General features: G+C 66.8%; 50 protein-coding genes and 4 tRNA genes (1 of these 54 only partly in view). 19 read left to right on the top strand and 35 right to left on the bottom strand.

The genetic code is table 11. The features are described 5' to 3' along the window. From RTX79_RS12760 to RTX79_RS12740, 5 genes are all read right to left on the bottom strand, one after another. Positions 1–642: the 5' portion of a DUF1684 domain-containing protein gene (locus RTX79_RS12760; protein ID WP_428696005.1), read on the bottom strand. Its footprint begins 297 nt before the window's first position; only the first 642 of its 939 coding nucleotides appear in the window; its start codon is at positions 640–642; the stop codon falls past the left edge of the window. 11 nt (positions 643–653) lie between these two features. Beyond that, positions 654–2,528, bottom strand: coding sequence for a DNA mismatch repair endonuclease MutL (gene mutL, locus RTX79_RS12755; RefSeq protein ID WP_312684084.1), 1,875 nt, complete (start codon positions 2,526–2,528; stop codon positions 654–656). Between the two features lie 228 nt (positions 2,529–2,756). Continuing rightward, positions 2,757–4,370 (bottom strand): N-acetylmuramoyl-L-alanine amidase, encoded by a 1,614-nt coding sequence (locus RTX79_RS12750; protein WP_312684083.1) that lies wholly within the window; start codon positions 4,368–4,370, stop codon positions 2,757–2,759. A 75-nt stretch (positions 4,371–4,445) separates the two neighbouring features. Then, complete coding sequence (tsaE, locus tag RTX79_RS12745) at positions 4,446–4,934, bottom strand: tRNA (adenosine(37)-N6)-threonylcarbamoyltransferase complex ATPase subunit type 1 TsaE (RefSeq protein WP_312684081.1); 489 nt, start codon at positions 4,932–4,934, stop codon at positions 4,446–4,448. Continuing rightward, positions 4,927–6,414 carry an NAD(P)H-hydrate dehydratase gene (locus tag RTX79_RS12740; RefSeq protein WP_312684080.1) on the bottom strand — a complete coding sequence of 496 codons (1,488 nt, stop codon included), beginning with the start codon at positions 6,412–6,414 and terminating at the stop codon, positions 4,927–4,929. Before RTX79_RS12740 ends, tsaE begins: the two co-directional genes overlap by 8 nt. Before the next feature lie 23 nt (positions 6,415–6,437). Between RTX79_RS12740 and queG the strand changes: the two genes are divergently transcribed. Next, positions 6,438–7,520, top strand: coding sequence for a tRNA epoxyqueuosine(34) reductase QueG (queG, locus tag RTX79_RS12735; RefSeq protein WP_312684078.1), 1,083 nt, complete (start codon positions 6,438–6,440; stop codon positions 7,518–7,520). Positions 7,521–7,579: 59 nt separating this feature from the next. Beyond that, positions 7,580–8,920, top strand: a complete 1,341-nt coding sequence (gene xseA / locus RTX79_RS12730; RefSeq protein ID WP_312684077.1) for an exodeoxyribonuclease VII large subunit — start codon at positions 7,580–7,582, stop codon at positions 8,918–8,920. Positions 8,921–9,001: 81 nt separating this feature from the next. On the opposite strand, the gene RTX79_RS12725 is transcribed toward xseA, so the two are convergent. Next, the gene (locus RTX79_RS12725) at positions 9,002–9,904 is read right to left on the bottom strand and encodes a M48 family metallopeptidase (RefSeq protein ID WP_312684076.1); all 903 of its coding nucleotides are present in this window, start codon (positions 9,902–9,904) and stop codon (positions 9,002–9,004) included. Positions 9,905–9,975: 71 nt separating this feature from the next. Further along, positions 9,976–11,856: a formylglycine-generating enzyme family protein gene (locus RTX79_RS12720; protein ID WP_428696004.1), complete on the bottom strand. Its 1,881-nt coding sequence runs from the start codon at positions 11,854–11,856 to the stop codon at positions 9,976–9,978. An 82-nt stretch (positions 11,857–11,938) separates the two neighbouring features. Between RTX79_RS12720 and rnd the strand changes: the two genes are divergently transcribed. Next, positions 11,939–13,012 carry a ribonuclease D gene (gene rnd / locus RTX79_RS12715; protein WP_312684074.1) on the top strand — a complete coding sequence of 358 codons (1,074 nt, stop codon included), beginning with the start codon at positions 11,939–11,941 and terminating at the stop codon, positions 13,010–13,012. Between the two features lie 142 nt (positions 13,013–13,154). Here rnd and RTX79_RS12710 read toward each other — a convergent pair whose 3' ends face one another. The 3 genes from RTX79_RS12710 to RTX79_RS12700 form a co-directional block, all read right to left on the bottom strand. Then, entirely contained in the window at positions 13,155–15,455 is a 2,301-nt protein-coding gene (locus RTX79_RS12710) for a TonB-dependent receptor (protein ID WP_312684073.1), read from the bottom strand. 130 nt (positions 15,456–15,585) lie between these two features. Then, entirely contained in the window at positions 15,586–18,120 is a 2,535-nt protein-coding gene (locus RTX79_RS12705; protein WP_312684071.1) for a Cache 3/Cache 2 fusion domain-containing protein, read from the bottom strand. 166 nt (positions 18,121–18,286) lie between these two features. After that, positions 18,287–18,550: a Rho-binding antiterminator gene (locus RTX79_RS12700; RefSeq protein WP_312684070.1), complete on the bottom strand. Its 264-nt coding sequence runs from the start codon at positions 18,548–18,550 to the stop codon at positions 18,287–18,289. 103 nt (positions 18,551–18,653) lie between these two features. On the opposite strand from RTX79_RS12700, the gene RTX79_RS12695 reads away from it, so the two are divergent. After that, positions 18,654–18,729 (top strand) — tRNA-Ala (locus RTX79_RS12695). Between the two features lie 47 nt (positions 18,730–18,776). Here RTX79_RS12695 and RTX79_RS12690 read toward each other — a convergent pair. Then, the gene (locus RTX79_RS12690) at positions 18,777–18,947 is read right to left on the bottom strand and encodes a hypothetical protein (protein ID WP_170184005.1); all 171 of its coding nucleotides are present in this window, start codon (positions 18,945–18,947) and stop codon (positions 18,777–18,779) included. Positions 18,948–19,097: 150 nt separating this feature from the next. Then, entirely contained in the window at positions 19,098–20,126 is a 1,029-nt protein-coding gene (locus tag RTX79_RS12685) for an NADP-dependent oxidoreductase (protein WP_312684069.1), read from the bottom strand. A gap of 247 nt (positions 20,127–20,373) precedes the next feature. On the opposite strand from RTX79_RS12685, the gene RTX79_RS12680 reads away from it, so the two are divergent. After that, positions 20,374–20,449: transfer RNA gene (locus tag RTX79_RS12680), tRNA-Phe, on the top strand. A 101-nt stretch (positions 20,450–20,550) separates the two neighbouring features. Here RTX79_RS12680 and RTX79_RS12675 read toward each other — a convergent pair. Continuing rightward, positions 20,551–20,853, bottom strand: a complete 303-nt coding sequence (locus tag RTX79_RS12675) for a DNA-binding protein (protein ID WP_312684068.1) — start codon at positions 20,851–20,853, stop codon at positions 20,551–20,553. Next, positions 20,850–21,266, bottom strand: a complete 417-nt coding sequence (locus RTX79_RS12670) for a hypothetical protein (protein ID WP_312684067.1) — start codon at positions 21,264–21,266, stop codon at positions 20,850–20,852. Before RTX79_RS12670 ends, RTX79_RS12675 begins: the two co-directional genes overlap by 4 nt. Positions 21,267–21,661: 395 nt before the next feature. On the opposite strand from RTX79_RS12670, the gene RTX79_RS12665 reads away from it, so the two are divergent. From RTX79_RS12665 to dxs, 7 genes are all read left to right on the top strand, one after another. Then, complete coding sequence (locus RTX79_RS12665) at positions 21,662–21,874, top strand: ParD-like family protein (RefSeq protein ID WP_312684066.1); 213 nt, start codon at positions 21,662–21,664, stop codon at positions 21,872–21,874. Beyond that, positions 21,871–22,638, top strand: coding sequence for a type I methionyl aminopeptidase (gene map, locus RTX79_RS12660; RefSeq protein WP_312684065.1), 768 nt, complete (start codon positions 21,871–21,873; stop codon positions 22,636–22,638). Before RTX79_RS12665 ends, map begins: the two co-directional genes overlap by 4 nt. A 348-nt stretch (positions 22,639–22,986) precedes the next feature. Continuing rightward, on the top strand, positions 22,987–23,538 hold the full coding sequence (locus RTX79_RS12655; protein ID WP_057507998.1) for a lipocalin family protein: 552 nt from the start codon (positions 22,987–22,989) through the stop codon (positions 23,536–23,538). 169 nt (positions 23,539–23,707) lie between these two features. Beyond that, on the top strand, positions 23,708–24,184 hold the full coding sequence (locus RTX79_RS12650) for an LEA type 2 family protein (RefSeq protein ID WP_312684064.1): 477 nt from the start codon (positions 23,708–23,710) through the stop codon (positions 24,182–24,184). A 58-nt stretch (positions 24,185–24,242) separates the two neighbouring features. Further along, positions 24,243–26,033, top strand: a complete 1,791-nt coding sequence (locus tag RTX79_RS12645) for an acyl-CoA dehydrogenase C-terminal domain-containing protein (protein ID WP_312684063.1) — start codon at positions 24,243–24,245, stop codon at positions 26,031–26,033. A 91-nt stretch (positions 26,034–26,124) separates the two neighbouring features. Beyond that, a complete protein-coding gene (locus tag RTX79_RS12640; protein ID WP_057507973.1) occupies positions 26,125–26,790 on the top strand; it encodes an HNH endonuclease in 666 nt (221 codons plus the stop codon). Between the two features lie 104 nt (positions 26,791–26,894). Next, positions 26,895–28,802: a 1-deoxy-D-xylulose-5-phosphate synthase gene (gene dxs, locus RTX79_RS12635; protein ID WP_312684097.1), complete on the top strand. Its 1,908-nt coding sequence runs from the start codon at positions 26,895–26,897 to the stop codon at positions 28,800–28,802. Between the two features lie 127 nt (positions 28,803–28,929). On the opposite strand, the gene RTX79_RS12630 is transcribed toward dxs, so the two are convergent. The 3 genes from RTX79_RS12630 to RTX79_RS12620 all read right to left on the bottom strand — a co-directional run bounded on the left by RTX79_RS12630 (position 28,930) and on the right by RTX79_RS12620 (position 30,233). Next, the gene (locus RTX79_RS12630; protein WP_312684060.1) at positions 28,930–29,511 is read right to left on the bottom strand and encodes a DUF3011 domain-containing protein; all 582 of its coding nucleotides are present in this window, start codon (positions 29,509–29,511) and stop codon (positions 28,930–28,932) included. 151 nt (positions 29,512–29,662) lie between these two features. Further along, on the bottom strand, positions 29,663–29,866 hold the full coding sequence (locus RTX79_RS12625) for a hypothetical protein (RefSeq protein ID WP_057507971.1): 204 nt from the start codon (positions 29,864–29,866) through the stop codon (positions 29,663–29,665). Between the two features lie 163 nt (positions 29,867–30,029). Beyond that, on the bottom strand, positions 30,030–30,233 hold the full coding sequence (locus RTX79_RS12620; RefSeq protein ID WP_312684059.1) for a hypothetical protein: 204 nt from the start codon (positions 30,231–30,233) through the stop codon (positions 30,030–30,032). Between the two features lie 380 nt (positions 30,234–30,613). On the opposite strand from RTX79_RS12620, the gene RTX79_RS12615 reads away from it, so the two are divergent. Further along, positions 30,614–30,847: a DUF1653 domain-containing protein gene (locus RTX79_RS12615; RefSeq protein ID WP_312684058.1), complete on the top strand. Its 234-nt coding sequence runs from the start codon at positions 30,614–30,616 to the stop codon at positions 30,845–30,847. Between the two features lie 52 nt (positions 30,848–30,899). After that, positions 30,900–31,676 (top strand): transporter, encoded by a 777-nt coding sequence (locus RTX79_RS12610; protein ID WP_312684057.1) that lies wholly within the window; start codon positions 30,900–30,902, stop codon positions 31,674–31,676. A gap of 381 nt (positions 31,677–32,057) precedes the next feature. Here the strand turns inward: RTX79_RS12610 and RTX79_RS12605 are convergent, their stop codons facing one another. Next, positions 32,058–33,395, bottom strand: a complete 1,338-nt coding sequence (locus RTX79_RS12605) for an MFS transporter (RefSeq protein WP_057507967.1) — start codon at positions 33,393–33,395, stop codon at positions 32,058–32,060. 327 nt (positions 33,396–33,722) lie between these two features. Here RTX79_RS12605 and RTX79_RS12600 point away from each other — a divergent pair, with 327 nt between their 5' ends. Further along, positions 33,723–35,447, top strand: a complete 1,725-nt coding sequence (locus RTX79_RS12600) for a putative bifunctional diguanylate cyclase/phosphodiesterase (RefSeq protein WP_312684056.1) — start codon at positions 33,723–33,725, stop codon at positions 35,445–35,447. Positions 35,448–35,605: 158 nt separating this feature from the next. On the opposite strand, the gene RTX79_RS12595 is transcribed toward RTX79_RS12600, so the two are convergent. The 9 genes from RTX79_RS12595 to thrS form a co-directional block, all read right to left on the bottom strand. Continuing rightward, positions 35,606–35,682, bottom strand: a tRNA-Pro gene (locus RTX79_RS12595). 68 nt (positions 35,683–35,750) lie between these two features. Then, complete coding sequence (locus RTX79_RS12590; protein ID WP_042612987.1) at positions 35,751–36,107, bottom strand: MerR family transcriptional regulator; 357 nt, start codon at positions 36,105–36,107, stop codon at positions 35,751–35,753. After that, positions 36,088–36,387 (bottom strand): integration host factor subunit alpha, encoded by a 300-nt coding sequence (locus RTX79_RS12585; RefSeq protein ID WP_042612988.1) that lies wholly within the window; start codon positions 36,385–36,387, stop codon positions 36,088–36,090. Before RTX79_RS12585 ends, RTX79_RS12590 begins: the two co-directional genes overlap by 20 nt. Positions 36,388–36,415: 28 nt before the next feature. Next, complete coding sequence (pheT, locus tag RTX79_RS12580) at positions 36,416–38,797, bottom strand: phenylalanine--tRNA ligase subunit beta (RefSeq protein WP_312684054.1); 2,382 nt, start codon at positions 38,795–38,797, stop codon at positions 36,416–36,418. A gap of 48 nt (positions 38,798–38,845) precedes the next feature. Next, the gene (locus RTX79_RS12575) at positions 38,846–39,841 is read right to left on the bottom strand and encodes a phenylalanine--tRNA ligase subunit alpha (RefSeq protein ID WP_057507965.1); all 996 of its coding nucleotides are present in this window, start codon (positions 39,839–39,841) and stop codon (positions 38,846–38,848) included. A 189-nt stretch (positions 39,842–40,030) separates the two neighbouring features. Next, the gene (gene rplT / locus RTX79_RS12570; protein ID WP_003484828.1) at positions 40,031–40,390 is read right to left on the bottom strand and encodes a 50S ribosomal protein L20; all 360 of its coding nucleotides are present in this window, start codon (positions 40,388–40,390) and stop codon (positions 40,031–40,033) included. Positions 40,391–40,401: 11 nt separating this feature from the next. Next, on the bottom strand, positions 40,402–40,599 hold the full coding sequence (gene rpmI / locus RTX79_RS12565) for a 50S ribosomal protein L35 (protein WP_002811096.1): 198 nt from the start codon (positions 40,597–40,599) through the stop codon (positions 40,402–40,404). A gap of 260 nt (positions 40,600–40,859) precedes the next feature. After that, complete coding sequence (infC, locus tag RTX79_RS12560) at positions 40,860–41,402, bottom strand: translation initiation factor IF-3 (RefSeq protein ID WP_080335080.1); 543 nt, start codon at positions 41,400–41,402, stop codon at positions 40,860–40,862. A 48-nt stretch (positions 41,403–41,450) separates the two neighbouring features. After that, positions 41,451–43,352 carry a threonine--tRNA ligase gene (gene thrS, locus RTX79_RS12555; RefSeq protein WP_312684052.1) on the bottom strand — a complete coding sequence of 634 codons (1,902 nt, stop codon included), beginning with the start codon at positions 43,350–43,352 and terminating at the stop codon, positions 41,451–41,453. 388 nt (positions 43,353–43,740) lie between these two features. On the opposite strand from thrS, the gene RTX79_RS12550 reads away from it, so the two are divergent. The 4 genes from RTX79_RS12550 to RTX79_RS12535 are packed head-to-tail and all read left to right on the top strand — an operon-like array spanning position 43,741 to position 46,868. Then, complete coding sequence (locus tag RTX79_RS12550; RefSeq protein WP_057507963.1) at positions 43,741–44,055, top strand: hypothetical protein; 315 nt, start codon at positions 43,741–43,743, stop codon at positions 44,053–44,055. After that, on the top strand, positions 44,055–44,318 hold the full coding sequence (locus tag RTX79_RS12545; RefSeq protein ID WP_057507962.1) for a hypothetical protein: 264 nt from the start codon (positions 44,055–44,057) through the stop codon (positions 44,316–44,318). The genes RTX79_RS12550 and RTX79_RS12545 overlap by 1 nt, the downstream gene beginning before the upstream one ends. A gap of 10 nt (positions 44,319–44,328) precedes the next feature. Continuing rightward, entirely contained in the window at positions 44,329–45,894 is a 1,566-nt protein-coding gene (locus RTX79_RS12540; protein ID WP_312684049.1) for a PepSY-associated TM helix domain-containing protein, read from the top strand. Beyond that, positions 45,891–46,868 (top strand): hypothetical protein, encoded by a 978-nt coding sequence (locus RTX79_RS12535; protein WP_312684047.1) that lies wholly within the window; start codon positions 45,891–45,893, stop codon positions 46,866–46,868. The genes RTX79_RS12540 and RTX79_RS12535 overlap by 4 nt, the downstream gene beginning before the upstream one ends. 272 nt (positions 46,869–47,140) lie before the next feature. Here the strand turns inward: RTX79_RS12535 and pnp are convergent, their stop codons facing one another. The 8 genes from pnp to RTX79_RS12495 form a co-directional block, all read right to left on the bottom strand. Then, positions 47,141–49,249, bottom strand: coding sequence for a polyribonucleotide nucleotidyltransferase (gene pnp, locus RTX79_RS12530; RefSeq protein WP_057507958.1), 2,109 nt, complete (start codon positions 49,247–49,249; stop codon positions 47,141–47,143). A gap of 151 nt (positions 49,250–49,400) precedes the next feature. Beyond that, a complete protein-coding gene (gene rpsO, locus RTX79_RS12525) occupies positions 49,401–49,661 on the bottom strand; it encodes a 30S ribosomal protein S15 (RefSeq protein WP_057507957.1) in 261 nt (86 codons plus the stop codon). Positions 49,662–49,832: 171 nt separating this feature from the next. Continuing rightward, entirely contained in the window at positions 49,833–50,744 is a 912-nt protein-coding gene (gene truB / locus RTX79_RS12520) for a tRNA pseudouridine(55) synthase TruB (RefSeq protein ID WP_312684045.1), read from the bottom strand. Positions 50,745–50,842: 98 nt separating this feature from the next. Continuing rightward, on the bottom strand, positions 50,843–51,226 hold the full coding sequence (gene rbfA, locus RTX79_RS12515) for a 30S ribosome-binding factor RbfA (protein WP_123699669.1): 384 nt from the start codon (positions 51,224–51,226) through the stop codon (positions 50,843–50,845). An 89-nt stretch (positions 51,227–51,315) separates the two neighbouring features. Then, complete coding sequence (infB, locus tag RTX79_RS12510; protein ID WP_312684044.1) at positions 51,316–53,964, bottom strand: translation initiation factor IF-2; 2,649 nt, start codon at positions 53,962–53,964, stop codon at positions 51,316–51,318. Between the two features lie 92 nt (positions 53,965–54,056). Next, complete coding sequence (gene nusA, locus RTX79_RS12505) at positions 54,057–55,568, bottom strand: transcription termination factor NusA (RefSeq protein WP_042613002.1); 1,512 nt, start codon at positions 55,566–55,568, stop codon at positions 54,057–54,059. A 4-nt stretch (positions 55,569–55,572) separates the two neighbouring features. Beyond that, positions 55,573–56,157: a ribosome maturation factor RimP gene (gene rimP, locus RTX79_RS12500; protein ID WP_042613003.1), complete on the bottom strand. Its 585-nt coding sequence runs from the start codon at positions 56,155–56,157 to the stop codon at positions 55,573–55,575. A gap of 332 nt (positions 56,158–56,489) precedes the next feature. Further along, positions 56,490–56,566, bottom strand: a tRNA-Met gene (locus tag RTX79_RS12495). Positions 56,567–57,148 lie beyond the last annotated feature (582 nt).

The following is a 57,148-nucleotide window of genomic DNA, read 5'->3' as shown; positions in this document are numbered from 1 at the left end:
GAACTCCACCAGGCCGGCGTTGGGCATGGCGGTGGTCAGGCCGGTGATGTCCACGATGGGCAGGGTCTTGCCCGCCGGGTGCGGCAGGAAGCGCGCGCGTACCTGCCACTGCGGCCCACCGGGCCAGTACTCCAGCCCGCTGAAGCTGCTGCGCGAAGCGGCGTCGGCATGCTTGATGCGCAACGCGAAACGTTGGCCGCGCTGCAACAGGCTCAGCTGCCCTTTACCCTCGTCGAAGGCGATGCGGGTCGGCTGCGGGTCGTGGTCGCTGTTGAACGCGATCCGCCCGGTGACCGCCGTCCCGTCAACGCTCAGCGGCACGCCGCGTTCGGGAGTGAACGACCAGCGCTCGCCCTGCCGGCTGACCATGCCCAGCTTGTCCGGCCCGACGGCCAGGCGGATGCCACTGCCCGGCCCGCGTCCGATGTAATGGGCCTTGTGCTCCAGCCAATGCAGGCCGACCAGCGTGGTCCAGCCATCCGGCGCGGTCAGCTCCTGGTAACGCTGCATCCGCCACTGCTGCTGTTGCTGGGCGAATGCCGGATCGTCCTGCACGGCCGGCGCCGCCTCCGGCGGCTTGCCGCCACACCCGCCCAGTGCCAGTGCCAGCATCAAGGCCGCGCCGTAGTACCCCTTCCCCATGATCTTCCCCTTCAGCGTCCGCGCAGGAACCAGCGGTCGATCTCCGCCAGCGAAAAACGTGCCCAGGTCGGGCGTCCGTGGTTGCACTGACCAGACCGTTCGGTGATCTCCATGTCGCGCAGCAGCGCGTTCATTTCCGGCACCGTCAATCGCCGGTTGGCGCGCACCGCGCCATGGCAGGCCATCGTGGACAACAGTTCATCGCGCGCGGTCGCCACGCGCCGTGACTGGCCATGTTCGCGCAGGTCGCCCAGCACATCGCGCAGCAGGCCTTCCGGCTCGGCGTTGGCGAGCAGTGCCGGGATGCTGCGCACATGCAGTGCGCCGGGGCCGGCGCGGGTCACGTCGAAGCCCAGTGCGATCAACGTCTCGGCTTCGCGTTCGGCGGTGTCGGCTTCGCGCTCGCCCACCGCCAGAGTGATCGGTACCAGCAGCGGCTGGGCATGCAGGCCGATGCCATCGTGGGCATTCTTCAGCCGTTCGTAGCCGATGCGCTCATGCGCGGCATGCATGTCCACCACGATCAGGCCTTCGGCATTTTCAGCCAGGATGTAGATGCCATGCAGCTGTGCCACCGCGTAGCCCAGCGGCGGCACCCCGGCATCGGCGCTGGTCACCGGCAATCCGTATTCGGACGGCATCGGCGGCAACGACTGCTGGCTGCCCGCAGGCCCTGCGTACAGCGCGGCGTAGGCCGCCGGCGCATCGGCCACCTGCAGGCCCAGCGGCGATTGCTGCGCGCCCCAATTACCGTAGCCGCCCCCGCCACCACTGCCGCCGCCGCCGGGCTGTCCGCCCGACCAGTGCGTCGCGGCCTGCGCCGGCGCACCCGCTTCCGTACCGGCACCAACACCAGCACCAGCACCAATGTCATGCGCGGCCATGCCGGCACGCGTGTCGGCCAGTGCATCCTTCAGGGTGCGGTAGACGAAGTCATGCACCAGCCGCGAATCACGGAAGCGCACCTCGTGCTTGGCCGGATGCACGTTGACATCCACCCGTGTCGGATCCAGTTCCAGGAACAGCACATAGGCCGGCTGCCTGCCATGGAACAGCACATCGCCGTAGGCCATCTTGACCGCGTGCGCCACGCTGCGATCGCGCACCGAACGACCGTTGACATACAGGTACTGCTGGTCGGTACTGGCGCGCGAATAATGCGGCTGCGCGATCCAGCCGTGCAGGCGCAGGCCGGCACCGCTGTGGTCCACGCGCACGGCCTGGTTCGCGAAATCCTCGCCCAGCGTCTCACCCAGCCGCGCATCGGAATACAGATCCCCCGGCTTGTAGCGGCGCGATGCCTTGCCGTTGTGTGAAACGCGCAGCTCCACATCCGGACGGGCCAACGCCAGCGAGCGCAGCCACTCTTCGATATGCCCCAGCTCGGTACGTTCGGCGCGCAGGAACTTGCGCCGTGCCGGCACGTTGTAGAACAGTTCGCGGACTTCCACGGTGGTTCCCGGCGCATGCGCACGCGGCAGCACCTCGCCGAGCTTGCCGCCTTCGATCTGCAGCGCCGAGCCGTGTTCGTCCTGCGCGCGCCGGGAGGCGAGCGTGAAGCGGCTCACCGATGCGATGGACGGCAGGGCTTCGCCGCGGAAGCCGAGCGTGGCCACCGCTTCCAGGTCATCCAGGCTGGCGATCTTGCTGGTGGCATGGCGGGAAACCGCCAGCGGCAACTGCTCGGCGGCGATGCCACTGCCGTTGTCGCGAATCCGGATCAGCCGCACACCGCCTTCTTCCAGTTCGATATCCACGCGGGTGGCGCCGGCATCGATGGCATTCTCGACCAGCTCCTTGACCACCGATGCGGGCCGCTCGACCACTTCGCCGGCGGCGATCTGGTTGATCAGGATCTCCGGCAGCGGACGGATGGTGGCGCTCATGCGCCACCCCACGGACAGGCAATGGAGGCGGGAGGGTTGGGGAGGGAAACGAGTACTGACTTCATCCGCCGATGATAGCGGATGGCTGCCTCCCGCCGCGCCGCGCGCCGGTAGTGACGGCCGCTGGCCGTCAGCTCTGTGGTAGTGACGGCCGCTGGCCGTCTGGGCTTCACCGCTTTGCCGCTGCGCTCGCCGAGCGTGGCTCGGCGCTACCGTGTTCCAGCGGGGTTACTTGCTGCCGCCGGCCACGGTGCTGGCCGCTTCCATCTCTGCCTGTGCGCGCGCGGCGTACAGCGTTCCCGGCGGCGGCTGGCGGGTGAAGAACACATTGACGCCATCCAGCACGGCCGCCGCGATCTTGCGCTGGTAGGCAGGATCCATCAGCCGGCGCTCTTCGTCCGGATTGGAAATAAAGGCGGTTTCCACCAGCATCGCCGGCATGTCCGAGGTGCGCAGCACGGCGAAGTTGGCGCGTTCGATGTTCGGCTTGTGGTTGTTGCCGATCCGCTTCAGCCCGCCCAGCACATGGCTGGCGGCATCTTCGGACGCCTTCATGTAACCGCTCTGGGCCAGGTCCAGCAGCACGTTGGCCAGCGTGCCTTCGGTGCGCTGCAGGCTGACGCCACCGATCAGGTCGGCCGCGTTTTCCTTGTCCGCCAGCCAGCGGGCGCGCTGCGAGGACGCGCCCTTGGTCGACAGCACATACACCGACGAACCCCGCGCAGCGCGGTTTTCCGCGGCGTCGGCGTGGATCGAAATGAAGATGTCCGCCTTCGCCGCACGCGCTTTCTGCGCGCGCATCGGCAGGGGAATGAACACATCGCTGTCGCGGGTCAGGTAGGCCTTCAGGCCGGGGGTCGAGTTGACCTGGCGTGCAAGTTCGCGCGCCACCGACAGGGTGATGTCTTTCTCACGCTTGCCGCTGGGACCGACGGCGCCCGGATCCTGGCCGCCATGGCCGGGATCGATGGCCACCACCAGCGACCGCATGCCCGGCTTCATGCTCACGCGCGCAACGTCGCTCGGCAGGCTGGGGCGTGGCGCGACAGGGGCCGCTTCGGGCGGCTGCGACGTGTTGCCCGAAGGCGCCGCAACGGCGGCAGCACCGGTCCGCGTCGGCAGGGTGCCGGCGATGGTGGTGCGCACGGGTGCCTGTGTCGGCTGGCCGGCCAGGATGGCCGCCGGTGACGGCGTGGCGGCTTCGGTGCCGGCGCCGGTTCCGGCGACGGTGGCCGTGGTGGTGCTCGGCAGTGTGGCCGGTGCGGCCGGCGCAACGGCGACAGCCGTGGCCTGCTGCTGGACCTGCGCGGTGAGCAGTGCGGTGGCCCGCGCCGCGTCGCTGCGGGTCTGCGCGATATTTACTGCCGTAGCCGGTGGCGGCGCGGCGACCGGCGTGGCTGGCGTAGGCGCGGTCGCCGGGGACGGCGTGTTGGTTGCCGTGGCCGGCGCATCGCCGGGCCATTCGATGACCAGCTTGGACTGTCCGCCCTGCTGCTGCATCTGCGGCTTGAACGGCGCCACCTTGTCGGCCAGGTCGAACACCACCCGGAACGTGCCCGGGACCGGCTGTCCGGTACGCACCGCGGTGACCACGCCCTGCGCGGCCGGCAGCTTCAGTCCGCGCACCGCGGAAGAGTCCGGGAAATCCACCACCAGCCGGTTGGGGCCAGACAACGCGATGGTCTTGTAGCCGCCGGCACCGGCCAGTGAAATCTCGGCCCGTGTACCGGTGGCCCCGGCATCCAGGCGCACCTGGTTGATCTCACCCGCCCACGCATCGGCACCCGCCAGGGCGAGTCCGGCGGCAGTGCACAGAGCAAGGGTTCGGATGGTTAAGCGCATGGCTCAGGATTCAATCACTGCGCTGAACAGATTGCAAACCTTTTCCCTTAATAATCCGTAACTTTCATCGGTTTGTTATGGTCGATCTACAGAAAGCGAACCTAACTCGCCTCCCTCACACAATCGCTTCACCCAGGCTTCACCAGAATCGCTCAGCGGAATGAGACTGGCGTGGCGACCCGTGCCGGCCATCTGCAGTTCCAGGCGAAGATCGGTCGCCGGCAGTGCCCCTGCCCCGCGTTCCGGCCATTCCACCAGCCACAGCGAAGCGGTGCCCTCGTCCAGGCCCAGGAAGTCCAGTTCCGCCGCGCCCCCGATCCGGTACAGGTCCATGTGCCACGCCTCGCTGCCATCGGCCAGCGGATAGCGCTCCACCAGCGTGTAGGTGGGGCTGCGGATCGCGCCGGTGACGCCGAGTGCGCGCAGCAGCGCGCGGGCGGTGGTGGATTTACCCGCGCCCAGGTCACCCTGCAGTTCCAGCAGCGCCTGCGCCGGGCGGGTGGCCGCCAGCGCCTGGCCCAGCAGGTCGGTGTGTTCGGGGGTGGGGAGATGCAGTTCAAGCATGGACAGGATCCGGATTGCAGAGCCGGCGCAGCGGCGCCAGCAGGTCGGTGGGAAGCAGGCCGCGCTGGCCGTCGGCGGCAGCCACGTCGCCAGCCAGCCCGTGCAGCAGGGCGCCGCCGGCTGCTGCCTCGAACGGCGCCAGCCCCTGGGCACGCAGGGCCGCAATGATGCCGGTGAGCAGGTCGCCCATGCCACCGACCGCCATGCCGGGATTGCCGGCGCCGATCACTGCGGTCCGCCTGCCCGGCGCCGCCACCAGGCTGCCAGCGCCCTTCAGCACCACCACCGCATGGAAGCGATCGGCCAGTGCAGTGGCGGCGGCGAACCGGTCGGCCTGTACCGCAGCCGTGGTGGTGTCCAGCAGGCGTGCTGCCTCACCGGGGTGCGGGGTGAGGATCGCCTGCGGCAGGGCCTGCGGAGCGCGCGCCAGCAGGTTCAACGCGTCGGCGTCCACCACCAGCGGCTTGCCGCTGTCACGTGCATCGTGCCATAGCGCCTGCGCCCACTCGTCCTGCCCCAGCCCGGGACCGATCGCCACCACGCTGGCCCGCTGCAGCAGTGCCTGCAGGTCCGCCTTGCAGTCCACCGCATGGCTCATCGCTTCGGGCAGCCGAACCAGCGCCGCACCGGTGTGGTCGGCACGCGTGGCCAGGCTGGCAAGGCCCGCACCGGCCCGCAATGCAGCGTGTGCGGTCATCAACAGTGCACCGCCGCTGCCATGGTTGCCGCCCACGCACAGCACGTGTCCGGAGGTTCCTTTGTGCGCATTGCGACGTCGCGGCGGCAGCAACGCCGGCAGGCGGTCGCTCTGCCAAAGGTCGGCCGACGCCTGCATGCCGTCCCATGCGGACGCCGGGACCGGCAAGGGCGCCAACGCGCACTGGCCGGCATGTTCGAGTCCGTCGCCGGTATGCAGGCCACGATGGGCAGCCAGGAACTGCAACGTCACCGTGGCGCGCACCGCCACGCCCGGCGCACTGCCGCGGTCAGCATCGATGCCACTGGGCACATCCAGCGCCAGCACCGGCGCGGCCTGCGCGTTGATCGCTTCGATCACCACCTGGGCCGCGGGTCGCGGCGCCTGCCGCAGGCCGAGTCCGAACAGCGCATCGACCAGCACATCGGCCGTCGGCAGGCTGCCATCGAATACGCTGCTGTGCCCGCCCGCCTGCTGGAACCCGGCGGCCGCCTGCATGCACAGGGCCGTCGCCGGCGCCGTGCCCGGCAGGGTCAGCACGCTGACCTGGCGGCCGGCCTGCAGCGCGTGCAGCGCCAGCACGTAGCCATCGCCGCCGTTGTTGCCCGGCCCCACCACCACGGCGATGTGCCGGGCATCGGGCCAGTGCTGCAGCAGGCAGTGCCACGCCGCCTTGCCGGCGGCGGCCATCAGCGACCAACCGCCGTCAGCGGCCAGCGCGGAAGCGCGCGCATCCAATGAACGGGCGGCAGCGGAATCGAACAGAGCGGAAGGGTCCAGCATGCAGGGATTCTATACTTGTGCGCATGCATCCCGATTCCCCCACCCTGCCCGCCGGCCTGGATCCGGCGCTCGCCGTCCAGCGCATCCGTGCACTGGCGCGTGCGCATGGCTTCCAGCGCTGCGGCATCGCCGGGGTGGACCTGGCCGAAGACGAGGCGCACCTGGCCGACTGGCTGGGCCAAGGGCTGTACGGCACGATGGACTGGATGGCGCGGCACGGCACGTTGCGTGCGCGGCCGGCCGAGCTGCTGCCCGGCACCGTGCGGGTGATCTCGCTGGGCATGGACTACAGCCACAAGGACGACACCGAAGCCTGGGCCACGCTGGCCGATCCCGGCCGGGCCTACGTCGCGCGCTACGCGCTGGGCCGCGATTACCACAAGCTGATGCGCAACCGGCTGCAGAAGCTGGCCGCGCAGATCAGCGATGAAGTGGCCCCGCTCGGCTTCCGGGTGTTCGTCGATTCGGCGCCGGTGCTGGAACGCGCGCTCGGTCGCGACGCCGGCCTGGGCTGGATCGGCAAGCACACCTGCCTGATCGATCGCCACGGCGGCTCGTGGTTTTTCCTCGGCGAGATCTACATCGACCTGCCGCTGCCGATCGACCAGCCGGCCAGCGCGCACTGCGGCACCTGCACCCGCTGCATCGACGTCTGCCCCACCCAGGCGATCATCGCCCCGCAGCGGCTGGATGCGCGCCGCTGCATTTCCTACCTCACCATCGAACATGATGGCGCCATTCCCGAGCCGATGCGTGCGCTGATCGGCAACCGCATCTACGGCTGCGATGACTGCCAGCTGGTATGCCCCTGGAACAAGTTCGCAAAGCGCACCGACGAAGCGGATTTCCGCGCGCGCAACAACCTGGACCGCGCGCGCCTGGATGAGCTGTTCAGCTGGGACGAAGCGGAATTCCTGCAGCGCACCGAAGGCAGCCCGATCCGCCGCAGTGGCCATGAGCGCTGGCTGCGCAACATCGCCGTGGCACTGGGCAATGCGCCCACGTCAACGCAGGTGGTGGAGGCGCTGACGACGCGCAGCACGCACGATTCGGCGCTGGTGCGCGAACACGTGCAATGGGCGCTGGGGCAGCACGGCGCGGGGTGATCGCCTGCGTCCGACGTGCGACCATGGTGGCCTGATCCGGAGTGACCCGTTGAGTGCCCATGCAGCAGCGCAGCATCGATGTCCTTACCCCCAGCCAGCTCAACACGCTGGCGCGCGACCTGCTGGAAGGCAGTTTCCCGGCGATCTGGGTAGAGGCCGAACTGGGCAGCGTGGCGCGTCCCTCGTCGGGCCATATGTACTTCACCCTGAAGGACGCACGCGCGCAGCTGCGCGCGGCGATGTTCCGGATGAAGGCGTCCACGCTGCGCTTCGTGCCGCGCGAAGGCATGCGCGTGCTGGTGCGCGGCCGGGTCACGCTGTACGACGCACGGGGCGAGTACCAGATGGTGCTCGACCACATGGAAGAAGCCGGCGAAGGCGCGCTGCGCCGCGCCTTCGAGGAGCTGAAGGCACGGCTGGAAGCCGAGGGCCTGTTCGACCCGGCGCGCAAGCGCCCGCTGCCCGCCCATGTGCAACGCCTTGCAGTGATCACTTCGCCGACCGGCGCGGCGGTGCGCGACGTATTAAGCGTGCTGGCGCGGCGCTTCCCGCTGCTGGACGTCGACCTGCTGCCGTCGCTGGTACAGGGCGATTCGGCAGCGCCGCAGCTCACACGCCTGCTGCAGGCCGCCGATGCCAGCGGCCGCTACGACGTGATCCTGCTGACCCGCGGTGGCGGCTCGCTGGAAGACCTGTGGGCGTTCAACGATGAAGCGCTGACCCGCGCGGTGGCCGGCAGCCGCACGCCGGTGGTGTCCGCGGTGGGTCACGAAACCGACTTCAGCCTCACTGATTTCGCTGCCGACCTGCGCGCGCCGACCCCGTCGGTGGCCGCCGAACTGCTGGTGCCCGACCAGCAGGACCTGGCACGCCGCCTGCGCCGTGACGCCGCGCGCCTGCAGCAGCTGCACCGGCATGCGCTGGGCCAGGCGATGCAGCGCGCCGACCGCCTGCTGCTGCGGCTCAACGCCTGCAGTCCACAGGCCCGGCTGCAGCTGCTGCAGCGACGCCACGCCGACCTCGGCCGGCGCCTGCAGGCGGTCCGCCAGCAGCAGGGACAGCAACGCACGGCGCGCCTGCGACATGCAGCAGCGGTGCTGCGCGGGTTCCATCCGCAGCGCCAGCTGGAAGGCCTGCAGCGCCGCCTGCTGGCTCTGCGCGGCCGCCCCGAGGCGGCAATGCAGCGCCAACTGCAGAACGACGCGCTGCGCCTGCGTGGCCTGGCCCGTTCAATGGAAGCGGTCAGCCCGCTGGCGACGGTATCGCGTGGCTACAGCATCCTGACCCGCACCGACGATGGCCAGCTGGTCCGCAGCGTGGGCCAGGTCCAGCCCGGCGACGCCCTGCAGGCCAAGGTCGGCGATGGGGTCATCGACCTGCAGGTCACCCGCACCCGCTGATCACGGCCGCCGGCCATCTTCCCGGTAGTCACGGCCGCTGGCCGTCTTGCCCTCAATGACGGCCGCTGGCCGTCTGCCGCCCTACTGCCGCGCCTGCTCGCAGAACCGCTCGCGGTATTCCATCGCCTTCGGCATCAGCGCCTGCAGGTTCTGGATGCGCGTGCCCGGATTGGGATGGGTCGAAGAGAACTCCGGCTGCGACTGCCCGCCACTGGCCTGGCCCATCCGCTCCCACAGCGGCACCGCTTCGCGCGGATCAAAGCACGCCGCCGCCGCCAGCATCAGGCCCACTTCATCGGCCTGCGTTTCATGGCCGCGTGCATACGGCAGCAGGTAGCCGTAGCCCATCGCCGCCATCACCATCTGCTGCTGTTGCGGGTCCATGCCACTGGCCGCACCGGCCATCTGGCCGATCTGGGTCAGCTTCTGCTGCGCCATGCGCTGCGCACCATGGCGCAGCAGCGCATGGGCGATCTCATGCCCCATCACCACGGCCATCGCATCGCGGGTCTGCGCCACCGGCACCAGTCCGGTATACACCGCCATCTTGCCGCCCGGCAGGCAGAATGCATTGGCCTGGTCGGACTGGATCACGTTGACTTCCCAATCGAACCCGCGCGAAAAATGCCCCGGCTGCAGCCCATGCTCTTCGGCCAGCGCGGTTTCCACCACGTCCACCTTGGCAATCAGCCGCTGGGCGATCTCACGCACGTCGCGCGACACCGTCGCGTTCGGGTCCAGCGGGCGTTCCTGCGCGAGGATCTCCTGGTAGGCCTGCAGGCCCAGGGCCTTTTCCTGGTCCACGTCCAGGGTGCTGTCGATCAACACCGACTCGCCGGTGTACGGATCCACCGACCGGTTGGAAAACCAGTAGAAGGCGGCATAGCCGGCGAAGGCCAGCAGCACCAGCCAGCGGACATTGCCGAACAGGCCGCCGCGGCGCCGGCCCTGCTGCGAAGAACGGGAGAAAGGATCGTTGCGCATCGACGTGCGTCCTGGCCAGGCCCGCCGGGGCCGGCGGGTAACGGCTCATCCTAGCCCAGATGCGGTGCAGCTCAGATGCCGCGCACCAGCCGGAAGCCGATCCGCCCGCTGGTGGTGTCTGAATCCTGCGATTGCCGCCAGGCCGCGCGGGTCTGCTCGGGGGCATTGGCCCAGTTGCCGCCGCGGATCACCCGCGCGCGGCAGCCCGGATTGAACCAGGCCGCGCCGTCGGACGGCGCACGCCGGTAACTGGCGTGCCAGCAGTCGGCGACCCATTCGCTGAGGTTGCCGCCCATGTCATGCAGGCCCCAGGCATTGGGCTTGAACATGCCGACCGGCGCAGCGCCCCAGTAGCCGTCGCCATAGCCGATGAAGGCATTGGCCCAGCGCCGCCCGGTGGGCGAAACGTCCAGGCTGCCGGTGAAATTGCCCGAATCCGGCGGCGGCACCCCGGCATCACCCCACGGATAACGGCCGGAGGACCCGGCCCGCATCGCATATTCAAATTCCGCCTCGCTGGGCAGCCGGTAAGAGCGCCCGGTCTGCTCGGACAACCAGTTCGCATAGGCTTCGGCGTCACGTACGCTGACATGCATGACCGGCTGGTTGGCCAGCGCGCGTGCGCCGTCGTAGTCCGATTGCCAGTCGACCCCGCTGCGGCGGATGAAATTGCCGCTGCGCTCGTCGTAGACGATCGAATGGCCGCGCCGGGTGGCCCGCGGGCGCGCATTGGCGGCTTTCACGAAGCGCGCGAAATCGGCCACGGTCACCTCGGTCATGGCCATCGCGAAGCCACGTTCGAAGCGCACGTAATGCGAAGGCCGCTCGGCGTCGCTGGCACCGGGTTCGTGCAGCCCGGCGCCCATCTGGAAGCCACCGTGCGGCACCACTTTCATCTGCGGTCCGCGCCCACCATCGCGCAGCGGATCACTGAACACCTGCCCGGGGCGGAAACTGCCGTAATGCGTGGCCAGCTCGATGCGCTCGCGCAGCAGCGCCACGTCGGCGTTGCCCGGCAAGGCGATGCGCATGGCCTGCTCCAGCTTCTCACCGGCCGGCTTCAGGCCCTGCGGTGTCGCCAGGTCACGCAGTCCCTGCGCACGCAGGGTGGCAAGCGTCGCCGCACGGATCGCCTCGATGCGTTCGAAGGCATCGGCAATGGTTGGGGCGGCATCGCGCACCTTGCTGGCTTCGGCCAGCCAGGTACCGGCGGCGGCGAAATCGCCCGCCCGTGCGGCGATCTCGGCCCGCCCGATCAGCCCACTTTCAGCCGCAGCCAAGCCCTGTCGGGCCCGGGCATTGTCTTCATCAAGGGCGAGCGCTTCACGGAAGTTGACCAGTGCACCGTCGCCATCCTCGCCGATGCGCCCGGCGCGCAGGTCGTCTTCGCCCGCGCGGTTGAACGCCACCGCGCGCTGGGCGACCTCGACCTGGCCCTGCAGCGCACGCGCCTGCGCGTTGTCCGGGGCAATGGTCAGCAGCACCAGCGCGATCTGCGCCGCTTCGGCCAGCGCCACCCGCTGTTGCTGCGGTTGCGCCAGCAACGCCCTGGCCTGCCCCAGCAGCTGGCGCTGCGCCCGCTGCAGGCCATCGCGGGAACGACGGTCCTGCGGATCCTGCTCCAGCAGCGCCAGCCACAGCGGAATCGCCGATTCGCTGGTTTCGAACAGCTGGCCCTCGCGCAGGGCCTGTTCGGCGCGTCGGCGCGCATCGGCGCGCTCGGCGGGGTCAAGGGTCACCGGGGGCGGCGTCCAGCGCTGTATGGTCTCGGCTTCATCCTCGCCGCCGATGGTCACCGTGGCTTCGCCACCGGCCCGGGCAGTCTGCGCACGCGGCGCCGGCTCGGCCGCTGCGGCCGCCGGTGCGCGGGCCGCCGGCGATGGCTCACCGCAGCCGGTCGCCCCCAGCAGGCACAGGGCGGGCAACAGCAGGTACGGGCGCAGCAGACGCAAAACCAACTCCTTCAGGCCGGGGTGCCGGCCGACGTTAGGCTATTCTCCCCTTCCTGAGCAAACGCGAGAAGTCGAACGCCCCGTGGCAACCTGGATCAACACCCCCGCAGAACTGCAGGCGCGGCAACAGCTGCGTCCCTCCCGCATCGGCCTGGACACCGAGTTCATCCGCGAGCGCACCTTCTGGCCGCAACTGGCCCTGGTGCAGATGGCCGTCGGCGACGAGGTCCTGCTGATCGATCCGCTGATCCCGGGCATGCCCGAAGCGCTGGCGCCGTGGCTGACCGATACCTCCATCATCAAGGTGATGCACAGCGCCAGCGAAGACCTGGTGGCGTTCAAGCACACCTGCGGCGTGCTGCCGCGGCCGCTGTTCGACACCCAGATCGGCGCCTCGCTGGCCGGTATCGGCGGTGGCATGGGCTACCAGAAGCTGGTGCAGGAGATCACCGGCGTGACCCTGGAAAAGGGGGAAACGCGCTCTGACTGGATGCGCAGGCCGCTGTCGGATTCGCAGCTGCAGTATGCCGCCGACGACGTCGAACACCTGTTCGCGCTGCACGATGCCATCGTGGCGAAGCTTGAAGCGCAGGATCGCCAGCAATGGCTGGCCGACGATGCCGAACGCCTGCTGGCCAGCGTGGAGCACGACGAAGACCGCTGGCCGCACCTGGGCATGCGCTCGGCGCAGTTCCTGGATGCACCGGCACAGCGCCGGCTGCTGCGCCTGCTGCGCTGGCGCGACCAGCAGGCACGTACCAGCGACCGTCCGCGCAACTGGATCCTGGACAATGAACTGGCGGCCACCCTGGCCCGCGTCCCACCGGTGGACGAAGCGGCGTTGGGCAAGCTGTTCGACCAGTTCCCGAAAGCACCGCGCAAGCTGGCAGGTGCGGTGTGGCAGGCATTGAACACGCCGCTGGACGATGAAGCCGATGCGCCGCAGCTGCTGCAGGCCACCGATGCCAACAAAAAGGCGTTGAAGAAGCTGCAGGAAGCGGTAGCGCAGGTGAGCCAGTCACTGGGCCTGCCCGATGGCGTGCTGGCCTCGCGCAAGCACCTGGAAAGCTATCTGGAAAACCGCACCTGGCCCGCTCCGTTGGCCGGCTGGCGGCAGCAGGTGCTGGAGCCGAAGCTGCAGCCGCTGCTGCCCTGACCGCTCGGCTGGATGACGGCCAGCGGCCGTCACTACCGGGTGACCACGCATCTGCTGGATGACGGCCAGCGGCCGTCTCTACCGGGCAACGAGCCCCAGGTAGTGACGGCCGCCGGCCGTCAACCTCATTGCCGATGCCGCGTCACCAGTTCACGTTCACCGAAACACCCACGGTGCGCGGCTCGTTGTACACCGCCGCCATGTAATTCTCGATCACGCCCTTGAGGTTCTTCTCGTTGGTGATGTTGCGCGCGAACAGCGCCACTTCGTAGGCGCCGTAGCCGCCGGAGTAGCCCAGCTTCAGGCCGCCTTCGAAATCGCCCTTGGAATTGAACTCGGCCGTGTCGTACAGCACGAAGCTGGTATAGCCCTGCTTGTTCCAGTCGGTGGACACGAACACGGTGGCTGCATCGCTGACCGGGAAATCATAGCGGGCCGCCAGGTTGATGCCGTACTTCGGCGCGTTCGGCAGCGGGTTGCCGTTGATCTGCGCGAAGGTATTGGCACCGACCTTGATGGTCGGGTCGTTCACGGTACACACCACCACGCCGTTCAGCGCACACACCTGGGCGTACACCCGGTCATCCTGGATCTCGCTGTGCAACAGGCTGACGCCCGCACTCAGGGTCAGGTTCGGAATCGGGCGCAGTTCCATGTCCGCTTCCAGGCCGTAGGCACGCGCCTTGTCCGCGTTGAACAACACGCCATTGCCATCGGAATCATTGCCGTTGAGCTGGATGTCGTTGACCTGGTAGGTGAAGGCGGTCGCGTTCAGGCGCAGGCGGTTGTCCCACAGCGTGCTTTTGACGCCGGCTTCCCAGGACAGGATAGTCTCCGAATCGGCGGTGGTGAAGTCCGAGTTGAACACCGCCGAGCGGCCCTGGATGGTCGGTCCGCGGAAGCCGCGCGCGACCTTGGCATACACGCCCACCTGGTCGTTGATCTGGTACATCGCGCTCAGGTCCCAGCTCGGCGTGGTGTCGCTCATTTCCACATCCGTGCGGCCGCGATAGGTCACCGCACCGGCCGCGGTGTCGGCGGTCTTCAGCAGGCGCGTGCGCTTCTCATCGCGGGTCTGGCGCAGGCCCGCGGTCAGCGTCAGCTGGTCGGTGGCCTTGTAGCTCAGCTGGCCGAAGCCGGCAACGGAGGTATTGGTGTTGCGCAGGCGCACCCAGTTGTTGGGATTGCGCGCAGCACCCTGCAGGAACCAACCGCGCTGGTAGAAGTCCGTGATGTCACGGCCGTCGAAGTAGAACAGGCCTGCCTGCCAGCTCAGGCGGTCATCGCCCACGCTGGCCAGACGGACTTCCTGGGTCCACTGGTCGAGGTCGCGCACCTGGCCCATCGACTGGCCGAAACCATTGGCCACGCCGTTGACCGGGAAGTTGGCCGCCGCGCCGCCGTCGGTGTCACCGCGGCTGTAACCGGACGTGGTTTCGTAGGCGGTGATCGAGGTCAGTTCCACCGCGCCGAAATCGTAGGTCGCCTTGAGCGAGCCACCATAGGTCTTGTAGGCCTGCGGGTTGTTGGCGGCCTCGTCGTAGGCCACGCGGTCGCGCGCGGCGATCGGCTGGTTGGAGCCCTTGACCATGCCGCCACGCAGGAACAGCGTGGAGGTGCCTTCGTAGTCCCGCGCATGCGCGGAGGCCAGCACGGAGAAGTTGTGGGTGGGGGTCAGCAGCAGCTGGGCGCGCACGTTGCGGTCGTCGAAGCCGCCCATGGCGTCCTTGCGCGGCGCCATCGTGCCATCGGCACTGGGACCGGCATAGGTGTTGTCCACGTAATCATCGCGGTGCTGGTACAGCGCCGACACGCGGAACGCGGCGACCTCGTTGATCGGGCCGCCCAGGCCGGCATCCACGGCGACGCTGTTGTGGGTTCCATAGCTGGCATTGACCCGGCCGCTGGCCTCCTGGCTCGGCTTGATGCTGTCGAACTTGACGATGCCGGCGGTGGTGTTGCGCCCGAACAGCGTGCCCTGCGGGCCACGCAGCACTTCGATCTGGTCCACGTCGTAGACCGGGTTGGACTTCAGCACCACGTGTTCCAGCACCACCTCGTCCTGGATGATGGACACCGGCTGCGAGGCACCCAGATAGAAATCGATGTTGCCCAGGCCACGGATGTAGAAGCGCGGGAAGATGCGCCCGGTGGTGGTCTCGGCATAGAAGCCCGGCACCCGGCCGGACAGTGCCAGCAGCGTGTCATCGCCGCCGGCGGTGTAGTCGCGCAGCTGCTCGCCCTGCACCACGCCGACCGACACCGGCACGTCCTGCAGGTTCTGCTCGCGGCGTTCGGCGGTCACGGTGATGGCATCCAGCGCGGTGGCGCTGGCCGGCGTGGCAGCCTGCTGCGCGAAGGCCGGTGCGACCAGGCCCACGGACAACGCGGCGCATGCCAGCGCCAACGGATGACGACGGAAGATTCGGTGGTTCAGATGCATGTACGGGGACTCGCGGGAGCGTCCGTGCGGCCTGCGCGAGCCGGGCGGATCAGGAAATCAAAGCGCGCAGGCGCACAGTATGGCGGCCACGTTGCAATCCCGTGGCAGCCGCTCCCCCTTGCCGCCGACCTTACGCTGCCACCACCGCCGCGCGCGCCAGCACGAAGCGCGCCGCCGCTTCGCGCAGCGAAGCCGCCTGGGCGGTCATCGACTGCGCCGAGGCAGACGTCTCTTCCACCAGCGCCGCGTTCTGCTGGGTGACCCCGTCCATCTGCACGATGCTCTGGTTGACCAGTTCGATGCCGGCGGCCTGCTCGCGCGATGCCAGCGCGATGCCGCCGATCGCCGTGCCCAGTTCTCCGACCGCGGTCACCACCTGCTGGATCGTCTCGCCGGCGCGCGCCGCCAGCGCACTGCCGGTGCCGACCTGCTCCACCGATTCGTCGATCAGGCCCTTGATCTCACGCGCGGCCTGCGCCGAGCGCTGCGCCAGGGTGCGCACTTCACTGGCCACCACCGCGAAACCACGCCCTTCTTCGCCCGCACGGGCCGCTTCAACCGCCGCGTTCAGCGCCAGGATGTTGGTCTGGAAGGCAATGCCATCGATCACCGTGGTGATGTCGGCGATGCGCCGCGAAGACGCCTCGATCAGGCGCATGGTGCGCTCCACCTCGGCCACCGCCTCACCGCCCTGCGATGCCACGCCGGTGGCCTGCACCGCCAGCTTGTCCGCACGCACCGCGTGGTCCGCGCTCTGGCGAACCGCCGCGGTCATTTCTTCCATCGATGCCGCCGACTCTTCCAGGTTGGCCGCCTGCTGTTCGGTCCGGCGCGACAGGTCTTCGCTGGCCGAGGCGATTTCCGCCGCCGCCGCCGACACGCCATCGGCCGAGCGCTGGATGCCAGCGATGATCGTGCCCAGGCTGGACACGGTCTGGTTGGCGTCGTCGCGCATTTCGGCGAACACGCCCTGGAAATCACCTTCGATGCGGCTGCGCAGGTCGCCCCGCGCCAGGTTGCGCAGCAGGTCCGACAGCGCCGCCAGGTTGTGGTCGGCCGTGGTCATCAGGGTGTTCAGCCCTTCCACCATGACCCGGAAATCATTGTCGAAGGCTTCGGCGTCACCACGCGCACTGAAGTCACCGGCCGCAGCGGCCGCGACCAGGCGCTTGATCTCGCCATTGATGGCCTGCAGGCGGGCGCGCACGCCGTTGACCGACGCACTGATCCGGGCCTTCTCGCCCGGCAGTTCCGGCATCGAAGCCGACAGGTCACCGGCAGCATATTCCTGCACCAGTTCGACCATCTCCAGCGTGGTGCGCACGTGTGCATCGACCAGCGCATTGGTGCCCTCCACCATGCCGCGGAACGCGCCCTGGAACACGCTGGCATCGATGCGGTGGCTGATGGTGCCTTCGGCGTGGTGCTGGGCCATGCGATCCTGCGCGGCGGTGACATCGCGCAGGGTCGACTGCATCTGACGCATGGACGACAGCAGGCGCCCCACTTCATCCGGGCGACGCTGCGGGATCTCGCGGTCCAGCCGGCCCGCCGCCACGTCCAGTGCCACCTGTTCGGCCTGCTGCAAGGGACGAGCCAGCAACCGGCGCATCGCCAGCACGGTCGCGCCGATCACCGCCAGCAGCGCCAGTGCGGAAATGCCGGCGATCTGCAGCAGCAGCGTGCGCAGCACGTCCTGCAGCACCGACACCGGCTCCATGCCCAGCACCATCCAGCGCCAAGGCGCATGCGCCTGCGCGGAAACGAAATAGCCGCGCGCTTCCTTGCCATCGGCGCTGCGCACCTGCAGCGTGGCCGATGCCTGGCGGCCTTCCAGCAGCGCCTGCAGCAGCGGCAGGTCTTCGGCCACCACGCGCTCGCTGATCTTGCCGCCTTCACCGGCGGGCGCAGCGATCACCTTGCCAAAGCCCTCGCCGGGCCGCGTGTCGATGGCCATGAAGTAGCCGTCCTTGCCCAGCGTGGAATCGCGCAGGCTGGCCTTCAGCGCGGCCAAGCCAGCGGACTGGTCCTGGCCGACGAAGGCGATGCCCACCACCGCACCGGCCGCATCCTTCAGCGGCATGTAGTGCGTCATGTAGTCCGTGCCGAACAGGTGCGCCGGGCCACTGAAGGCTTCGCCGGCGATGATCTTCGGATACGCCAGGTGGGCGCGATCGAGCTTGGTGCCCAGCACGCGCTCACCGGCGGCATTGCGCAGCGAGGTCGCCACCCGCACGAAGTCATCGCCATCGCGCACGAACACCGTCGCCACGCCGCCGGTGGAGGTGGCGAAGCGATCCACCGCCGCGTCATCCAGCGCCAGCGGGCTGCCGCCGAACATCAGCTGCGGGGCAACCTGGCCGGCCACCTCCACGCTGCGCGCGGCATCCACGGCGGCATCGCCGGCCGGCAGCGAGGCGCGGAACAGTTCAGCCATGTGGGCGGTGCTCTGGCTGAGGCTGCGGTCGTACAGCGCCACCGAATCCCGCATCAGGCTGGCCGAGGTGTCCAGCCCGGCCTGCACGCGTGTCTGGTAACTGGCGGCGGTCTGCCGGTAGATCAGCAGGGCCAGCAGCACGAAGGCAGCGGCGGTGATGGCCGCAAGCAGGATCGCCAGACGGGAAGAAATGGACAGCGTGGAACCGGTGGCGGCAGAAGTCGTCATCGAGAGGCACTTGATAGGAAGGGGGAACGCGTGTCGGGCGTCACACTTTTAACGGCACCGAAGTGGTCCTCTTTAGGCTGGATCGATCAAATTTTCGGCAGCGTTCAGCCTCCAAGCGATTGATTTTTCGAATGAAGGCGTTGAAAACGGTTACATGGCGTCACGATCAAACCGAGAGGACGACCCGCCCGAAGCCGCTTTCGTCATCGAGCGCACTGATCGCGTGCAGCTGATCCAGCCGCAGGTCACGCAGCCCATCGGCGCTTTCCAGGCGCAGGAACTCTTCCTTGGCCGGCGTGCTCACGGTGGTCAACGCACGGCCTTCCACCTGGGTGCCGTCGGTCAGCTCCACCTGCAGGCGAAGCCGGCGCAGGCAGGCGATCTCCAGATGGTCATGCAGGTCGCAGGAAATCGGGCGGTAAGGTTCCATCGGCTTCCAAGCGTTGGCTGCACGGGTGCGTGACGTCACACTTTCGGTCCGCACGCGCGGGCTTGGCAAGCCTCCGGCAGTTGGATAGACTCAGGTCCACTGTGGGGCCATAGCTCAGCTGGGAGAGCGCGTCGTTCGCATCGACGAGGTCAGGAGTTCGATCCTCCTTGGCTCCACCACGAATTGAAACAGAAAGCCCCGGGATCGCTCCCGGGGCTTTTTTCGTTCAGGCCGGCTCGCCGCTGCCATCCTTGCGCACCGGCTTCTTCGAGTGCGCATCACGGATCTGCTCGTCCTGCTGGCCGGGACGCTGCTTGGCCACATCATCCTGGCGCTGGTCCTGCTGGCTTTCTTCTACGCCGGCGCGGTCTTGCTGGCTGTTCTTTTCGGTACCCATGCTGCGTGCCTGCTCGTTGTGGTGTGTCGTGGTACTCCACGCTATCGGCGCCGCCGTGATGCGCAGATCACGAGCCCGCGGCCGCCCGTTCAGCCCGGTTGGCCCTGCCACCTGCGCGCTGCACCGTGGCCGCCCTCACGGGAACGCCGCTCAGTCCAGCTTGACCACCAGCTTGCCGAAGTTGCGTCCCTGCAGCAGGCCGAAGAACGCCTCCGGCGCCGCCTCCAGACCGTCCACGATGTCTTCGCGGTACTGGATGCGCCCGTCGCGCAGCCACTGCGCCATCTCGGCCTCGAAGCGGGGGAACAGCGCGGCGAAATCGCTCTGGATGAAGCCCCGCACGGTCAGCCGCTGGCGCAACACCTGGCTGAAGAAACCCGGCAGGCGGTCCGGTCCCGGCAGCACCGCACCCCGCGCGTTGTAGGTCGCGATGGTGCCGCACACCGGCACGCGCGCGAAGTCATTCAGCAGCGGCAGCACGGCATCGAAGACCTTGCCGCCGACGTTTTCGAAATAAACGTCGATGCCCCCGGGAACGGCTGCACGCAGTTGCTCGGCGAAGCCGTCGGCGCGATGGTCCAGCGCCACATCGGCACCCAGCGTTTCCACGTACGCACGCTTGTCCGGACCACCGGCAATGCCAACCACGCGCGCACCCTGCTGCTTGGCCAGCTGCAGCACGGTGGCGCCTACCGGACCACTGGCTGCGGCCACCACCAGCGTTTCGCCCGGCTGCACGCGGCCAATCTCCTGCAGGCCCGCGTAGGCAGTGAACCCCGGCATGCCATGCACGCCCAGCGCAGTGCTGAGCGGCAGTCCGTGCGCCTGCAGGCGGCGGCTGATGCCGGCCCCGTCCACCACCGCGTGGGTCTGCCAACCGCCCGATGCCACCACCAGCGCGCCCTGCTCCAGCCCATCATGGCGCGAGGCCAGCACTTCACTCACCGTGCGCCCTTCCATCACCGCATCCAGGGCCACCGGCGCAGCATAGGACGGGCCTTCTTCCATGCGCCCACGCATATAGGGGTCCAGTGACAGGTAGCGGTTGCGCAGCAGCACCTGGCCCGGCTGCAGTTCGGGCAACGCGGCCTGCTCGCGGCGGAAGTTCGCGGCGGTCGGTGCCCCCTGCGGGCGCGAGGCGAGGACAATGCGATCGGTGGTGAGGGACGAGGGGCTCATGCGCTGCATCCGTTCGGTAAAGGAAGTGACCTTCGACGGTACGCGCAACGCAGCGCGCATGGGGCCCTGAAAAACCAGCGTCCCATTGCCGTGCACGCTGGCGGCAACGAAGGATCAAGCACTTGCGCGCGCATGGGTGGTGCGGAGACACCATTGTGAAGTTTTTTGTTCAAAAGGCTTGCCGAAACCGCGTGACCTCCGTAATATGCGCCTCCTCGGCAGCGACATCGCTGCCAACGAAACAAGTGGCCGAGTAGCTCAGTTGGTAGAGCAGGGGATTGAAAATCCCCGTGTCGGCGGTTCGATTCCGTCCTCGGCCACCATTGTTTTTGAAGGGTCTGCAGAAATGCAGGCTCTTTTTTTTTGCCTGTTGCGCAGCTTCTACACGGGTGGGCAGTGCGACCCGCCCTCCCCGCCCAGGTCGTCAGACGGAGCCGCGTTGAATCGGCTCCACCCGCAACTGGATGCCCAGCGCGCGCACCACGCCCAGCACGTTGTCCAAGTACAACGGACGCGACCCGCTCAGCTGCCGTCGCAGGGCATCGTCGCTCAGCCCGCATTCGCGCGCCACGTGGCCGATGCCATGCAGTTCGGACACCAGCAACAGCGAACGCGCGAAGGTCGTTTCATCGTAGTGGATCATGTGCAGGCGATCGTCCAGGTAGTCGGCCATTTCTGCTGCACGCCGGTTTTCCAGTTGCGCCTTTGCGGATTCGTAGGGCGTCATACCTGCCTCCACATCGCATCGGCCGACGAGCGCACCAGTTCGCGTCCGGAGACGATCAGCTCTTCGATCATGAACATGCCGAATCCTGCGTCCGACTGCATTTCCTGACGGCTCAGGTGCACCGCATGCAGCACTTCGAAGATCGACGCCAGCGCCTGCACGGTACGGATAGGCACGGCGACCTGCGCGGTGCCTTCGAGCTCTGGATGGCAGCGGCCTCCCGCCTGCGGCGAATCGGACGACGTGCGCGGCAGAAGCCGCAGGTGCATCACACGGTGTTGGTTGGTGCGCGAGGTTTCGAACGCTTCCAGCCGCCGTTCGAGTCGTTCGATGAAGTGCGGCGGGAAGTCCTGCATCCGCTCGCCCATCAAGGCGTACAAGCGCTTCGCGCTGAGGGGATAGTGCGATTCCATTGCATACCTCACAAGGCTTGAGGCCACCTGCGCCAAGGCGTCAGGTGGCGGGCGATGCGGGTTGGCATACCGGAGAAGATTTCAAAAAAGCCGGCGGATCAGGGATCCCCCGTATCGCCCACCGTATGACCGGCGCGCGATGCAGTGCATTCTCCGCCGTGCCCAAGGGGCAAAACAGAGCCAAATAAAATCTTCTTGCGGGATGCCAATCCCGGCTGGCGCTCTTCGTCGCCAGCAGCTCCATAGCAGCAGCGACGGCCGCCTGCGTACATGGGCGAAGCTGCAAAAGCGTCGCGATGCGAGCACATCAGTCGAACCATCGGCCGCGTTCCGGGCCAGTTGCGCCACCTATACGAAACATATACGATTCATATATTCCCCACAGAGTCCCGTCCATGGGCATCGTCAACATCGACGACGAACTGCACGACCAGCTTCGCCGCGCCTGCACCGTCAGCCATCGCTCGATCAACGCGCAGGCCAACTTCTGGATCAGCATCGGCATGCTCTGCGAACTGCACCCGGAACTGAGCTACCAGCAGATCGTCGCCGAGCAACTGCGCAGCGCCGGCGTGCATACACCGCGACTGGCCGAGCGGCACACATGATCAAGTCCGCGCAGGAAATCGAAGTGATGGCGCAATCCGGCGCATTGCTGGCCCAGGTGTTCGACCACCTGGACACGCTGGACCTGCGCGGCCGCAGCACGATGGACATCAATGAGCTGGTCGAGCGGATGATCGTCGACGACCTGCAGGCGCGCCCGGCCAGCAAGGGCCAGTACGACTTCCCGTACGTGCTCAATACCTCCATCGACGACGTGGTCTGCCATGGCGTGCCCTCGGCCGACGACGTGCTGCGCGAAGGGCAGATCGTCAACCTGGACATCACGCTGGAGAAGAACGGGTTCATCACCGACTCCAGCACCACCTATCTGGTCGGCGAGGTCCCCTACCCTGCACGTCGGCTGGTGCAGGCCACCTACCAGGCGATGTGGAAAGGCATCGCCGCAGTCCGTCCCGGCGCGCATACCGGCGACATCGGCCATGCCATCGCCCGTTTCGCGCGCGAACAGGGCTATACCGTGGTCAAGGAATACTGCGGCCATGGCATTGGCCGTGACATGCACGAAGAGCCGCAGATCCTGCATTACGGGCATCGCGGTAGCGGCGTGGAGCTGCAGGAAGGCATGGTGTTCACCATTGAACCCATGCTCAACCAGGGCAAGGCGGCGATCCGCCACCAGCCGGACACATGGCCGGTGCATACCCGCGACGGCAAGCTGTCGGCACAGTTCGAACACACCGTGGCGGTTACCGCGACCGGCGTGCGTGTGCTGACGCTGCGCAAGGGCGAGCGCGCGCCGAAGTAAGTGCAGAGTGCAGTCAGCGGCAGCGCCGCTGCATTGGTTTCCCGCGTGTCCCCGCCCAGGGCGACGACACGCAGCGGCCCTGGATCAGGCCGGACCGAACCCGCGGGTGGTCTTCTTCTCGTTCTTGTCCGCCTTCTTTTCCTTGGCGGTCTTGGCAGGCTTTTTCTTCTGCTCTTTCTTCTTGTCCAGACCCTTGCTCATTGCGGCATTCCTTTTGTCGGTAGCGACGGCGCGAGCATGCCACATCTGCCACCTGGCAAGGCGCCCGGGCTCCTTTCGCGACGTGTTTCACGTCACCCTCGACGCGGCAACCGCTAAGCTCGGGCCGTCGCCACACGAACCATGCCGATGCCAACCCTGCCTGCCCTTCGCCGCGCCTGTGCCCTTGCCCTGCTGCTGCCCCTGGCCAGCCTCGCCCACGCCGCCGAACCGGTGCGCGCGGTGGCCGCGCTGGACATCGACCGCTATGCCGGGCAGTGGCACGAAATCGCTCATCTTCCGGTGTCCTTCCAGAAGAAATGCGTCGGCGACATCACCGCGACCTACGGGCTGCGCAGCGATGGCCGGATCTCGGTGCTCAACGGCTGCCGGGTCGAAGACGGCACGCGCATCCAGGCCGAAGGCGTCGCGCGCCCGGTCAAAGGCGAACCGGGTCAGCTGGAGGTCCGCTTCGCCCCGGACTGGCTGTCGTGGGTGCCGCTGGTATGGGCCGATTACTGGGTGATCGCGCTGGACCCGGACTACCAGTGGGCCGTAGTCGGCGAACCGGATCGCAAGTACCTGTGGATCCTGTCGCGCTCGCCAAGCATGGAACGCGGGCAGTTCGAAGCGCTCAAGGCCCGCGCCGAAGCGATGGGCTACGACCTCGCCCCTCTGAAGGTCCTCGCGCCACTGCGCTGATCCAGCGGCCACGCTGCACGCGGCCCAACCGCGCCTGACGCCCCTGCGCCCGCCCGCTGCCCCTGGCTGCGGCGCGCGTTAATCTTGGCGTTCAGGTGAATGCCTGTGCACGCCACCATACGCCGTAGTATCTTTCCCTCCACGCACCCCTTCCGCGAGGACCTGCGCCATGCTCCGCCGCTTCCGTTCCACCCTGATCTTCCTGTCCGTCCTCGCCCTTGCCGCCTGTGGCGAAGGGGTGGTCAAGCGCGTGTCCGAACCCGCCAGCAGCCTGCAGCAGCTGACCGTCAACGCCGACGGCAGCTGGAAGGTCGCCCTGCGCCTGCAGAACTTCAGCTCCATGCCAATGCGCTTCGATGACATCGCGCTGAAGCTTTCGGTCGGCGATGCCGAGGCCGGCACCCTGACCGCCAAGCCCGGCGTGTCGATCGGCGGTGCATCTGCCGATGTGATCGAACTGCAGCTGCAGCCGGCCGCCCAGGCCCGCCTGATCGTGGCCGACGCGCTGGCCAGCAACCACACGCTGGCCTACACGCTGGAAGGTTCGGTCGCGGCCACGCCGGAAGAAAAGAAGCAACGCACGTTCCAGATCAACAACCGCAGCACCCTCAACCACGCCCCGGGCCTGCCCGGCGTGCTGCGCTGAGGCGACGCCCCGTCATCGCCCCGCCACGCCCCTGCCCCCTGATCGAGATGCTTCAACGATGAGCAGCTATACCGCCCCGCTTTCCGACCTGCGTTTCGCCCTGCATGACGTGCTCAAGGTCGAACCGTTGTTCGCCCGCCTGGGCTTCACCGACGCCACCGCCGATGTGGTCGATGCCGTGCTGGAAGAAGCCGGCCGCTTCAGCGCCTCGGTGCTGGCACCGCTGAACAGCGTGGGCGATGAAGTGGGGTGCGTGCTCGACCAGGCCAGCGGCGAGGTCACCACCCCGCCCGGTTTCAAGGCCGCGTACGACCAGTTCGTCGAAGGCGGCTGGACCGGCCTGACCGCCTCGCCGGAGGTGGGTGGACAGGGCCTGCCGCACACCCTGGGCGTGCCGCTGAACGAAATGATCAACGGCGCCAACCTGGCCTGGGGCAACTTCCCGCTGCTGTCGCATGGCGCGATCGAGGCGCTGAAGCAGCATGGCGAAGCCTGGCAGCACGAGGCCTTCCTGAAGCCGCTGATCGAAGGCCGCTGGACCGGCACCATGTGCCTGACCGAACCGCATTGCGGCACCGACCTTGGCCTGCTGAAGACCAAGGCCGAGCCGAACCCGGACGGCAGCTACCGCATCACCGGCACCAAGATCTTCATCACCGCCGGCGAGCACGACCTGACCGACAACATCGTGCACCTGGTGCTGGCCAAGCTGCCCGATGCGCCCCCGGGGGCGAAGGGCATTTCGCTGTTCGTCACCCCGAAGTTCAAGGTCGACCGCGAGGGCACCGTCGGCGAGCGCAATGCACTGCGCTGCGGTTCCATCGAGCACAAGATGGGGATCAAGGGGTCGGTCACCTGCGTGATGAACTTCGATGGCGCCGAAGGCTATCTGGTCGGCCAGCCGCACAAGGGCCTGCAGGCGATGTTTACCATGATGAACACCGCACGCCTGGGGGTGGGCCTGCAGGGTATCGGCCTGTCCGAGCGCGCGTACCAGAACGCGCTGAAGTATTCGCGCGAGCGCCTGCAGTCGCGGTCGCTGAGCGGGGCCAAATTCCCGGACAAGCCGGCGGACCCGATCCTGGTACACCCGGATGTGCGCCGCATGCTGCTGACGATCAAATCGCTGGTGGAAGGCAGCCGCCTGCTGGCACTGCACGCGGCGACCCTGATCGACGTGGCGCACAGCGCGCAGGATGCGGCCGAACGCGAGCGCGCCGACACCCTGGTGAGCTTCCTGACCCCGATTTCCAAGGCCTGCCAGACCGAATGGGGTATCGAAAACACCTACAACGCACTGCAGTGCTTTGGTGGCCACGGCTATATCCGCGAACACGGCATGGAGCAGCTGGCCCGCGATGCGCGCATCACCACGCTGTATGAAGGCACCACCGGCATCCAGGCGCTGGACCTGATCGGCCGCAAGACCGCGTCCAGCCAGGGCGCGGGACTGAAGCTGTTCCTGGCCGAGATCGAGGCGTTCGCCAAGGCGCACGAGGGCGATGAGGTGCTGGCCGAATTCATCGCACCGCTGCGGGCCAAGGCCGCCGAATGGGGTGGCCTGACGCTGGACGTGCTGAAGCGCGCGGCAGCCAACCCGGACGAACTGGGCGCCGCCAGCCATGATTACCTGTTCTATTCCGGGTATGTGGTGCTGGCGTACTGGTGGGCCCGCAGCGTGGCGGCGGCCGATGCCAGCAGCCAGACGGCCGCGTTCAAGCAGGCCAAGCGGGAGACCGCGCGGTTCTATTTCGCGCGCGTGTTGCCGCGCACGCTGGCCCACGCCGCCGCGATCCAGGCCGGCGCGGATTCGTTGATGGCGATGGACGACGCGCGCTTCGGCGCCTGAGCCGGAGCAACGGCGTGACGACCAACGGTCGTCACTACCGGGTTGGAGGAATACACAAAATGCAAACATTCGGGTATAAGCTGTTATCCCGATGGAGACAGACACTACACGCTTAGGTCTGATCACTACCGGAGCTGCCTTTCCCGCTCCGGACGCCGGGTCATCGCCCGAGCCCAGCCCCCTGCACCGCCCCGGCAGCGTCCGCCTGCTGTCCCTTGATGCCCATGGCCGGGTCCTTGACTGGATCAACTGGCAGGATGCGTCCTGCCTGTATGCGCGTGGCGCGGTGGCCTGGACCCTCGGCGACCCCTGCCTGCACATCCACGGCGGCACCAACCGGCTCAGCGGGCTGCGCAGCGGGCTGGACCTGCATCCGATCATCGCCACCCGCGGCCATGCCCGTTCGCGCGCCCCCGATCCCACCCCGAATCTCACCAATGCGGCGCTGTTCGCGCGCGATGCGCATCTTTGCCTGTACTGCGGCCAACAGCATTCGCGACCCGTTCTCACCCGCGACCACGTGATGCCGCTGTCCAAGGGCGGCCTGGACGTGTGGGAAAACGTGGTCACCGCCTGCTTCCACTGCAACTCGCGAAAGAGCAACCGGACCCCGCAGCAGGCCGGCATGCCCTTGCTGGCCGTGCCTTTCCGGCCGAGCTGGATCGAACACCTGATCCTTTCCAACCGCAACATCCTGGCCGACCAGATGACGTTCCTGAAGGCGCAGCTGCCGAAGAAGTCCAAGCTTTCGGCCTGACTGCGCGCGGCTGCAAACTCACTGCGCGATCACGCGTGTCGGGGTCTGCTTGCTCCACCCCGGTTTGAGCGCGAAAATAGCCGGTCAGCACAAGTACGAACATGATGATCGACTCTGCCCGCTATCCCCGCCTCTCGCGCATCCAGACACCGGAAGAACTGCGCACGTTCGACGAATCCGAACTGAGGGCCATCGCCGACGAATTGCGCGCCTACCTGATCGAATCGGTCGGCCGCAGCGGGGGGCACTTTGCTGCCGGCCTGGGCGTCATCGAACTCACCGTGGCGCTGCACTACCTGTACCAGACGCCGCACGACCAGCTGGTCTGGGACGTAGGCCACCAGACCTACCCGCACAAGATCCTCACCGGCCGCCGCGACCAGATCCACACGGTCAAGCAGAAGGACGGTGTGGCCCCGTTCCCCAAACGCGAGGAAAGCGAGTACGACACCTTCGGCGTCGGCCATTCGTCCACCTCCATTTCCGCCGCGCTGGGCATGGCGATCGCACGCCAGCGCGAAGGCGATGACCGTCGCGTGGTGGCGGTGATCGGTGACGGCGCGATGACCGCCGGCATGGCCTTCGAAGCGCTGATGCACGCCGGTGGCATGGAGCCGGAGCCGAACCTGCTGGTGATCCTCAACGACAACAACATGTCGATCTCCGAGGCCGTCGGCGGGCTGACCAAAGTACTCGGCCGCGCCACCGGCAGCCGCACGCTCAATGCGCTGCGCGAAGGTGGCAAGAAGATCCTCGGCGACAAGCGCAACAACCCGGCGCGCTTCGTCAAGCGCTGGGAAGAACACTGGAAGGGCATGTTCGTGCCCTCCACCATGTTCGAAGAGATGGGCTTCCACTACACCGGCCCGATCGACGGCCATGACATGCCGGCGCTGTTGTCCACGCTGAAGACGCTGCGGACGCTGAAGGGCCCGAAGCTGCTGCACGTGCTGACCACCAAGGGCAAGGGCTACGAGCCGGCCGAAGGCGACCAGATCGGCTACCACGCGGTGGGGCCGTTCGACCCGGTCAAGGGCCTGGTGGCCAAGGGCGGCGCCAAGAAGCCGACCTATACCGATGTCTTCAGCGACTGGCTGTGCGACGCCGCCGCCGCCGAACCGCGCCTGCACGGGATCACCCCGGCGATGCGCGAAGGCTCCGGCCTGGTGCGCTTCAGCCGCGAATACCCGGAGCGCTACTTCGACGTGGCCATCGCCGAACAGCACGCGGTGACCCTGGCCGCCGGCATGGCGACCCAGGGCGCCAAGCCGGTGGTGGCGATCTACTCGACCTTCCTGCAGCGCGCCTACGACCAACTGGTGCACGACGTGGCGATCCAGAAGCTGGACGTGCTGTTCGCCATCGACCGCGCCGGCGTCGTCGGCCCGGACGGCGCCACCCATGCCGGCAACCTGGACCTGAGCTTCCTGCGCTGCGTGCCGAACATGGTGGTGATGGCTCCGTCCAACGAAGCCGAATGCCGCCAGATGCTCAGCACCGGCCTGCAGTACGCCGGCCCGGCTGCGGTGCGCTATCCGCGCGGCAGTGGCACCGGCGTCGACGCTGGCACCGATCTGTCCACCCTGCCGATCGGCAAGGGTGAGATCCGCGTGGAAGGCAGCCGCGTGGCCCTGCTGGCCTTCGGCAGCACCGTGCCGGCGGCCGAGGAAGTGGGCCGTGCACTCGGCCTGAGCGTGGTCAACATGCGCTTCATCAAGCCGCTGGACCGCGAGCTGATCCTGCAGCTGGCCGCACGCCACGAGGGCTTCGTCACCGTCGAAGACAACGTGGTGGCAGGCGGTGCCGGTTCGGCCGTGGCCGAACTGCTGAGCGCGGAGGACGTGCTGAAATCGATCCTGCACCTTGGCCTGCCCGACGGCTTCCAGCATCACGCCAGCCGCGAAGATCTGCTGGGCGAAGCCGGCATCGATGCGGCGGGGATCCGTGCAGCCGTACTGAAGCGCTGGCCGACCCTGCAGGCCGGCAGCGCGCCGCTGAGCGCGGCCGGCTGACCCCGGTAGTGACGGCCGCTGGCCGTCGGCTGTTGCCGGGTGGGTGACGACCGTTGGTCGTCACGCTCTTGCCGCTGCGTTCGCCGAGCACGGCTCGGCGCTACCCACAACCGGGTCATTCGCGCGATCAGCGCACCATGAACTGCCCACGGCAGCCGTTGCTGACCCACACGCCGTTGCGGTCCCAGCCCCAGCTCTGGCCTTCTATGCAGGCCGTGCCGGACTTCTGCTTCACCAGGCGCGCGTCCTGGCGGATGGTGACATTGCAGCGACGCTGGCGACGGTCGTTGGAATCGCAGTCGATCACCTGCCCCGCCGAACCCCAGCCATTGCCATTACCGCCATGGCCAGCGCCCCAGTTGCCGCCGCCATGCCCGGGACGCGACGGACGTCCACGTTCGCCGACGAACTCCGCACGACAGCCATTGCTGACCCACACCCCGCCCCGCGACTGACCCCAGCTGCGGCCTTCCACGCAGGCGGCGCCGGAGAGCTGGCGCACCAGGCGCGGACGCCCGTCCAGGCGGCATTCCTGATTACGATTCTTCACCGACTCACAGCGGATCGTGCCGCCGTTGTCGCCGTAGTAGCGATCGTTGTCACGGTACTGCGCACTCGCGGTTCCGGCAGCGCCGGCGCCCAGCAGCAGCGGAAGACAAACGGCCCACAGCATCGAAGGGCGGCGCGAAACAGACAGTTCCTGGGTCATCGTGGTGCGTCCTGGTGTGGCGGTGTGAGCCGAGCATGGCGCAAGTCCGTCGCGCCGCAAAGATGGCGCGCGCGGTCTCGGTCGCCGCCCATTCAAGTAGGCAAGCGAAAGCTGAATGGGTTCACTGGATTCCGGCGCCGATGCCCCGGCGTCAGCCGTAGCTGACGGTATCGACGAAGGTGTCGCTGACCTCCACGCGCACCGAGCAGGTCTGCCCGGTACGGGTGTGCAGCTCACGGGCCAGCGCATCGGCGAAGTCGAACGCCGCACTGCCCTCGTGGAAGGAAATGGATTCCGGCTTCTGCGGATGCAGCACACGCCAATGGCGCTGCTCGTTCTGGACGCGGATCAACATAGGGTCTCTCTCCATGATCGGACGGGTTGCCATGAAGGCCGACGATCGCGGGCAGCTACCTTGCCACCGCTGTGCTTCGCCTGACCCATGACACCAATGGCCCCCGCCAGTCAGTGAGGCTAGGGCATATCCGACGCCTGTGGCATCAGGGTTTTCTGAATTTTCAGCCCAACTGCAGGGCGTCCACGGCTCCGCCGAACGCACCTACCTGCACCGTTACGCGTGCGCCCGTCCGGCCGTGATGCTCCAGGGCCAGCGCTGCGGCGGCGTCGAAGGCTTCCCGGCCGCAACGGAAATCCCGCGACAGTCCGTCGTGGGGGTGGACGAGGCGCCAGTGGCGACTGATGTTCTGGACAAGGATGACCATGGCAGGGCTCCAACGGGGCAGGAACGGAGGCGCCGATTGCGACAGCGCCGGTGGAATCCAGCCTAGGTGGCACACCCCTGCGGCCCCATCGGTCCGGTCTGAATTGCCCCGCCCTCACATGACTGACGCTGTTCACAACCGCGCTTCCGTGACGCTTGTCACGGCGCGTTAACCATTTCACACTACGTACACCTTAGGGGGCCCCTTCCACATGCGCACCTTTCTGTACCAGCGTCCTTCCCTGCTCAAGTTCTACTTCGGCGCCAGCTATGTGATCCTCGTCGAGGAGCTGATCCGCGCCACGCTGTTCTGACATGGCGGTGGACGCCGCGCCCGGCGCATTGAACAATCACCGGCTTTCCTGCCTGCGTGAGTGTTCCATGTCCGACCTGCCTGCCCTGCCCGTCCTGCAACCCGGCCGCTACCGCCACTTCAAGGGCGGCCTGTACGAGGTCGTGGACGTGGTCCGCAGCAGCGAGACCCAGCAGCCGATGGTGCTGTACCGGGCGCTGTATGGCGAAGGTGGCCTGTGGGTGCGCCCCTACGCGATGTTCGTCGAGCACGTGCAAGGCGTGGACGGCAGCCAGCCGCGCTTCGCCCGGCTGGACGATTGACCGGCCGGCCACCGCAGCCGCATGATCCGCCCAACTCCTGTTGGATGCTCCGATGCGAAGCACATACCTGGCCGCGGTGGTTTGTGCCGCTCTCTTCGCCAGCAGCCCGCTGAAGGCCCAGCAGGCCGACGAACCGCCGTCGTTTGACCGCCCGGGGATCGGCCTGGGCACCGGAATCGTGCCGCGCGGCGCGTTGGCACTGGAGTTGGGCCTGCCCTCCTACGAGCGCGACCGCGATGCCGATGGGCTTCGCACCGAGCAGCTCTCCGGCGATGTCACCCTGCGCACCGGCCTGTTTGAACATTGGGAAGTGCAGTTGTCCGGCTCGCCCTGGCAGCGCCAGCGCAGCCGCCTGCCCGGCACGGACAGCACGCGCACGCGCGGCGGCGGCGATACTCAACTCGCCCTGAAGTGGGCAGTGCCGACCAGCCGCGATACCGACCGTTGGGCACTGCTGGCGTCGGCCACGGTGGCGCGCAGCGATGCAGCGTTCAGCGAAGGGCGACAGTACGCGCTGGCGGGGAGCTATGAACACGACTTCAGCGAGAAATGGACCGGCGCGCTGTATGCCAGTCACAGCCGCGGAGACGGCGAGCGCAGCACGGTGTGGTCGCCCAGCGTGTCGCTGACCCTCACGCCGCGCCTGTCCGCTTTCCTGGAGGCCGGTGTGACCAAGGCGCGCGGAGCACCGCGGGAATCGGTGGCCGGTGGCGGGCTGACCTGGATGTGGACCGATCGGGTCCAGTTGGATGCATCGGTGGATGCCGGGCTGGATAACGACAGCCCGGACCTGCAGGCCGGGCTCGGGATTTCCACCTATTTCGATTGAGAATGAAGCCGACGTGCAGTGCGTCTGCCGTCGGCTGTTCTCCCGCAGTACCGATCAAGGTCGGCACCGACGGGGCGTCGAACAGGCTTATGGTTCCCGGTGATTTACCACGGTGCGAACAGGGTGATTCCTACGATCACCAGCACCACGGCCAACGCAATCATCAGGTAATGGCTCTGGCGCCAGGACGGTTTCTGTTTTCCAGGGGTATTCATCGGTGCTGCTCCAGTGCGTTGGCTTACACGCCCAGAGTGCGGCAACGCCAGCATCGGCACAGTGCACGCCGCGTGCAGGCCGCGTCAGCATGGTGCGCTCCACGGCCGCAATGAAAAGGCCCGCGTCTTTCGGCGCGGGCCTCGTGTTCAACGCATCACGTGCGTATTACTTGCGGGTACCGTCCAGCCAGTTCGGTCCCTTGTTCTTCAGGAAGAAGATGTAGACCACCAGCGACACGGCGATGACCGCGGTGATGTAGATGACGAACTCATCGACGCGACCGGCCTTAAGCGCGCCCTGGTACAGCAGCGGCGCGGTGCCGCCGAACAGCGAGTTGGCCAGCGCATACCCCAGGCCGACACCGAGGGCGCGGATGTGGGCCGGGAACAGTTCCGCCTTGACCACCGCATTGATCGACGTATAGCCGGTCAGGATCACGAAACCGGTCGCCAGGATCAGGAACGCCGACAGCGCCGAAGTCTGCTGCGGCAAGGCAGTGACCAGGTACCAGGTGTACAGCACGCCACCCACACCGAAGAACACCAGCAGGCTCTTGCGGCCGATGCGGTCGGACAGCAGTCCGCCCAGCGGCTGCAGCAGCATCAGGAAGGTCAGCACGCCCAGGTTGATCCAGGTACCGGTGATCACGTCGTCGCCGGCGAAGGCGGTCTGGATCATCTTCGGGCCGTTGATGGTGTAGGTGTAGAACGCCACCGTACCGCCGGCGGTGATCAGGAAGCACAGCAGCAGCGGACGCCACTGGTTGACGAACAGTTCGCGCATCGAACCGCTGGCCTTGGCCTTGCCGTCCTTCGCCGCTTCGATGGACTCCGCGCTCAGCGATTCATCCATCGTGCGACGCAGCCAGAACACCACCAGCGCACCAATGCCGCCGATGCCGAACGCCACGCGCCAGCCCCACTCGGACACGTGCGAGGTATCCCACGACAGCAGCATCACCAGCAGCACGGCCTGCGCCAGCACATGGCCACCGACCAGGGTGACGTAGTGGAACGAGGACAGGAAGCCGCGCCAGCCGGGGACGGCCGCTTCGGACATGTAGGTTGCACTGGCGCCGTACTCGCCGCCGGTGGCAAAGCCCTGCAGCAGGCGTGCGAACAGCAGGATCACCGCCGCCCAGATGCCGATGGACGCCGCGGTGGGTGCGATGGCGATCAGGAAGGAACAGGCGGCCATCACGCTGACCGACACGGTGAGCGCCAGGCGACGGCCGTAGCGGTCGGCGAAGCGACCGAAGTACCAGGCGCCGATCGGGCGCATCAGGAAGGTCGCGGCGAAGATGCCCCAGATGTACATCGTGGAGTTCTTGTCGTCGGCCGAGAAGAACTGCGATTCGAAGTACTTGGCGAACACCGAGTAAACGTAGACGTCGTACCACTCGACCAGGTTGCCGGCCGAGCCTTTCAGCGTGTTGGACACCGAGCGTTTCAGCGCAGCGCGCTCCGAAACCGGCGATGCCGCAGTGGATTGGGAAATACTCATGGGGGGAAACGGCCCTCAGGTTGAGCCCCCGGGAGGGGCATTGGATCCGGCACCCATCAACGACGCACCATGGCGCGGTTGGCAGGGTTACCGAGGCAAGTACCTTACCTGAGGACGAGGTGAAGCGCCGTTACACCTTCGGGCTATGGCGTTTCCTGCCGATGCCCTCCGCGCAGCGCATGCGATTCGGCTGAATACGCGGCAGATCAGCGCGTGGACACCACGTTGATGCGTAAAGGCGCATTCTGTCGTTCGTTACCACCGCGTGAGCACCGAGCCTCTCTGCCCATGACGCAGTTGTCAGAGGAACTGAAAGCCCAGGAAAGAATGACGGCTGTCGGCGCGTTGCAGGTGCTGGATGCGGCAGCGGGCGCATCACTGGACCGCATTACCCAGCTGGCGGCGTTCGCCTTCGACGCTCCCGTCGCCTTCGTATCGATCGTCGGCGTGGATACGCAGCGCTTCATATCGCAGGTTGGCCTGCAGATCACCGGCACCGATATCCGCTCTTCGATCTGCTCTTACACCATCGCATCGCCGGACGTCATGGTCGTACCCGACCTGGCCGATGACCCGCGGTTCGCACACAATGAGCTGGTCTGTGGCGCTCCGCACCTGCGCTTCTACGCCGGCGCACCGCTGATCGCGAAGAACGGTGTCGCCATCGGCGCTGTGTGCGTCATGGGGCCGACGCCGCGCGATCTGAGCGAAGACGATCGGCAGCACCTGAAGACGTTGGCGGCGATGGCGATGAGCCAACTGGAACTGCGCCGCCTGTCCGGTCGCCAGGACCCGGTCAGTGGGTTGTCGAACCGCCATCAGTTCCATATCGATTACGACGGCCTGGTTGCGCGCGCCAGCGCAGGCACGATGTACGCGGTGATGCTGGACGTACTGGACGTGCCGCGGCTGGACGAAGCCGGCCAGGCGCTGGGCATGCCGCCACTGGAAGCGATGCTGCATCGTTCCGGCGTCCGCCTGCGCGTAGCGCTGGAAGACATCACCGATGTCTACCATGTCGGCGTCAGCCGCTTCGCTTTTCTAATCGACCTGCCGACGCAGGACGACGTCGAAGCCCTGCTGCTGGAGCTGAAGCAGCGCATCATCCGCCCGGTGATGGCCGCCGCGGTACCGATGTCGCCGCAGTTCCACGCCGGCATCTGCGCTTTCGATCCCACCACCGACAGCAGCAACGACGTGCTGCGCAAGCTGCTGGTCGGCGTGCAGGCGGCGATCAGCACGCGCAAGGATTTCTGCTGGTATTCCGAGCGCCGCGATGAACTGCTGCGGCGTGGCTACCGGCTGGCCGCCGATGCCGAACGTGGACTGCGCCGCGAAGAGTTCTACCTGCTGTTCCAGCCCCGCGTGGACACCCTGACCGGCAAGGTGGTGTCCGCCGAAGCATTGATCCGCTGGAACCATCCGCGGCTGGGTCCGGTCGGGCCGGCCGAGTTCATTCCGGTGTTCGAGCGCACTGCGCTGATGCCGGCGGTCAGTGGCTGGGTGGTGGATGCGGCGCTGGACCAGTTGGCGGCGTGGCAGCGCGATGGCATACCGCTGTGCCTGTCGATCAACCTGGCCGCTTCGGACCTGTCCACCGAAGGCATGGCCGAACGACTGCTGCAGAAGCTGGCCGCCCGTGACCTGCCGGCGTCGCTGCTGGAAATCGAGATCACCGAGGGCGAATGGCTGCGTGCCAATACCGTCGCCGGTGACCAGCTGGCACGCCTGGCCGGCGTGGGCGTGCGCGTGGCGATCGATGACTTCGGCAGTGGTTACAGCAACTTCGGCTACCTTTCGCGACTGCCGATTTCCACCATCAAGATGGACAAATCACTGGTGGACCACCTGGCCGATGATCCGGGCGCGCGGTTGAAAGCCAAAGCCATCATCGAACTGGCCAAGGGGCTGGGTTACACCACCGTCGCCGAAGGCGTGGAAAGCATGGAGCAACGGCAGGTGCTGACCGAACTGGGCTGCGACCAGCTGCAGGGGTATCTGTTCGCCGAACCGTTGGCGGCGGAGGCCCTGGCGGCGATGGTGGACGCCTGACGGCCCCGCTCCGGTAGTGACGGCCGCTGGCCGTCATGCTCCTGCTTCCCGGCCGCTGCGCTCGCCGAGCACGGCTAGGCGCTACCGATGATCCATCACGTTTTCGAACCACAAAAAAGGCCCGCGCATTGCTGCACGAGCCTCCTCTTTCATCACAGTGGTCGGGACGGCCGGATTCGAACCGACGACCCTCTGCCCCCCAGGCAGATGCGCTACCAGGCTGCGCTACGCCCCGAATATCTGCGATGTTGCCCCGCCGTTGAAGCGGGCCGTGAAGTATAGCGGATCAACGCGAAAAAAGAATCAGCGGCGAAGCAGTTGCAGCACTTCTTCCAGTTCCACGCGGACCTGCTTGATGATCTGCTGACTGAGCGCGGCTTCGCCACGCGCATCGGCGCCATCCAGCCGCAACCGCGCACCGCCGATCGTATAGCCCTGTTCGTACAGCAGGCTGCGGATCTGCCGGATCATCAGCACGTCATGGCGCTGGTAATAGCGACGGTTGCCGCGGCGTTTGGCCGGCTCCAGGCTGGGAAACTCGGTTTCCCAGTAGCGCAGCACGTGCGGCTTCACGTCGCACAGTTCACTGACCTCACCGATGGTGAAGTAGCGCTTTGCCGGTATCGGCGGAAGCTCTCTGTTACTGCCCGGATCCAGCATACGCTTCCACCCTTTCCTTGAGCTTCTGGCCCGGACGGAAGGTGACTACCGTGCGGGCGGAAATCGGAATTTCCTCACCGGTCTTCGGGTTGCGACCCGGGCGCTGGTTCTTGCGCCGCAGGTCGAAGTTGCCAAAGCCGGACAGCTTTACCTGACGTCCATGTTGCAATGCTTCACGCAGCACATCGAAGAACGCGTCGACGAATTCCTTGGCTTCACGCTTGTTCAAGCCGACTTCGTCGAACAGTTTTTCGGCCATTTCAGCCTTGGTCAGTGCCATCGCCTGCTTACCCCTGGGTGCTGCCCGCTCAACCGCGGATCCGGGCGTGGTGTTCACGCTCGATGGCGGCGACCACCTCGGTCACCACCGCGTCCACGTCGCGGTCCGTCAGAGTGCGCGACTTGTCCTGCAAAATCAAGCCCATAGCGAGACTCTTGAAGCCCGGCTCGACCCCCTGCCCGACGTACCGGTCGAACAGGTTCAGCTCGCGCAGCAGCGGCCCGGCGGCCAGCCTGACGGTGGCCGCCAGATCGGTCCAGGCGACCGCATCGGGGGCCAGCACGGCCAGGTCGCGGCGCACGGCCGGGAACCGCGACAGCTCGCTGGCACGCGGCAGTTCACGGGCGGCCAACGGCGCCAGGTCGAGCTCCAGCGCATACACGTCCATATCGATGTCCATCGCCTTGGCCAGGCGCGGGTGGATCTGGCCGATCCAGCCCAGGCGCACCTCGCCGCGGTACACATCGGCCGAACGCGCCGGGTGCCCGTACGGCTGCGCCGAGGGCTTGAAGGTCAGCTCGGCACCGCTGGCGGCGGCCAGGGCTTCCAGGTCGCCCTTCAGGTCGTGGAAGTCCACCTTGCGTGCGGCCAGGCCCCACTGCTCGGCATCGGCATCACCACACACCACGGCGGCCACGCGCTGGGTTTCCAGCGGCGCCGGCGCCCCTTCGCCGGCCTGCGCGGCGAACGCACGGCCGATCTCGAACAGGCGCACGCGACCGGCCTGGCGGGCCACGTTGCGGCCCAGCGTGGCGACCAGGCCCGGCAGCAGCGCCGGACGCATCACCGCCAGTTCGGCCGACAGCGGATTGGCCAGCGGCACCAGGTCGTCGACCAGCTGCCACTGCTGCAGCAGCTGCGCATCGACGAAAGCGAAATTGATGGTTTCCTGCAGCTCGCGCGCCAGCAGCTGGCGACGCACGCTGAGCTCTTCCAGGCGGGTTTCGGTGGGCATTGCAACGCGCGCGGCACCGCCGGGCAGCGTGGTCGGGATCTGCTCGTAGCCGTGGATACGGGCCAGTTCTTCGATCAGGTCTTCTTCGATGGCGATATCGAAACGACGGCTCGGCGCGGTGACCTGCCAGCCTTCGCCCGCTGCCACCACGTCCATGCCCAGCGCGCGCAGGATGCGCTCCACTTCGGCGTCTTCGATGCTGATGCCCAGCACGCGGGTGATGCGTGCACGGCGCAGCGCGATCGGCGCCGGCGACGGCAGGTCTTCCGCGCGCAGTGCTTCGGTCACCGGTGCGGCGGTGCCACCGGCCAGCTCCAGCACCAGCGCGGTCGCGTGCTCGATCGCCGCGCGCGGCAGCGCCGGATCCACGCCACGTTCGAAGCGATGGCCGGCATCGGTGTGCAGGCCCAGCTTGCGGCCGCGGCCCATGATCGCCGCCGGCGCGAAGTGCGCCGCTTCCAGGAATACATCGGTGGTGGCATCGGTGACGCGGGTGTCGAAGCCGCCCATCAGGCCGGCCAGGCCGACCGGACGGTCGGCATCGGTGACCACCAGGAAGCTGTCGTCCAGCGCGGCATCGCGGCCATCGAGCAGCTTCAAGCTTTCGCCCGCGCGCGAACGGCGCACGCCGATCGGTCCGCTCAGCGTGCCGAGGTCATAGGCGTGCATCGGCTGGCCCAGGTCCAGCATCACGTATTGGGTGATGTCCACCAGCAGCGACACCGGACGCACGCCGCTGCGGCGCAGGCGTTCGGCCATCCACAACGGGGTCCTGGCGGCAGCGTTGACCCCTTCGATCACGCGGCCCAGGTAGCGCGGCGCTTCGGCACCGGCATTGAGCTCGATCGCCAGTTCGCGGGCGCCGGTGGCCGGTACTGCATCGGCGGCGAACGGCACCACCTCGCTGCGGGTGGCGGCCGCCACGTCGAAGGCGATGCCACGCACGCTGAAGCAGTCGGCGCGGTTGGGGGTCAGCTTGATCTCGATGCTGGCGTCGGGCAGGCCGAGGTACTCGACCAGCCCCTGCCCCACCGGGGCATCATCAGGCAGTTCGAACAGGCCGGAGGCATCGGAATCCAGGCCCAGCTCCTTGGCCGAACACAGCATGCCGTTGGAGTCCACGCCGCGCAGCTTGGCCGCGCCGATCTTCAACGCACCGATCTGCGCACCGACCATCGCCAGCGGAGCGACCAGACCCGGACGCGCGTTCGGCGCGCCGCAGACGATCTGCAGCAGTTCGCCGCGGCCGGCATCGACCTGGCAGATCTGCAGGCGGTCGGCTTCGGGGTGGCGCACGGCTTCCACGATGCGCGCGACCACCACGTGGTCCAGGCCACCGCCGAGTGCGTCGACCTCTTCCACTTCCAGGCCGATGGCAGTCAGCACGGCGCTGAGTTCATCGCGCGAGGCGGTGGTGGGGACGTGGCTGCGCAGCCAGTTTTCGGAGAATTTCATGTTGTTCCGTCCTCGTTGACGACCAGTGGTCGTCACTACCGATAGTGTTTACGCGAACTGGCGCAGGAAGCGCACGTCGTTCTCGAAGAACGCGCGCAGGTCGTTGACGCCATAGCGCAGCATCGCGAACCGCTCCACGCCCAGGCCGAAGGCGAAGCCGGTGTAGCGCTCCGGATCGATGCCGACGCTGCGCAGCACGTTCGGATGCACCATGCCGCAGCCCAGCACTTCCAGCCAGCGGGTGCTGCCATCGGGCTGCTGCCAGGCGATGTCCACTTCCGCGCCGGGTTCAACGAAGGGGAAGTAGCTGGGACGGAAACGCATCTCGAAATCGCGCTCGAAGAACGCACGCACGAACTCGGACAGGGTGCCCTTGAGATCGGCGAAGGTGGAGTGCTCGTCCACCAGCAGGCCTTCGACCTGGTGGAACATCGGCGAATGGGTCTGGTCGCTGTCGCTGCGGTAGACCTTGCCGGCGGCGATCATGCGCAGCGGCGGTGCGTGCTCGCCCATGTAGCGCACCTGCACCCCGGAGGTATGCGTGCGCAGCAGGCGGCCATCGCCGAAGTAGAAGGTGTCGTGCATCGCGCGCGCCGGATGGTGCGGCGGGAAGTTCAGCGCTTCGAAGTTGTGCCAGTCGTCTTCGATTTCCGGGCCTTCGGACAACTCATAGCCCAGGCGACCGAAGATTTCGGTGATGCGCTCCAGCGTCCGGGTCACCGGGTGCAGTCCACCGCGGCCCCCACGACGACCCGGCAGGGTGATGTCGATGGCTTCAGCGGACAGGCGCGCATCCAGGGCGGCGTCTTCGAGCACGGCCTTGCGCTCGGCCAGCGCAGTGGTCAGCGTGTCGCGCGCGCGGTTGATGGCTTCGCCGGCGGCCTTGCGCTCGTCGGCCGGCAAGGCGCCAAGCTGCTTCAGCTGCGAGGTGATGCTGCCACTCTTGCCCAGCAGGGCCACGCGCAGCTGTTCCAGCGCATCGGGGCTCTGGGCGGCAGCCACATCGGCCAGTGCCTGGGCGGTCAGGGATTGGATGTCACTCATGGGGTGCCGGAACCTCGGGTCGGATATGCCCTCGCGATGCGCGAAGGGCCGACCCCCGTCGCCACCGCTGTCCGGCCGCCGCGCGCTGCGCTGGCCACCGCACAAAAAAGAATGGGGAAGGACTTGCGCCCTTCCCCATGCATTGCCTTACCTGCGGGCGTTGCGTCAACGGCAACGACCGAGGAGGACTTATGCCGCCAGAGCGCCCTTGGCCTTTTCAGCCAGCGCGGCAAAACCGGCCGCGTCGTGCACGGCGATGTCTGCCAGCACCTTGCGGTCCAGGGTGATGCCAGCCTTCAGCAGGCCGTTCATGAAACGGCTGTAGCTCAGGCCATTGATGCGGGCCGCGGCATTGATACGGGTGATCCACAGCGAGCGGAAATTACGCTTCTTCTGCTTACGACCGATGTACGCGTACTGCTGGGCCTTGATGACGGCCTGCTTGGCAACGCGGAAGACCTTGCGACGGGCATTGTAGTAGCCCTTCGCCAGAGTCAGGATTTTCTTGTGGCGGCGACGCGCCTGTACGCCACGCTTTACTCGTGCCATGTGTTAATTCCTCAGAGGTAAGGGAGCATGCGGTCCAGACGGCCGGCGTCTTCTGCGCGGACGTGATTCGTCTGACGCAGGTTACGCTTACGCTTGGTCGCTTTCTTCGTGAGGATGTGGCTACGGTTGGCGTGGCCGCACTTGTACTTGCCCGAGGCGGTCTTGCGGAAACGCTTGGCCGCCGCCCGGTTGGTCTTGATCTTGGGCATTGCTATGTCCTTGATGGGATTTGACCCTGGTTTCTGACTGATCTGGCGGTGGCCTGGGCCACTCTTTCCGTCCTGCCATGATCCGCGTACGACCCCTCCTGATGGGTCGAGCCGGCAATCATACAGGGGAAATGGGCCTTGGGCAACGCCCGGCACGTCACGCCGGTGGCCGGTGGCCGGAAAAGCAGAAAGGCGCCATCGGCGCCCTCCTCCCGTTGCATTCAGCTGCCAGGCGCCCGCGAAGGGCAGCCCGTGCGGCCTTATGTCTTCTTCTTCGGAGCAATCATCATCACCATCTGGCGGCCTTCCAGGCGCGGACGGGATTCGATCACGATGTCCTCGCCCAGATCGGTCTCGATCCGGTTGGCCATCTCGCGACCCAGTTCCTGGTGGCTCATTTCACGGCCACGGAAGCGGATGTTGACCTTGATCTTGTCGCCCTCTTCGAGGAAACCGCGCATCTTGCGCAGCTTGATCTGGTAGTCGCCCTCGTCCGTGACCGGACGGAACTTCACTTCCTTGATCTCGACCTGCTTGCTCTTCTTCTTGGCTTCGCTGGCTTTCTTCTGGGCTTCGAACTTGAACTTGCCGAAGTCCATCACCTTGCACACCGGCGGATCCGCCTGCGGCTGGATTTCAACCAGGTCCAGGCCTTCTTCCTCGGCCATCGCCAAGGCTTCGTCGCGCGTCAGCACGCCGATCATTTCGCCGTCGCTGCCGATCACGCGTACGCGCGGCACACGGATTTCCTGATTCTTGCGATTCTGTTTATTGTCAGGGGTACTGATATTGCAATCTCCCAAGGGTATCGAACCGGCCCGCGCGCCATTGCACACGGACCGGACCTTTGATTACGCGCCCTCGGCCTGCAGCCGTTCAATGAAGGCCTGGAGACTCATGCTGCCCAGGTCCTCGCCGGAACGCGTACGCACCGCCACGGCGCCGTTTTCCTTTTCGCGGTCACCAATGACCAGCAGGTACGGCACGCGCTGAAGCGTGTGCTCGCGAATCTTATAACCGATCTTCTCATTACGCAAATCGGCGACCACCCGGAAGCCTTGATCCGCAAGGGATTTGCGAACCTCGCTCACGTATTCAGCCTGGGCATCGGTGATGTTGGCCACCACCACCTGGGTCGGCGCCAGCCAGGCCGGGAACTGGCCGGCGTGGTGTTCGATCAGGATGCCGATGAAACGCTCCATCGAACCGACGATCGCCCGGTGCAGCATCACCGGGTGCTTCTTCTGGCTGTTCTCATCCACGTACTCGGCGCCAAGGCGGCCGGGCATCATGAAATCGACCTGCATGGTGCCCAGCTGCCACGTACGGCCGATGGCATCCTTCAGGTGGTATTCGATCTTCGGGCCGTAGAAGGCGCCCTCGCCCGGCAGTTCCTGCCACTCCACGCCGCAGCTGGACAGCGCCGAGCGCAGCGCGCCTTCGGCCTTGTCCCAGGTCGCGTCATCGCCCAGGCGCGATTCCGGGCGCAGCGCGATCTTGATCTGGATCTCTTCGAAGCCGAAGTGCTGGTACACCGCCAGCGCCTGCTGGTGGAAGGCGGTCACTTCCGCCTCGACCTGGTCTTCGGTACAGAACACGTGACCGTCGTCCTGGGTGAAGCCACGCACGCGGAGGATGCCGTGCAGCGCGCCGGAGGGCTCGTTGCGGTGGCAGGCGCCGAACTCACCGTAGCGGATCGGCAGATCGCGGTAGCTGTGCAGCCCCTGGTTGAACACCTGCACGTGACCCGGGCAATTCATCGGCTTGAGCGCGTAGGTACGCTTCTCCGACTCGGTGAAGAACATCGCGTCCTGGTAGTTGTCCCAGTGGCCCGATTTCTGCCACAGCGACACGTCCAGGATCTGCGGGCAGCGCACTTCGCCGTAGCCGGTGCTGCGGTACACCTTGCGCATGTACTGCTCGACCACCTGCCACAGCGCCCAGCCCTTCGGGTGCCAGAACACCAGGCCCGGGGCCTCTTCCTGCAGGTGGAACAGGTCCTGCTGCTTGCCGATGCGACGGTGGTCGCGCATCTCCGCTTCTTCGATGCGCTTGATGTACGCATCGAGCTGCTTCTTGTCGGCCCAGGCGGTGCCGTAGATGCGCTGCAGCTGCTCGTTCTGCGCATCGCCGCGCCAATAGGCGCCGGAAATGCGGGTCAGCTTGAAGGCCTTCAGGAAGCGCGTGTTCGGCACGTGCGGGCCACGGCACATGTCCACGTATTCCTGGTGGTAGTACATGCCCATCGCCTGGATGTCGTCGGCCATGTCCTCGATCAGGCGCAGCTTGTAGTCCTCGCCACGGGCCTTGAAGATCTCCACGACTTCGGCGCGCGGGGTGACCTTCTTGACCACGTCGTAGTCCTGCGCGATCAGCTCGCCCATGCGCTTTTCGATCGCCGCCAGGTCATCCGGGGTGAACGGACGCTCGGACTGGATGTCGTAATAGAAGCCTTCGGCGATGACCGGCCCGATCACCATCTTGGCATCCGGATACAGCTGCTTCACGGCATGACCGACCAGGTGCGCGCTGGAGTGACGGATGATCTCCACGCCCTCCTCGTCCTTGGCGGTGATGATGCGCAGGGTCGCGTCCTTGGCGATCACGTCACTGGCATCGACCAGCACGCCATCGACCGAACCGGCGATGGTGGCCTTGGCCAGGCCGGCGCCGATCGACTGGGCCACCTCCATGACGCTGACGGGATGTTCGAATTCGCGGCGGCTGCCGTCGGGAAGGGTGATCGTGATCATCAGGATGGCTTCATGCTGTGCCCGCGCGGCGGGCTGGAATGCGGATCCGGGCCAGGCCCGGGCAATAAAAAAGCGCCACGACGGCGCCTGGAGGGGGGCCTTCGGGTGCAGGTCAGCAGGGGGTGATGGTAGTGCTCATGTCACACGCTCGGCCGGCGCTTGGCGCGGGCCACCTGGATCCAGTGGGTTGGCTGTGGTCGATCTTAAACCAGCGCGGCACAAAGCCCAAGCGCAGCGCAGGCAGCCGCCTGAATAGCGGATACTGGATCACGTAAAAGTCAATGATTACCATACGCGTGCGTTGTGTTGCCTCCCTGCCCTCCGGATTCCCGATGACCCCGCTTTCCGTTCGTCGTTCCACGTCATGCCCGGCCGGAGCTGCACGCTGATGCAGGTACCCACCATCGGACTGTCCTCGCTGGGCTTCTGCTCGCTGGCGCTGCTGGCCACCGCGCTGTCTTCGCTGGCGTTCTATGCCGCCTCCCCGCACTGCCGCTGGCCGCGCCTGCACCGCGCCGGCCGCCTGGGCCGCGAGATCGGCACCGTGGCCGCCGTGGCCGGGCTGTGGCTGTGGATGGCCAACCTGGGTGTCGGCGCGGGGCTGGTGGTCGCCCTGTGCGTGTGGATGGCCACCGCCATGCTGCTGCCCAGCCTGGCCGCCTGGCACCGTCCGGCCGCGTTGCCTGCCAGGAAGCCGCGCTGATGTGGCCGCGCGCGTTTGCCGGACTCATCGCCGGCCTGTTCGTGGCCGCGGCAGTCACCGGGCTGGCGGCGTGGTTGCCGCCGGGCCCGTGGGCCACCGCGCTGGTACCCAGCCTGATCGCCTTCATTCCGCTGTGGATGCTGGCGGCGGTGTGGGCCTTCAGCTTCCGCAGCGGGACGCGCGCCTGGATCGTGATGAGCGCCTGCGCCGCCGGCGGCTTCCTGTTGTTATGGCTGCTGCGCCTGACCGGCGCGGTGCAATGAGAATCACCGCATGAAGTTCAGCTCGCAGACCCTGCGCACCTTCACCACGCTGCATACCTGGGTCGGCCTGGTGGCCGGCTTCGCGCTGTTCGTGGCCTTCTACGCCGGCGCGCTGACGGTGTTCCACCACGACATCCCGCTGTGGCAGACGCCGGCATCGGTGGACCAGCCCGCGGCGACCCTGGCCGACGCGCAGCGCCTGCTCGACGGCGTGCTGGAGCGGCATCCCGCCGCGCGCGCGCACATGGGCATGACCTTCCCCGGCGGCGACCATCCGCAGCCGATCGCCTACTGGCAGGACGCCAAGGGGATCTGGCAATACGCCTGGCTGGACCACTACGACGGCAGCGTCACCCCGCCGCAGACCGGCCTGGCCGAACTGGTCAATGAACTGCATTACACGCTGGGCCTGCCGGTGGCCGGCATCTACCTGATGGGCATCGTCAGCCTGCTGTACGGCGTGGCGCTGCTCAGCGGGCTGGTGATCCACCTGCCGAAGTTGGCCGGCGACCTGTTCGCGCTGCGCCCGGGCCGCAACCTGAAACAGTTCTGGCAGGACGCGCACAACGTCATCGGCGTGCTCAGCCTGCCCTTCCACCTGATGTTCGCGGTCACCGGCGCACTGCTGTGCCTGGTGTTCCTGCAGATGGCCCTGCTCAACCCGCTGATCTACGACGGCAAGCTGCTGCAGGCGGTGCCGGCGGCGATGGACACCGCGCCGGTGCGTGCGGCCAGCGGCGCGCCGGGCACCGCGGTGAACCTGGCCGACCTGCATGCACGTTCGCTGCAGGTGGCCCGCGACCAGGGCGTGCAGGGCTTCGAGCCGGCCTACCTGAAACTGGCCAATGCCGGCGACGCCAACGCCACGATCGAGATCACCGGCGAATCCGAAGGCACGCTGGGGCCGGCCGGCGCAGTCGCCTTCGATGTCGCCAGCGGCCGCCTGCTGGCCAGCCAGTTGCCGGGCCGCCGCGATGCCAACCACGCCACCCTGAGCGCGGCCTATGCGCTGCACTTCGGTGAGTTCGGCAACGGCGTGGTGGCCTGGCTGTACTTCCTGCTGGGCCTCGGCGGCGCCTTCCTGTTCTACTCCGGCAACCTGTTGTGGATTGAATCGCGGCGCAAGCGCAGGCAGCTCGAACAGGGCCGCGCGCAGGTCAACATGGCACGTGCCACGGTCGGGGTCTGCATCGGCCTGGTGGTGGCGATCTCGGCCGCTTTCGTCGCCGCACAGGTGCTGGAACGCGTGGCACCGCAAGCGGTGGATGCAGGCATCCGCTGGGTATGCTTCCTGACCTGGGGCGCGTGCGCCGCATGGGCCGCGCTGCGTCGACCGGCGCAGGCCGCGCGCGAGCTGCTCTGGGCGGCCGCCGTGGTCACCGCACTGGTGCCGCTGGCACATGGCGCGCTGAGTGGCTGGTGGTGGTGGAGCAGCGCCGGCCACGGTCACTGGGCGCTGTTCTGGGTGGATGCGGTGGCACTGGCGATGGCGGTCGGTTTGGCCGTCGTGGCGCGGGCCACCACGCGCCGCGCCCGCGATGGCGAACCGAACAGCGTCTGGGCCGATCCGCGGTGAGTTCCTCACCGGATCCGGGCGACGGTACCGCCGGCACGTTGCGCGAACACGCCCATGCGCTGTTCGACGCAGGCGAACTGCACGCTGCCGACGCTGCGTTCGCCCGCCTGGCCGCGCAGCATCCCGATGACGGCGCCCTGCATTACATGCGCGGGCTGGCCAACAAGTATCTGCGCGACTGGAGTGCATCGCTGCAGCACAACCTGCGTGCGCAGGCCCTGGAGTCCGACTTCGACCCTGCCAGTGCATGGAATGCCGCCATCGCCGCGACCGGGTGCGGCGATTGGGAACAGGCGCGGCGTCAATGGGCCCGCTGCGGCATCGATATTCCTGCCGGCGATGGTCCGATCAATGCGGATTTCGGCATTGCCTGCGTGCGCCTCAACCCGTGGGCCGATGGAGAAACCGTCTTCGTCCAGCGCATCGATCCGGTTCGTGCCCGGCTGTTGAATGTCCCGCTGCCGGAATCCGGCCATCGCTTCGCCGACATCGTGCTGCATGATGGCGCATCCACCGGCACGCGCTGGTCGGGCGAGGCAGACGTACCGGTGTTCAATGCGCTGCAGGTTCTGGAACGCTCCGATCATCGCACCTTCGCGGTGTTCATCCAGTGCCCGGACGCCGATGCGCTTGAGCAGCTGCAGCAGGCCACCCTGCCCGGTATCGGCTACGTGGAAGACTGGACCCTGTCGGTCCGCCACCTGTGCCTGCGCTGCAGCTACGGCGCGCCGCACACCCACGAACGCGACGATGCCGACCTGGAGGAGGCCGGCAACGATGACTGGCACCCCGAGCGCAGTCTCGGCATCGGCGCACAGGGACGGACCGCGGTGATGCGCCTGCTGGGTGACTGGGCGGCGGCGGGAGTTGGCCGCCGCGTGGCGTCGGTCAGCGCATGCGATAACGAGCTGCCGCTACCGGCCCAGGGCCGCGCATGGTGGCGCGGCATTGACGAAGACGACGCCCCGCCCTGACCCGGCACCGCTGCCCGGCACTATTGCCCGGCAAGCACCCCATCCCGTCCATTCCCACGCCCTGCTCAAGCAGGCAGATACCGGCCGCCCACGCTATCTGCTGCCTGCTGCAATTGCGGCGGGCGCAGATGAATCGCCAACCAGGCCGCTGCGCACTTCCTGCATTGCCAGATACGCGAGCCGGACAGGCGCTGCGTTCCACGCCAGGCGACAGGCAAAGAAAAAGCGGGCCGAAGCCCGCTTTTTCATTCCAGCAGAAGGATGGCGACCGATTACTCGGCAGACACGCCCTCGCCTTCTTCGACGGCCTTCATCGACAGGCGGATACGGCCCTGCTTGTCGACCTCCAGCACCTTGACCTTGACCACATCGCCTTCCTTCAGCACGTCGCCGACCTTCTCGACGCGGTCGCTGGAGATCTGCGACACGTGCACCAGGCCATCCTTGCCCGGCAGGATGGTGACGAAGGCGCCGAAGTCCATGATCTTGGCGACCTTGCCTTCGTAGATGCGGCCCGGCTCGACGTCCGAGGTGATCTGTTCGATGCGGGCCTTGGCAGCCTGCGCAGCGATGGCATTGACCGAAGCGATGACGATGGTGCCGTCATCCTGGATGTCGATCTGGGTGCCGGTTTCCTTGGTGATGGCCTGGATGGTGGAACCACCCTTGCCGATCACTTCGCGGATCTTGTCCGGGTGGATCTTGATGGTCAGCAGGCGCGGCGCGTAGTCCGACAGCTCCTGGCGCGGTGCGGTCAGGCCGTGGGCCATCTCGCCCAGGATGTGCAGACGGCCGGCCTTGGCCTGCTGCAGTGCCTGCTTCATGATCTCTTCGGTGATGCCTTCGATCTTGATGTCCATCTGCAGGGCGGAGATGCCCTCAGCGGTACCGGCCACCTTGAAGTCCATGTCGCCCAGGTGATCTTCGTCACCCAGGATATCGGACAGGACGACGAAGCGCTCGCCTTCCTTGACCAGACCCATGGCGATACCGGCGACCGGCGACTTCACCGGCACGCCGGCGTCCATCAGGGCCAGCGAGGAACCGCAGACCGAGGCCATCGACGAGGAGCCGTTGGATTCGGTGATTTCCGACACCACGCGGATGGTGTACGGGAAGGATTCCAGCGACGGCATCACGGCGAGCACGCCGCGCTTGGCGAGACGGCCGTGGCCGATTTCGCGACGCTTCGGGCCCATCATGCGGCCGGTCTCACCCACCGAATAGGGGGGGAAGTTGTAATGGAACAGGAAGTTGTCCTTGTACTCACCGGACACGGCGTCGATCACCTGACCGTCGCGGGCGGTGCCCAGCGTGATGGTCACGATGGCCTGCGTTTCACCGCGGGTGAACAGCGAGGAACCGTGCACGCGCGGCAGGATGCCGGTCTTCACGGCGATCGGGCGGACGGTGTCCAGCGCACGGCCGTCGATGCGGACCTTGGTGTCCAGCACCGAGTTGCGCATGGTGCTGTATTCCAGCTCGCCGAATTCCTTCGACAGCTCGGCCGGGTTCCAGCCTTCAGCGGCCACGCGGCCAGCCAGCGACTCGACCACGTCCTTCTTGATCGCCGAGATGGCGTCACGGCGCTGCAGCTTGTCGCGCACCTGGAAGGCTTCGCCCAGGCGCGGGCCGATGGCTTCCTGCAGGGCGCTGATCAGCACGTCGTTCTTGGCCGGGGCGACCCAGGTCGACGGCTTGGTGCCGGCTTCCACGGTCAGCTCGTTGATCGCGTTGATGACCTTCTGCATTTCGCGGTGACCGAAGGTCACGGCGCCCAGCATCACTTCTTCGGACAGCAGCGCGGCTTCGGATTCCACCATCAGCACGGCATTGGCGGTACCGGCGACAACCAGTTCCAGCTCCGAATCCTTCAGTTCGGTCACGGTCGGGTTGAGGATGTACTCACCGTTCTTGTAACCGACCTTGGCAGCGGCGATCGGGCCCTTGAACGGGGTACCGGCCAGCGACAGCGCGGCCGAGGCACCGATCAGCGCGGCGATGTCGCCGTCGATGTCCGGGTTCAGCGACATCACCGTGGCGATGATCTGCACTTCGTTCTTGTAGTCTTCCGGGAACAGCGGACGGATCGGGCGATCGATCAGGCGCGAAATCAGCGTCTCTTTCTCGGTCGCACGGCCTTCACGCTTGAAGAAGCCACCCGGGATACGGCCACCGGCGTAGAACTTCTCCTGGTAGTCACAGGTCAGGGGGAAGAAGTCCTGGCCCTCACGCGCGCTCTTTGCGGCAACGGCGGAGACCAGCAGCACGGTATCGTCGAACTTGACGATGACGGCACCGCCGGCCTGGCGGGCGATTTCGCCGGTCTCAAGCGTGACGGTGTGTTTGCCGTACTGGAAGGTTTTGGTGATTTTTGCCACGGAGGGTGTCCTTGGGATGCTGTCTGCGAATGGACCGTCGGCGACCCGTGCCGCCTGCGGGTGACCGGTCGTTCCGGTCTGAATGCGATGGGTATTACGGTGCTACAAAACAAAACCGCGGCGCATCGCTGCGCCGCGGAGGATTCGTTGCTTAGCGACGCAGGCCAAGCTTTTCGATCAGACCCTTGTAGCGGGTCACGTCTTTCTTCTTCAGGTAGTCAAGCAGGCTGCGGCGACGGTTGACCATCTGCAGCAGGCCACGACGGCTGTGGTGATCCTTCTTGTGGGTCTTGAAGTGGCCGGTCAGCAGTTCGATGCGGGCGGTCAGCAGGGCGACCTGGACTTCCGGGGAGCCGGTGTCGGCGGCGCTGCGCTTGTTGTCTTCAATAACCTTCTGGGTGTCGATCGACATTTTCTTTTCTCTTCTGATGCGGGGCCAGCAGGAACGTGTTCACGCACCGCTTGGCTCGCCGTAGGCTGATGATGATCCTGCACGACGCAGGTTGCCCGTGAAAGGGCCGCAAAATTGTAACGGGAGCGCCCTCCCGGAACAAGGTCCGGGACTGAATGGCCCCGGGGAATGTCACAGATTGAAGCGTCGCTGGGACGCCAGCAGGCCGCTTTCATCGACCTGACCCAGCCCGCAGGCCGCGCCATCGGCGCCATGCACCACCACCAGGCCTTGCGGCCAGCGGGTATCGCGCTGGCGCTGGCCCAGGCAGAAGCGTGCCGCCTGCTGTTCATCCAGGTCGACCCGGGGATAGTCCACCAAGCCAGCCGAAAGCGGCAGCAACAGGGAATCCATGCCGGTTTCATCACCGGAATCGGCCAGGCTGCGCAGCTGGTCGAGGGTGACCATCGCCGGTTCAGCGAACGGCTCCACCCAAAGGCGACGCAGTGCACTGATGTGCGCACCGCAGCCCAGCGCCTCGCCGAGGTCGCGGGCGATGCTGCGGATATACGTGCCGGACCCACAGGTCACGCGCAGCCGCAGGCGATCCGGCTGCTGCTCCAGTACCTCGATGGAGCGCACTTCCACCTCGCGCTCGGGCGCTTCGATGGCATCGCCGCGACGCGCCTTCACATACAGCGGTTCACCGCCCTGCTTGAGCGCGGAATAGATCGGGGCACGCTGGCGGATATGGCCGGTCTGCGCGGCAAGCGCGGCCTGCAGCATATCGGCACTGATCTGCGGTACCGGGCGCTGCAGCAGCACCTGGCCTTCGGCGTCATCGGTGTCAGTGGTCTGGCCAAGCACGATGTCCGCGTCGTAGGCCTTGGCCGAGCCGAGCAGCAGACCGGCGATCTTGGTGGCCTCGCCGAAACACAGCGGCAGCAGGCCGGTGGCCAGCGGATCCAGGCTGCCGGTGTGGCCGCCCTTTTCCGCACGGAACAGGCGACGGGCGACCTGCAGGGCCGCGTTGGAGCTCATGCCGCTGGGCTTGTCGAGCAGCAGGATGCCGTCCAGGCGACGGAATTGAATGCGGGGTTTCATCGGGGAACGCCAACTTCGGTAGCGCCGAGCCACGCTCGGCGGTCATGATCCGGGAACGGCTGCGCAGTCACCGAGCAAGGCTCAGCGCCGCGCGGGGATCATTCTTCGTCGCTTTCGCGCTTCTTTTCCGCCGCGACGGTGTCGGGCAGTTCACGCAGCAGGTTGTCGATTCGCTCACCGCGATCGACCGAATCGTCGTAATGGAAATGCAGCTCGGGCACATGGCGCAGCTTCATCGCACGCGCCAGCTCCATGCGCAGGTGCCAGGCCAGTTCCTTCAGGCCCTTCATCGCTTCTTCGGAGCGCTCGGCCATCAGCGCGGTCACGAAGATCTTGGCATGGGACATGTCGCGGGTGATTTCCACATCGGACACGCTGACCGAGGGCAGCCCGTGTTCGCGCACGGCGTTGTGCACCAGGGTGCCAAGTTCGCGGCGGATCTGGGCGGAAACACGGTCGGTTCGATGGAAAGTCTTGGGCACGCGGCAGGGCTCTTTTATTTGGGGGGTGACACGGTACACGGTGATGCCTTGAAGCAGGACCGGGCCTTTCGGCCCGGTCCCTTGCAGCCTTACAGGGTGCGCGGCACTTCGATACGCTCGAAGCACTCGATCTGGTCACCCGGCTTGACGTCGTTGTACGCCTTCACGCCGATACCGCACTCGGTACCATTGCGGACTTCGTCGACGTTTTCCTTGAAGCGACGCAGCGATTCCAGCTCGCCCTCGAACACCACGACGCTGTCGCGGAGCACGCGGATCGGCTTGTTCCGCTTGACGATGCCTTCCACGATCATGCAGCCGGCGACAGCGCCGAACTTCGAGCTGCGGAAGACGTCGCGGACATCGGCGATACCGATGATCTCTTCGCGGATCTCCACGCCCAGCAGACCGGAAGCCACCTGCTTCACCTGGTCGATCACGTCATAGATGATCGAGAAGTAACGCAGGTCCACGCCGTTGGATTCAATGATGCGACGGGCCGAAGCATCCGCACGCACGTTGAAGCCGATCACGGTGGCCTTCGAAGCGACCGCCGAGTTGGCGTCCGATTCGGTGATGCCGCCCACGCCGGAGTGGATCACATTGATGCGGATATCGTCGTTGGACAGACCGACCAGCGCCTGGCTGAGCGCCTGCACCGAACCCTGCACGTCGGCCTTGATGACCAGGTTGAGGACCTGCTGGCCCTCGCCCTTGCCGAGCGTGGCCATGATGTCTTCCATGCGGCTGCCGGCAGACTGCACCAGGCGCGATTCACGGCGCTTGGTTTCGCGCTGCTGCGCCACGTCCTTGGCCAGGCGCTCGTCTTCGACCACCACGAAATCATCGCCTGCTTCCGGCACGCCGGACAGACCCAGCACCTGCACCGGAATCGACGGACCGGCCTGGTCCGGCTGCTTGCCGGTTTCGTCGAACAGCGCACGCACGCGGCCGTACTGGATGCCGCACACCAGGTAGTCGCCCTTCTTCAGCGAGCCCTGCTGCACCAGCACCGTCGCGACCGGGCCACGGCCCTTGTCCAGCGAGGATTCGATGACCACGCCGCTGGCGCGGCCGTCGGCCACGGCCTTCAGTTCCAGCAGTTCGGCCTGCACGGAAATGGCTTCCAGCAGGTCGTCGATGCCGAGACCGGCCTTGGCCGAGATTTCCACCATCTGGATGTCACCACCGAAGTCTTCGGAGACGACCTGCTCGGTGAGCAGTTCGTTCTTCACGCGCATCGGGTCGGCACCGGACTTGTCGATCTTGTTGATCGCCACGATCAGCGGCACGTTCGCCGAACGCGCGTGCTGGATCGCTTCCTTGGTCTGCGGCATGACGCCGTCATCGGCAGCCACCACCAGCACCACGATGTCGGTCAGCTTGGCGCCGCGGGCACGCATCGAGGTGAAGGCAGCATGGCCCGGGGTATCCAGGAAGCTGATCACGCCCTTCGGCGTTTCCACGTGGTACGCACCGATGTGCTGGGTGATGCCACCCGCTTCGCCGGTGGCGACCTTGGTGCGGCGGATGTAATCCAGCAGCGAGGTCTTGCCGTGGTCGACGTGGCCCATGATGGTGACCACCGGCGGACGCGGGACGGCTTCGCCGCGCTCTTCACCGGTAGCGGCCAGCAGTGCCTCTTCGACGTCGTCATTGCCAGCGCGGACCACGACGTGGCCGAGCTCTTCGGTCACCAGTGCCGCGGTGTCGTGGTCGATGCTCATGGTGATGGTCGCCATGACGCCCATCTTGAACAGCGCCTTGACCACTTCGCCGCCCTTCAGGGCCAGCTTGGCGGCCAGGTCGGCGACGGTGATGCTGTCGCCGATCGCCACTTCACGCACGACCGGCGCCGTCGGCCGCTCGAAGGCGTGCGGACCACTGTTCTGGCTGCCGCGGCTGTCGCGACGACCCGGCTGCGGACGGCTGCCCGGACGGCCACGGTTGTTGTTGTTGTTGCTGTTGCCACGGCGCGCACGGTCGGCGGCGGACAGGTGCATCTGGCCGGCGAAACGATCGCCACCCGGACGGTCGGTACGGGCCGGACTGCGGTTGTTGCGGTCATCCGAACGCGGCGGTGCGGCGCCACGCGGCGGCGCGGACGGGCCACCAGCCGGCGGACGCGCGGCACGCGCTGCGGCCGGCGCGGCATCGGCAGCCGGACGCGCGGCAGCCGGACGGCTGGCAGCAGCGGCTTCGGCGGCCTTGGCGGCGATGGCGGCTTCTTCAGCGGCCTTCTTCTCGGCCTCGGCGCGTTCCTTGGCGGCAACTTCTTCCTCGCGCTTGCGCACGATGGCTTCATCGCGCAGGCGGTCCTTCTCCGCCAACGCTGCCTGTTCATCAAGATTGCGCTGGCGGGATTCCTCCAGCTTGCGCAGGATGTCGGCGCGCTCCTCATCCGGGGTCATGCGCGCGGCCGCCTTGTCGTAGGTGCGCTTCTGGCGCACTTCCACGTTCACGGTGGTCTTGCTGCGACCCGCGTTCACCGTCACTTCCTGGTGCTTGCGGCGGTTCAGGGTGATCTTCTTGGAAGCCTCGGTGGCTTCTTCGACGGCCTGCTCGGGCTTGCCGTGGGCACGACGAAGGAAGCCCAGGAGCTTCACCTTCTCGGTGCTGGTCACGACCTGTTCGGGACCGCTGAACTTCATGCCGGCACCCGCCAGCTGTTCCAGCAGTTTTTCAACCGGTGTATTGACCAGTTCGGCAAGCTTGCGGATGGTGGTTTGCTGCGACATTCGGATCCTATGATCTTGAGGGCGCCCCCCCGTTTGTGGAGGTAGCGCGGATTCTACGCCCTGATCGGCTCAGGGCCCTGTTCATTGCCGGCTCATTCGCCGCGTTCCAATCGGGCGATCTCCTCGGCGCGGGCAGACAGGATCAGCGCCGCGGCGCGCTCCTGGTCCAACCCCTCGATGCCGAATTCAACCACCTCGTCGGCAGCCAGGTCCGACAGGTCCTCACCGGTGCGCACGCCATGGCTGGCCAGGGCGTAGGCGGTAACCTCGTCCATGCCTTCCAGGGCCAGCAGGTCGTCGGCAGGAACGCCGTCTTCCAGGCCTTCTTCAACGGCCAGCGCCTCGTTGAGCAGCGCGTCACGGGCACGTGCGCGCAGTTCTTCGACGATGTCTTCGTCGAAGCCTTCCACCGCCAGCAGTTCGCCGACGGGTACATAAGCGATTTCTTCGACGGTACCGAAGCCTTCGCTGACCAGGATGCCGGCGATTTCCTCGTCCACTTCCAGCTTGTCCATGAACAGCTGGCGGGCCGAGGTCTGCTCGGCTTCGGACTTGGCGGTGACCTGGTCCTGGGTCATCACGTTCAGCTGCCAACCGGTCAGTCGGCTGGCCAGGCGCACATTCTGGCCGCCCTTGCCGATCGCCTGGGCCAGGCGGTCTTCGGCGACCGCCAGGTCCATCGAGTGCTTGTCTTCATCAACGATGATCGACTGCACTTCGGCCGGCGCCATCGCGTTGATGACGAAGTTGGCCGGGTTCTCGTTCCACAGCACGATGTCCACGCGCTCGCCATTGAGCTCGTTGGACACTGCCTGCACGCGCGAACCGCGCATGCCGATGCACGCGCCGATCGGATCGGTACGGGTGTCGTGGGCCAGCACGGCGATCTTGGCGCGGTCGCCCGGATCACGTGCGCAGGCCATGATTTCCACCAGGCCCTGGCCGACTTCCGGCACTTCCAGCTTGAACAGCTCGATCATGAACTCCGGCGCGGCGCGGCTGATGAACAGCTGCGGGCCACGCGGTTCGGAGCGCACTTCGGCCAGGTAGCCGCGCACGCGGTCACCGGCACGCAGCACGTCGCGCGGAATGCCCTTGTCCTTCGGGATGAAGCCCTCGGCGTTGCCGCCCAGGTCGACGAAGATGTTGCCGCGCTCGGCGCGCTTGACCACACCGGTGATCAGTTCGCCCACGCGATCCTTCCAGGCATCGACGACCTGCTGGCGCTCGGCTTCGCGCACACGCTGCACGATGACCTGCTTGGCGGCCTGGGCGGCGATGCGGCCGAAGTCCGGGTTTTCGATCTGTTCTTCGACGTAGTCACCCACGTCGACGCCTTCGGCTTCGTCGATGGCGTCCATCAGGCGGATCTGGCGGTCCGGGGACTCCATGACCACGTCGTCGGCCACCACTTCCCAGCGGCGGAAGGTCTGGTAGGTGCCGTCCTTGTGGTCGATGACCACGCGCGCCAGCACTTCCTCGTCGGGGTAGCGCTTCTTCGCCGCCGAAGCCAGGGCGGCCTCGATCGCGTCGAAGATCACTTCACGCGGCACGCCTTTTTCATTGGCGACCGCGTCGACTACCAGCAGAAGTTCCTTGCTCATTGGCTCACTCCGCGCGCGGCTTCTTGGCCGCAGGCTCGTTGGATGGATTTTTGGTCGGCTTCGGACGCTTGGCCGGACCGGTCGGCTTGCTCGGGGCCAGCCCCAGCGCCACCCAGTCGGGCATGATGCGTGCCTTGTCGATGTTGTCAGCCGACACCACCAGGGTGGTCTTGTCGACGGTGAAGCTGATCGTGCCCTGCTCCGCATCGACCGAATCGATCCGGCCCTGCAGGCGGCGACGATTGTCCTGCGGCAGCTTCAACTGCACCTTGGCGTTCTGCCCCAGGTGCTGGCCGAACTGGGCCAGGTTGAACAGCGGGCGATCAACGCCCGGCGAAGACACTTCCAGCGTGTAATTGCCGCTGATCGGGTCTTCGACGTCCATCTGTGCGGACACTTCGCGACTGACGCGCTCGCAGTCCTCGACGTTGATGGTGCGCTCGTCCTGCTCGGCGATCAGCACGTCGATGTACAGACGCAGCGTGGCACCGCCGGGTGCGGGCAGATATTCGACGCCCAGCAGCTCCAGGCCCAGCGCATCGACGGTGGGGCCGAGCAGATTCGCGATTTCGGTTGCCTTGTCGCTCACAGCCTGCCTTGTTGTTGAATGTGGAAGAGATCCGGACCGCGGTGGGCCCGTTCCGGAAATGCAAAAGGGCCCGCTGGGCCCTTTGTCCGGTGAAATCCGGTCATTGGATTCCGGCCGCAGGGCGCGCTGACGCGATCCCCTGCGAAGCCCAGCTTCTGGTCGAAGCCGGTGGCGGGATGGGTGCGCTCCATGCAGAGCCAACCATCAGATATACCGCCAGCCCGCTGATGATAGACCTTGCACCGGGTTGGTGCAAGCTGCGCGCGGCGTCGCGCGCTCTGAAACGAGAAAAGCGACTCCGTTTCCGGAATCGCTCTCGTCTGATGCCTAGTTGGTAGCGGGGGCAGGATTTGAACCTGCGACCTTCGGGTTATGAGCCCGACGAGCTGCCAGACTGCTCCACCCCGCACCAGAAGCGGAATTATGCAGCATTCTGCTGCGCTGCGCAAGCCCTGTTCGACTTTTCCTGCTGGCCGGGTGGGCGAACGGGTGAGCCCCCTTGCGGGTGGCTGCTGTTGAGCTGGCTGCCTGGGGTGGGTCGGGCGGGGAGGCTATACGGGGCACGCGCAAGTACGTCCCTGTAGCTCTTCGCCGCTCCTGCGGCTCAAGGCCCCGCATAGCCTCCCCGCCCGACCCCCTGACAGATTCCGGTGGCCGCCACCCGCGTAATGAAAATCAAAGAAGAGCGGCAGGGGTCAGAGTCCTTTCGCTACGCGAAAGGACTCTGACCCCATGCTTCCCCCACCCCTCCCTCCCCCGGATCCGCCGACCACGGGTCGGCGCTACCAAGGCCGCCGGGGACCTGTCGAAGGTGGGACGGGGTGGGTTGGCGGGAACGCTCATCCGCATGGATGCGGATGGCGAGCCTACACGGACGTATTCACGGCGATTCCCGCCAACCCACCCCGTCCCGCCCAACCAGCAGCCCTGCAGCTTTTGCCGTTGCCGTTGCCGTTGCCGTTGCCGTTGCCGTTGCCGTTGCCGTTGCCGT

This window comes from Stenotrophomonas chelatiphaga, from assembly GCF_032054965.1.
GTDB lineage: Bacteria > Pseudomonadota > Gammaproteobacteria > Xanthomonadales > Xanthomonadaceae > Stenotrophomonas > Stenotrophomonas chelatiphaga.
This window is presented reverse-complemented; position numbering and strand designations above follow the sequence as displayed.

Coding starts and splice junctions, on each gene's coding strand:
- RTX79_RS12550 (WP_057507963.1), top strand. CDS start 43,741: ATGCAGGTACCCACCATCGGACTGTCCTCGCTGGGCTTCTGCTCGCTG.
- RTX79_RS12645 (WP_312684063.1), top strand. CDS start 24,243: ATGAGCAGCTATACCGCCCCGCTTTCCGACCTGCGTTTCGCCCTGCAT.
- RTX79_RS12640 (WP_057507973.1), top strand. CDS start 26,125: ATGGAGACAGACACTACACGCTTAGGTCTGATCACTACCGGAGCTGCC.
- RTX79_RS12540 (WP_312684049.1), top strand. CDS start 44,329: ATGAAGTTCAGCTCGCAGACCCTGCGCACCTTCACCACGCTGCATACC.
- nusA (WP_042613002.1), bottom strand. CDS start 55,568: ATGAGCAAGGAACTTCTGCTGGTAGTCGACGCGGTCGCCAATGAAAAA.
- rpsO (WP_057507957.1), bottom strand. CDS start 49,661: ATGTCGATCGACACCCAGAAGGTTATTGAAGACAACAAGCGCAGCGCC.
- mutL (WP_312684084.1), bottom strand. CDS start 2,528: ATGAGCGCCACCATCCGTCCGCTGCCGGAGATCCTGATCAACCAGATC.
- RTX79_RS12690 (WP_170184005.1), bottom strand. CDS start 18,947: ATGGGTACCGAAAAGAACAGCCAGCAAGACCGCGCCGGCGTAGAAGAA.
- RTX79_RS12590 (WP_042612987.1), bottom strand. CDS start 36,107: ATGCTGGATCCGGGCAGTAACAGAGAGCTTCCGCCGATACCGGCAAAG.
- RTX79_RS12625 (WP_057507971.1), bottom strand. CDS start 29,866: ATGTTGATCCGCGTCCAGAACGAGCAGCGCCATTGGCGTGTGCTGCAT.
- infB (WP_312684044.1), bottom strand. CDS start 53,964: ATGTCGCAGCAAACCACCATCCGCAAGCTTGCCGAACTGGTCAATACA.
- RTX79_RS12615 (WP_312684058.1), top strand. CDS start 30,614: ATGTCCGACCTGCCTGCCCTGCCCGTCCTGCAACCCGGCCGCTACCGC.
- xseA (WP_312684077.1), top strand. CDS start 7,580: ATGCAGCAGCGCAGCATCGATGTCCTTACCCCCAGCCAGCTCAACACG.
- tsaE (WP_312684081.1), bottom strand. CDS start 4,934: ATGCTTGAACTGCATCTCCCCACCCCCGAACACACCGACCTGCTGGGC.
- RTX79_RS12585 (WP_042612988.1), bottom strand. CDS start 36,387: ATGGCACTGACCAAGGCTGAAATGGCCGAAAAACTGTTCGACGAAGTC.
- RTX79_RS12630 (WP_312684060.1), bottom strand. CDS start 29,511: ATGACCCAGGAACTGTCTGTTTCGCGCCGCCCTTCGATGCTGTGGGCC.
- RTX79_RS12750 (WP_312684083.1), bottom strand. CDS start 4,370: ATGCGCTTAACCATCCGAACCCTTGCTCTGTGCACTGCCGCCGGACTC.
- queG (WP_312684078.1), top strand. CDS start 6,438: ATGCATCCCGATTCCCCCACCCTGCCCGCCGGCCTGGATCCGGCGCTC.
- RTX79_RS12620 (WP_312684059.1), bottom strand. CDS start 30,233: ATGGTCATCCTTGTCCAGAACATCAGTCGCCACTGGCGCCTCGTCCAC.
- dxs (WP_312684097.1), top strand. CDS start 26,895: ATGATCGACTCTGCCCGCTATCCCCGCCTCTCGCGCATCCAGACACCG.
- rpmI (WP_002811096.1), bottom strand. CDS start 40,599: ATGCCCAAGATCAAGACCAACCGGGCGGCGGCCAAGCGTTTCCGCAAG.
- RTX79_RS12670 (WP_312684067.1), bottom strand. CDS start 21,266: ATGGAATCGCACTATCCCCTCAGCGCGAAGCGCTTGTACGCCTTGATG.
- RTX79_RS12650 (WP_312684064.1), top strand. CDS start 23,708: ATGCTCCGCCGCTTCCGTTCCACCCTGATCTTCCTGTCCGTCCTCGCC.
- RTX79_RS12705 (WP_312684071.1), bottom strand. CDS start 18,120: ATGACGACTTCTGCCGCCACCGGTTCCACGCTGTCCATTTCTTCCCGT.
- RTX79_RS12675 (WP_312684068.1), bottom strand. CDS start 20,853: ATGACGCCCTACGAATCCGCAAAGGCGCAACTGGAAAACCGGCGTGCA.
- RTX79_RS12685 (WP_312684069.1), bottom strand. CDS start 20,126: ATGAGCCCCTCGTCCCTCACCACCGATCGCATTGTCCTCGCCTCGCGC.
- RTX79_RS12610 (WP_312684057.1), top strand. CDS start 30,900: ATGCGAAGCACATACCTGGCCGCGGTGGTTTGTGCCGCTCTCTTCGCC.
- thrS (WP_312684052.1), bottom strand. CDS start 43,352: ATGATCACGATCACCCTTCCCGACGGCAGCCGCCGCGAATTCGAACAT.
- RTX79_RS12545 (WP_057507962.1), top strand. CDS start 44,055: ATGTGGCCGCGCGCGTTTGCCGGACTCATCGCCGGCCTGTTCGTGGCC.
- RTX79_RS12605 (WP_057507967.1), bottom strand. CDS start 33,395: ATGAGTATTTCCCAATCCACTGCGGCATCGCCGGTTTCGGAGCGCGCT.
- RTX79_RS12665 (WP_312684066.1), top strand. CDS start 21,662: ATGGGCATCGTCAACATCGACGACGAACTGCACGACCAGCTTCGCCGC.
- RTX79_RS12655 (WP_057507998.1), top strand. CDS start 22,987: ATGCCAACCCTGCCTGCCCTTCGCCGCGCCTGTGCCCTTGCCCTGCTG.
- map (WP_312684065.1), top strand. CDS start 21,871: ATGATCAAGTCCGCGCAGGAAATCGAAGTGATGGCGCAATCCGGCGCA.
- RTX79_RS12710 (WP_312684073.1), bottom strand. CDS start 15,455: ATGCATCTGAACCACCGAATCTTCCGTCGTCATCCGTTGGCGCTGGCA.
- RTX79_RS12575 (WP_057507965.1), bottom strand. CDS start 39,841: ATGAGTGACATCCAATCCCTGACCGCCCAGGCACTGGCCGATGTGGCT.
- RTX79_RS12740 (WP_312684080.1), bottom strand. CDS start 6,414: ATGCTGGACCCTTCCGCTCTGTTCGATTCCGCTGCCGCCCGTTCATTG.
- RTX79_RS12725 (WP_312684076.1), bottom strand. CDS start 9,904: ATGCGCAACGATCCTTTCTCCCGTTCTTCGCAGCAGGGCCGGCGCCGC.
- pheT (WP_312684054.1), bottom strand. CDS start 38,797: ATGAAATTCTCCGAAAACTGGCTGCGCAGCCACGTCCCCACCACCGCC.
- RTX79_RS12700 (WP_312684070.1), bottom strand. CDS start 18,550: ATGGAACCTTACCGCCCGATTTCCTGCGACCTGCATGACCATCTGGAG.
- truB (WP_312684045.1), bottom strand. CDS start 50,744: ATGAAACCCCGCATTCAATTCCGTCGCCTGGACGGCATCCTGCTGCTC.
- RTX79_RS12600 (WP_312684056.1), top strand. CDS start 33,723: ATGACGGCTGTCGGCGCGTTGCAGGTGCTGGATGCGGCAGCGGGCGCA.
- rplT (WP_003484828.1), bottom strand. CDS start 40,390: ATGGCACGAGTAAAGCGTGGCGTACAGGCGCGTCGCCGCCACAAGAAA.